Origin of the sequence: Lacrimispora sp. (assembly GCF_031982545.1) — a bacterium.
In the GTDB taxonomy this organism is placed as follows: domain Bacteria; phylum Bacillota; class Clostridia; order Lachnospirales; family Lachnospiraceae; genus Lacrimispora.
Genome location: NZ_DALYXB010000015.1, coordinates 1 through 57,671, shown reverse-complemented (window position 1 = coordinate 57,671; position 57,671 = coordinate 1). Strand labels below are relative to the sequence as shown.

Sequence of the window (57,671 nt, the reverse complement as noted above, 5' to 3'; positions counted from 1 at the left end):
GTGGCTTTTATGCCCCTCACCTTTGCAGAGTACCGAACCTACAAAACCTATCCGTACCGGATTAAGAAATATACCAAATTTCAGTGGGACTGTATCACGTTTCCGGCAGATAAAGAAGGAGGGAATACATCCAAGGTAGATGCCCTGCTAATCGGAATCGGCAGCAAAACCAGACAGGAAGCCCTTGCCTGGGAATTTTTAAAACAACTGACCTATACCGTTGAAATGCAGATGGATGTTTACCGCTATTCCCAGGGAGTGCCTGCGCTGAGAGCAGTGGCCTCATCCCAGGAAGGGGTGGATTGCCTTCAGGAGGACATGGATGAAGGGGAACAGGTTATAAGCAGCACACTCCTGTGCCATGTTATTGAAAACGGAATCATCGAACCCAAGCTTCTCCAGTATCAGCAGGTCATGAATCTGGCGGATGGAGAAGTCTCCAAAATACTGCAGGAAAATAAAAATGTGGACAGCAGCATGAAGATCTTTCAGCGGACAGTCAGTAAATACTTACAGCAGCAGAAATAACTAAGATCAGATTTTAAATGTGTTTTCAAGGTTTACTTTGGCATAAACTTCTCTTGTAACTTTATTGGGGGTAGTGGAAAGAAAGGGATAAAAGTGGAATGTGTATAAAATACATATTCCGCTTTTTTTGTTGTGTAAGAATATAATATAATTTCAAGTACTGAAAATTGACTGGCGTTCGATTAAAACCATGGATCAGCTTCATGAAATGCTGCTGTCAGTAAAGGAACATTATCCCGATATGAACCTGATTGTCCCCCATGGCGGAAGAATCATACCACGTATGATTCAGGACCGGCTGGGCAATAACATTGGCGTATTGGTGGATAAAGACAAAGACAGCAGCGTGGTTGAAAACTTTTATAAGTCGGAATATTTTTATAACCTGTGTCTTCAGATGCGGGAATGGCATCAGCAGGGACTGTTTCTGGATAAAGCCTATATGGGTAAAGAAGACAGACAGAGTTATCTCGCTCAGGGAGATTCCTTTGGCAGTTTTTTAAATCTTTCAGAGATTTCAATTTTTAACATTGCCCGCTATGTGGAATATCCCATGGCTGCTGTTCAGCTGGCTCCCCGAATTGCTGATTCAGACAGTTGTAATATGATCTGGTGTATCAGCCGGGACAGTAAGAATCCGGAACTGGCAATGAAGGTGCTTAATCTGATGTATACAGATGTGGAGATATCCCGCTTGCTTGCCTATGGCCAGGAAGGCATTGATTATGAATTTGCTGCAGCGGGGTATGTAAAACCGGCAGAAAATTCAGATTACATACCTGCCGGGCAATGGACCTCTAAGGTGTGGAGCTGGCCGGTAGGAGTGGAAATTGAGCAGTGGCAGGAAGAGGAAGAGCTGCTGGATTATGTGGTGTTTTGGGAGGAACCGGTTAAGGATTCTCCTGCTCTGGGATTTTTGTTTGATGTATCAGAGGTAAGGGTGGAGGTGGATGCCTGTCAAAATATTATTGACAAATATGAGAATGCCCTTCTATGCGGAGAACTATGGCCAAAAAACGGAATCGAATCTTTTAACCATGAACTGGAGATGGCAGGAATAGACCGGGTAATCGCTGAGAAACAGAGGCAGCTGGATGCATTCATGGAAAAATACCGGTAAATGAAACATATCATGTCTGGAAGGACCCTGGACATGATATGTTCCGATTCATAAATATACAACTTCATTGCAGAAGTTTTTCCTTACCAATGAAATTAAATACTGGTCAGCCCTGGATAAAAATCCGCCGTTTAAAGATGTAATACACAGATCCCAGTTAGGGCTGTATTTATCATCAATGGACAGAAGAGTCGGGGGATTTTTCAGCTGTGTGATTCTTGCATAGTCATCCGGAAGAAGTGTTACTCCAAGACCCTGCCCTGCCAGTCCAAAAGCGGTTTCATAATTTTTCAGAGTAAGGAGAATATTAGGCTGACTGATTCCAGCTTTACTTAAAATGGTATCTGTCACCTGGCGGATTCTCTGCTGTTTATGTACCATAATAAAAGGCTCATTCTTCAGCAACTTTAAATCCAGAACCGGATAAGAATAGCCTTCTTTTTTTATGGCTTTTTTTACAAGGGGATGAGAGCCTTCAAGCGCGATTATAAAAGGATCTCTTGACAAAATCTCATTATAAAGCTGGGGATTCGTCAGTTCCTTGGGCGCATGAAGAATGGCGAAATCCAGCTCCCCTGCCAAAAGCCTGGATTCCAAATTGGCTGTAATTTCTTCACAGATAGAAAGTTGAATTTGCGGACAGTTTTTTTTGAATTCTGGAAGCACCGCCGGAAGAATAATAGTGCTTAAATGATTGGTGATTCCCATCTGAATCCGTCCTGTCTTTAAATTATTAATGTCACTGACTTCCGTCTCAAAGTCATCGTATATTTTTAGAATTTTGCATGCTATCTGGTAATACCGTTCTCCTGCATAGGTTAAAGTAAGTCCTGCTGAAGTTCTGTTAAAAAGCTTGGTAGCCAGAGAGTCCTCAATTCTCTGAAGGGACTGACTGAGTGAGGGCTGGGCAATAAATAGTTTCTTGGCCGCCTGGGAAATGCTTTTTTCATCGGCTACTGTCTTTACATATAAAAGTTCTCGGCTGGTCATAGTTACTCCTTCTTACAGTTCGTGCTAGTACTTACAGTATAAAGCAATATCCGGTAAAAGAAAAGTTTTTAAATAGATAAAACCTATAAGAGCTATAAGGTACATGGTATTTGCCTATATGGCGGAACGGTTATATAGTAAAAGCATAATTACTTTCATAACTCAGGAGGGTTTCACATGGTTAAATTATACGAAAGCGGAGTCTATCTCATAAATGGAACGGAGGTTGTTCCGGAGAAAGACATTGAAAAAACAGGTTCTTTCACTGGCAGGACAGTAAATAAAGAGGAAGCAAAAACAGGTACCATTGCTTATTCCATATTAGAGCCACATAACACCTCTGGTGATATGTCACATTTAAAGTTAAAATTCGACGCCATGGCATCTCACGACATTACATTTGTGGGTATTGTACAGACAGCGAAGGCCTCCGGAATGAAGAAATTCCCCATTCCTTATGTGCTGACCAACTGCCACAATTCTTTATGCGCAGTTGGTGGTACGATCAATGAGGATGATCACATGTTTGGACTTTCTGCCGCAAAAAAATACGGTGGAATCTATGTACCTCCTCATATTGCAGTGATTCACCAGTATATGAGAGAGATGCATGCCGGCTGCAAAAGCATGATATTGGGATCCGATTCCCACACCCGCTATGGAGCGCTTGGAACCATGGCAATCGGAGAAGGCGGCGGAGAACTGGTAAAACAGCTTTTATGCGATACTTACGACGTTGCCTATCCGGGAGTCGTAGCCATCTATCTTACCGGTAAGCCCCAGCCATGTGTAGGTCCCCAGGATATTGCCCTTGCAATCATCGGTGCTGTATTTAAAGAAGGATATGTTAAAAATAAAGTTATGGAGTTTGTGGGACCTGGAATTTCTTCCATGAGTACGGATTTCAGAAATGGCATTGATGTAATGACAACAGAAACCACCTGTTTAACCTCAATATGGAAAACAGATGAAGATACCAGACAGTTCCTTGCCCTACATGGAAGAGAGGATTCCTATAAAGAGCTGAGTCCGGCGGACGTTGCATATTATGACGGCTGCGTATATGTGGATTTAAGCACAGTGAAGCCAATGATCGCCCTTCCGTTCCATCCAAGTAATACTTATGAAATAGATGAACTGAATGATAATCTTTCTGATATCCTTAGGGAAGTTGAAAAAGAAGCATTAAGAATCAGTGACGGACGCGCTTCCTTCTCATTAACAGATAAAATTATAAATGGAAAGCTTATGGTTCAGCAGGGAGTGATTGCCGGCTGCGCAGGGGGTAATTATACGAACGTTGTGGAAGCGGCAAATGCATTAAAAGGAAAAACCTGCGGAAACGGAGAATTTTCTCTTGCTGTTTACCCCTCCTCTCAGCCGGTGTTTATTGATCTGGTAAGAAAAGGTATGATAGAAACACTGATGGAAGCAGGAGCAGTCATTCGTACAGCATTCTGTGGCCCCTGTTTTGGAGCGGGAGATACTCCATGTAATAATGGCCTCAGCATACGGCACACTACCAGAAACTTCCCAAACAGAGAAGGATCCAAGCCTGGTGACGGACAGATGTCTGCAGTTGCATTAATGGATGCCCGTTCCATTGCTGCCACAGCGGCAAACGGCGGTGTATTAACCTCTGCAGCAGAATTTGACTGCTGGAATCAGATTCCGGATTATCACTTCGATAAAGCCGTTTATGACAAGCGGGTATATTACGGATATGAAAAAGGGGATAACACAAACGAACTGGCGTATGGTCCGAACATCAAGGATTGGCCGGAAATGAGCGCACTTACTGACAACATACTTTTAAAGGTCTGCTCAAAGATAATGGATGAGGTAACAACGACAGACGAACTGATTCCATCTGGGGAAACCTCTTCTTACCGTTCCAATCCCCTTGGCCTTGCAGAATTTACATTGTCCAGAAGAGATCCCATGTATGTAGAGAGAACCAAAGAAGTGGCCCGTCTGGAGAAAGCAAGAATAAATGGAGAAAATGTATGTTCTGCTGAACCAGAGCTGGAGCGCGTATTTCAGGTAATCCGCTCCTCCTTTCAGAATTTAACCGTTGATCCGGAAGAGACAGAAATCGGAAGCATGATTTATGCAGTAAAACCGGGTGATGGCTCAGCCAGAGAGCAGGCCGCCAGCTGCCAGAGAGTAATTGGCGGATTAGCGAATATTACGAAGGAGTATGCAACCAAGAGATACCGCTCCAATGTAATGAACTGGGGAATGATACCGTTCCAGATGAAAGATGAACCGGATTTTGAAGTGGGAGATTATATCTTTGTCCCAGGAATCAGAAACATTCTGGATGGTGATCTGACGAATATTAAGGCTTACAAAATTAACTGCGATAATGTATCACCAATGACACTTACCATCGCAGACATGACAAAGGATGAGCGTGAAATCGTGAAAGCCGGATGTCTGATCAATTTTAATAAAAACAGAAACAAAAGATAAATCAGGAGGAACTATCATGCAGATTTTAAAACCGGCTATGGCTGGAACACTGGAATCCAGTGATGCCCAGGTAATGGTCGAACCTGGAGACGGAGTCATTGAATTCCACTTACAAAGTTCTGTTATCAACCAGTATGGAAACCAGATTAAAAAGGTTGTTTACGAAACGCTTAACAACCTGGATATTCATGATTTGAAGATTTCAATTATTGATAAGGGAGCCCTTGACTGTACAATAAAAGCGAGAGTGGAAGGAGCCGTCTTCAGAGCTGCTGATGTATACGAAGATCTTCCGTGGGGAGGTGCAATCCGATGATACATCCTGAAAAAAAGAGATTGAGAAGAAGTATGATGTTCTTAAACTGTCAGAAGCCCGGACTGATTAAGGATCCCTATATCTATAAACCGGATTCCATGATTCTTGACCTGGAAGATGCTGTAGCAGAAAATCAAAAGGATGCAGCCCGTTTTTCTTTATTCCATGCGCTTCGGGAAATCGATTACCATGGAGTGGAACGCGTCGTGCGCATCAATGGTCTGGATACAAATCTATGGAAGGAAGACATCATGGCAGCCGTCGCAGGAGGCTGTGATGCAATCCGGATCCCAAAGACAGAGCGCCCTGAAGATGTCAGACTGGTAGAAGAAGTGATTGAACTGGCAGAGGCCAGATTTAACCGTCCAATGGGATCCATTCTGATTATGGCGGCACTGGAGTCTGCAAGGGGCATTATGAAAGCGCTGGATATATGTGAATCCTCTGAACGATTGTTAGGGGTTGCCTTGTCAGGAGGAGATTATACCAAAGATCTTCAGACGCGTATTACCGGCACAGGAGTGGAACTGATGGGTGCAAGACAGAATATGCTGATTGCCGCAAGAGCTGCAAAGGTACAGTGTTTTGATACAGTTTACACAAACCTCGATGATATGGAAGGCTTCCAAAAGGATGTAGAAACCATTCATCTCATGGGATTTGATGGAAAATCCATTATAAATCCAAGGCAGATCCCGATCGTACACGATATTTTCACCCCATCTGAAAAAGATATAATTTTTGCGGAAAAGGTTGTAAAGGAAATTGACGATAAAAAGGAAAAGGGAATCGGTGTATTTACGGTAGACGGTAAAATGATTGATATCGCATTCTATGATGGCGCAATGCGCACAATTTCACTTGCAAAAGCATCCGGAGTTTATAAGGGGGATTTATAAAAATGATAAACGCGGTTGGAAGAGAGATACCGGAAGAAATTTTAAAAATAACCGGAAAAGAAGTATTTAAAGGAAATCAATACCGGGACAGCTATACATACAAAAAAAAGGGTCCTGAAACCAAATGTGTGATTAATAACACCGAAAGCAAGCTGGTTGAGAATATACACCAGGTTCTGGTTAAGTGTGGGATCAGGGATGGAATGACGCTGAGCTTCCATCATCATTTCCGCGAGGGTGACTATATTATTAATATGGTCATGGAAGAAGTCTATAAGATGGGAATGAAAGACATAACAATTTGTGCCAGCTCCCTGGGAAAAGCACACGATCCTATCGTTCCTTATATTGAAGAGGGAGTCATTACAGAGATTCAATCCTCTGGCGTACGCGGTAAGATCGGGGAAGCAATATCAGCAGGAAAATTACAGGGCCTTGCCATTATGCGTTCCCATGGTGGCCGTGTAAGAGCCATTGAATCAGGAGAGACCAGAATTGATATTGCTTTTATCGGAACACCAACCTGTGACGATTACGGCAACTGCCGCGGCATCGGTGGTAAAAATGACTGCGGTGTTCTTTCTTATGCAGTTGTGGATGCGGATTATGCAGATAAGGTTGTTGCAATTACAGACTGTCTGGTGCCGTTTCCCAATTTTCCCGCACACATCAGTATGACAAAGGTAGATTACGTTGTTGTTGTGGATGAAATCGGTGATTCTAAAAAAATAGCAACTGGAGCAGCAAAGCCCACTACTGATATGAGAAAACTCATGATGGCAGAATATTGTACCCAATTTGTTACCCATGCACCTTATTTTAAAGATGGATTTTCCTATCAGACGGGGGTTGGAGGAGCATCTATCGCATCTACCATATCTCTTGCAAAAATTATGAAGGAGAAGAATATCCGAATGCGTTTTGGTGTCGGGGGACTGACAAAACCCATGTGTGATCTGCTGGTCAATGGCCAAGTGGACTGTCTGCTGGATACCCAGGACTTTGATCTGGCAGCGGTTGAATCAGTAAAGGATTTAAAGCATTTCCGGATTTCTGCCGGCGAATATGCAAACCCGTTTAATAAAGGCGCTGTTGTAAACAAACTTGATTTTGTTATTTTAGCAGCACTAGAGGTAGATGTTAATTTTAACTGCAACGTAGTGGTGGATTCAAATGGTATGATTACCGGTGCGCAGGGCGGACATCCCGATACGGCAGCAGGTGCGAAATGCAGCATCGTCATAGTTCCCCTTCTTCAGGGCAGAACACCTGCTGTGTGCAGTGAAGTTACCACCGTAACCACACCGGGTGAAAGCATTGATGTAGTTGTTACTGATTACGGAATTGCGATCAATCCTAAGAGAAAAGATCTTATTGCATGTATGAAGGGTGTAGATCTTCCATTTAAAACAATTGAACAATTACGGGATATTGCTTATTCCATAGCCGGAGAGCCTCAGAAGGTTGAGTTTGGTGACAGGGTGGTAGGTATTATTGAAAGCCGGGATGGTACGATTATGGATGTTGTCCGACAGGTGAAACCCTTTGAATTTAGTATATAAACCTGAAATTTTAATCGGGCAGCTTGCAATAGCGGCGCTGCTGGAAGAAGTTTATACGGCACCAAAACCCGGACTGGTGGATCCTTATTCCAATGGTGCCCACAAAGATATGAATCTTGATACATTTAAGGAAAGCGCCAAAGCCATAGCACCCTGTTTTGAAGAAATGGCTCTCTTGGGGATTCTCATGTACGAGGAACCGGAAAACCTATTCCCTGTAATCCGCCGGACCGGACAAAAGGCTGAACAGGCAATGTATGAGGCAACAGGCGGAGTTAATACCCATAAGGGAGCCATCTTTACTTTAGGAATTCTCAGTGCTGCCGCCGGAGTCTGCTGCAGAAAGCTGCGTCGTATTACTTTAGATACTTTATTGGAGACAGAGCAGAAGATGACCAGAACAATACTTCTGGGCGAGCTGGAACAGTTAAAAAGCCGCGCTCCGAAAAGCAGCGGAGAACGCAATCTTTTTCAATACGGTTCCAAAGGAATCCGGGGAGAAGCTGCGGAAGGATATCCCTCTATAAGAAATTACGGACTTCCTGTCTTAAGAAGGGGAATTCGCTCCGGACATAGCTGGAATCAGGTTAAGATCCAGGTTCTTATGACTCTTATGTGCAGCGTAGAGGATGGCAATATCCTGGCAAGGACTGGCATGGAGGGGTTAAAACAGGTTCAGTCTGCAGCCTGTACTTTTTTAAAAACCGGAGGTGCCTATGCAGCCGGAGCAGAGAAGAAACTTGAGTTACTGGATTTACATTTTACAGAAAAAAATTACAGCAGCGGTGGATGTGCCGATCTGCTGGCTGCCACTATTTTTATAAACAGTCTGACAGAAACATTCAAAGATAGGAGGGATTTCATTGCAGGAAGGAAGGCTATTCAACGGCAAAGAATTGGAGCAGCTGAAAAATTTTCTGGAATTCATGGGGCTTAACTATGACGAGGGTATTGAACACAGTGTGTGCCTTTTCAATGATGATTCTGAAATTATCGCTACCGGTTCCGTGGATCAGAATGTACTGAAATGCATTGCGATCCATCCGGACTATCAGGGGCAGGGACTTGCAGGAACACTGGTATCTGAACTTATTCAGTATCTGTATGAACGCGGGCGCACTCACATCTTTCTGTATACGAAGCCGCTAAATGAAATCATGTTTTCGGATCTGGGCTTTTATACCATTATTAAAACTACCAGAATACTGTTTATGGAGAACAAGGTTGGGGGCTTTTCTTCATGGCAGAAAAGCCTGACAGAAGAAACACCAGTTTGTGCATTGAGTCCCAAAGCTGACATTGGCTGCATCGTAGCGAATTGCAATCCCTTCACACTGGGACACCGGTATTTGATCGAAGAGAGCTTAAAAGAATGTGATTATCTGCATTTATTTGTTCTCTCTGACAAAAGAAGCTTTTATCCCCCTGACTTAAGGTATCAGATGGTAAAAGCAGGTGTCTCGGATTTACCCAGGGTAATTCTCCATAAGACGTCGGATTATATTGTATCTGCCGCCACCTTTCCTACTTATTTTATGAAAGAAAAGAGTGTGGCTCAAAAGGCAAACTGCCAGCTGGATTTAGAATTATTCGGACGCCTTATCGCTCCCGGACTTTTTATCAGAAAGCGTTTTGTTGGAACAGAACCCACCTGTAAAGTCACCGCTGTTTATAATCAATCCATGAAAACGCTGCTTCCTGAATTTGGGATTAATGTGATAGAGATAGAGAGAAAACAGGCAGCAGGCACCGCCATCAGTGCCTCATGCGTGAGAGATTACATAAGGACTGGCAATTATGAAGCGGTAAGGAGTCTGGTACCAGAGAATATATTAAGTTACGTATTGATGAAAGGGGGTGGATCCATGTACGAGGTGCAAAAAACAGGTAGTTTAAAAAAGATCTTTGGTCCTTATATCAATTCATCAATCTCCAATGAAGATTCCAGTAAGGATAAGAGCGAAAAAGAGCAGGCGCTTTTTGAAATGGTTGACGATTATATCGAACAAGCTTAATAATATATATTTTATATGAATAGGACTGTTGTCCCAGTGAATAATTAATTTACTGGAGCAGCAGTCTTGTTTTTATGAAAAAATGATTGACAAAAATATTGCACAGTTGTATTATTGTATTAAGTCATTAGTACAGTAATACAATATGATGTGAGGAGGAATAAAGAATGTCATGGGAACTTAAGAATGACCGCCCTATTTATATTCAATTAATCGAGCAGATTCATTTCCGGATCATTTCCGGAGAATACGAAACTGGTTCCAGGCTTCCAAGTGTCCGGGATTTAGCCGCTGAAGCTTCCGTTAATCCCAATACAATGCAAAAAGCACTTTCGGAACTGGAGCATAGTGGTTTGCTGGTTACCAATCGTACCAGTGGGCGTTTTATTACGGAGGATCAATCAATGATACAGAAAATGAAGCTGGATCTGGCAAGAGAACAGCTGGAAAACTTTATGGAACAATTAAAAAAACTGGGTTTTAGCGACGAAGAGGTCAAAACGTTTATCCTCGAATCGGTACAGTAAATCATATTCATATATGGGAGGTAATCAGTATGAATCCATTACTTGAATGCAGTGCCTTAAGCAAACGCTATGGCAATGTAACTGCTTTATCAGACATTAATCTGACATTAGAAAGAGGTAAAATTATAGGTCTGTTAGGACCCAACGGAAGTGGAAAAACCACATTAATCAAGCTTATTAACGGGTTACTGGTTCCATCAAAGGGCCAGCTTTTAATCAATGGCACAGCACCCGGAACAGAGACAAAAAAAGTAGTGTCCTATCTGCCGGATAAGACTTACTTAAACAATTGGATGAAAGTGAAAGATCTGCTAAATTTCTTTGAAGATTTTTATTATAATTTTGATAAAAAGCGTGCCTTTGACATGTTGGAAAAACTTCATATTAATCCCAATGATTCTTTAAAGACAATGTCCAAAGGCACAAAAGAGAAAGTACAGCTAATTCTTGTTATGAGCCGCAATGCTGACTTATATGTTCTGGATGAGCCAATCGGCGGTGTAGACCCTGCCTCCAGAGATTATATTCTGGATACCATTATAAGCAATTATAATGAAAATTCAACCGTCCTCATTTCTACTCATCTGATTGCAGATGTTGAAAATGTACTGGATGAAGTGATTTTCATTCAAAATGGAAGCATCAACCTTCAATCATCAGTGGATGATATCCGTATGAAAGAAGGCAAATCTGTTGATGCATATTTCAGGGAGGTATATAAATGTTAGGAAAATTAATTAAACACGAACTAAAGGCAACTGCGCGCTATTTTCTACCCTTGTTTTTAATTGCAATTGTGCTGACGCCAATTACCAGATTTACACTCTGGATCGGAAATTACCCTAAGATTTTACAATTTATCCCTACTGTTATTGTTTTTGTATATGTAGCTTCCCTGATTATGGTTGCCAGTGCAAGTATACTGCTGATTATTTATCGTTTTTATAAAAGCATGGTAACTGACGAAGGGTATTTAATGCATACTCTCCCGGTTTCTTCGGAAAGCCACATATTGTCGAAGCTGACTGTGGCAAGTATATGGACCGTCAGCAGTTGGCTTGTTATATTTATCTCAATATTCGGTATGTTTTTCACACCAGATCGTTTATCCCTGTTAATCGATAAACTTTCATATGCCTGGTTCTATTTTAATTCCACAGTAAACAGTTCACTGATGGCCCTGCTTATCATAGAAATTATTTTTATAGTAATACTGGGGATATTTACGGCACCTCTGATTTACTATGCTTCCATCGCAATCGGTCAGGTAATCAGCAAGAATAAAATATTAGGTTCCATAATCGGATTTTTTATTATCCAGGTTGTTTCACAGATTATAAGTGTTATCTTAATGGTACCGGTTGGTTTTTATGGTGACAGGGTCAGTGATTCGGCAAACTCCATGCTATCCTTTTTTGTGAATTTCTTTTTCCCAGTAACCATCCTCCTCGCTGTATTTACGCAGATAATCCTTTTTGGGATTACCGATTATATTTTCAAGAAAAAACTTAATCTGGAATAGTAATGGGCGTTGATTCTTATTGGGAATCAACGCCTTCTTTCTGGCAGATATGGCGCAGAATGTCAGATTTTGTTCCAAATTCTGCAGTTTTAGCAAATAGTGTTGCTTAATCCTATAAAGTATTTTATAATTAAACTTTGTGGTGATTGCTGATATTTTTCCGTTTTTACACATACGATCCAATCACACAGAATTAATAATAATGTGCATCTGGCACAATTCAAAAAAGGAATAAATATGAGAAAATTAGCTTTATCTGATGAAATACTATTAAGTATTGAAAAGCCTGCCCGATATATTGGGAATGAAGTCAATATGGTAAGAAAGGACACTGATACTGTAGACATCCGTTTTGGTATGTGTTTCCCGGATGTTTATGAAATTGGAATGTCTCATCTTGGAATGCAGATTTTATATGATATGTTTAACAGAAGAGAGGATATCTACTGTGAACGTATTTTTTCTCCATGGACTGATTTAGATAAGATCATGAGAGAAAAAAAGATCCCTCTTTTTGCATTGGAATCACAGGATCCTATTAAGGAATTTGACTTTATTGGAATCACACTTCAATATGAAATGTGTTATACAAATATTCTGCAGATCCTTGATCTTGGTCAGATTCCCCTTCATGCCAGCGAAAGACAGGAGAGCGATCCGATTATTATCGGTGGGGGTCCCTGTGCCTATAATCCTGAGCCTCTTGCGGAGTTTTTCGATATGTTCTATATTGGAGAGGGAGAAACCGTTTATTTTGAACTGATGGACCGCTACAAAGAGAACAAGAAAAAGGGCGGAAGCCGGAGAGAATTTCTTGAGATGGCAGCTGAGATCGAAGGAATCTATGTTCCTTCTTTTTATGATGTATTCTACCATGAGGATGGTACGATCAAAAGCATGACTCCCAACAATCCCCATGCAAAGGCAACCGTAACGAAACAGCTGGTTGTTCATATGGATGATGCTACCTACATTGAAAAACCGGTTGTTCCATTTATAAAAGCAACTCAGGACCGTGTTGTTCTGGAGATTCAAAGAGGCTGCATCCGTGGCTGCCGCTTCTGTCAGGCAGGCAACGTTTACCGGCCAATGCGGGAACACAGCCTTGAGTATTTAAAAGATTATGCATATAAGCTGCTAAAGAATACTGGTCACGAAGAAATTTCCTTAAGTTCCTTAAGCTCCAGCGATTACAGTGAACTGGAAGGAATCGTTACGTTCCTCATTGATGAATTCAAGGGGAAAGGCGTGAATGTTTCCCTTCCGTCTCTTCGAATTGATGCTTTTTCACTGGATGTTATGAGTAAAGTTCAGGATATCCGTAAGAGCAGTCTTACCTTTGCACCGGAAGCTGGCTCTCAGAGACTTCGTGATGTAATCAACAAAGGACTGACCGAAGAAATCATTTTAAAGGGTGCAGGCGAAGCATTCCAGGGCGGCTGGAACCGGGTTAAGCTTTATTTCATGCTTGGGCTTCCTACAGAAACCGTAGAAGATATGGAAGGAATCGCTGAACTTTCGGAAAAAGTGGCGGAAGTTTATTATGAGATCCCCAAGGATCAGCGAAACGGAAAAGTACAGGTTATTGCCAGTTCTTCTTTCTTTGTACCAAAGCCATTCACACCTTTTCAGTGGGCAAGAATGAGCACCAAGGATGAGTTTTTACAGAAAGCTTATCTTGTGAAAGATAAATTCCGCACCATGCTGAATCAGAAGAGCTTAAAGTACAACTATCACGAGGCTGATTTAACTGTTCTGGAAGGTGTTCTTGCAAGAGGTGACAGAAAGATATCAGCTCTCATTGAAGAGGTTTATAAAAATGGTGCGCTCTATGATTCATGGTCTGAGCACTTTAAAAATGATGTATGGATGAAAGCCTTTGAAACCTGCGGGCTGGATTCTGATTTCTATACCATAAGAGAAAGAAGCTTGGATGAAACATTCCCCTGGGACTTTATCAATGCCGGAGTCTCCAAGGAGTTTTTAAAGAGAGAATGGCAAAATGCCATTGGAGAGAAAGTCACCCCCAACTGCCGCATGCAGTGTATAGGCTGTGGTGCCATGAGTTTTAAAGGAGGTGTCTGCTATGAAAATCAGAATTAAATTCACCAAACAGGGTCCAGTTAAATTTATTGGTCATCTCGACGTAATGCGTTATTTCCAGAAAGCAATGCGAAGAGCGGACGTGGAAATTAAATACAGCGAAGGTTTCAGTCCTCATCAGGTCATGTCATTTGCAGCACCTCTTGGAGTCGGTCTTACCAGCAATGGGGAATACATGGATATAGAGGTTCACTCCATGACAGACTGTGACACCCTGATGAAACAGTTAAATGATGTGATGGCAGAAGGTATTTGTGTTACTGAATGCCACCTGTTAAATGATAATGCAAAAAATGCCATGTCTCTGGTTGCTGCCGCTGACTACACAGTCACATTCCGGGAAGGAAAAGAGCCAGAAGATATAAAAGGATTTTTTGAGGGTCTTCTTAAGTTTATCAATCAGGATCATATAATGATTGTGAAAAAATCAAAAAAGGGAGAGAGAGAAGTAGATTTAAAAAATTACATCTACCAGCTTTCTGTATCCGACAATAAAATTTTTATGAAAATATCAGCAGGAAGTGCAGATAATTTAAAACCCGAACTGGTAATGGAAGCTTATGACCGGTGGAGAGGGGAAGCCAGTCCTGAGTTTGCATTTTGTATCCAGAGAGAAGAAGTTTACGGGAATACAGGTGATGAAGCAAATCCTGTTCTTGTCCCTCTGGGTCTCATAGGAGAATCCGTTGAATAAATTGATCATTACCAGATGGAATGGGTGTATTATCACTCTTTTACAGTCAGGGAAGGAAACCCTGCAAATTGATATTGAGCCAGAAGAAAGCCATTCTTTCTTAGGAAATATCTATATTGGCAAAGTAAATAACATTGTGAAAAATATCAATGCTGCATTTGTGGACATTGGGAACGGGCAGATGGGTTATTTAAGTCTTGGTGACTCATCTGTTCATTTTGCCGACGGCCATATGTTTGACGGGAAACTCCGCCAGGGAGATGAAATAGTTGTTCAGGTGGAGCGGGATGCGGTAAAGACGAAAGCTCCGGTTCTTACAGGTAATTTAAATATTACCGGCAGATACTTTGTTCTCACTTCAGGAAAAAAGCAGATCGGTTTTTCAGCCAAAATCCAGGATTCAGGCTGGAAGCTGCAAATGAAGGACTATCTGGAAGGTGAAAAAGAGGATTGGGGTATCATTGTCAGAACCAATGCTTACAGCGCTCCCATGGATTCCTTAAAAGAGGAACTCCAACTGTTAAAAGGACGTTTATCTGATATCCTTACTCATGCCGGACACAGGACCTGCTACAGCCTGCTATACGGTTCCGCGCCCTCCTATTTAAGTGGTCTGCGTGACAGCTTTCAGTCATCTCTGGAGTCGGTGGTAACCGATGAGCAGGATATTTATGACGCAATAAAAGAATATTTAAGTGAACACCAGCAGGAAGATCTCCATTTGCTGACTTATTATGAAGATTCACTGCTTCCTCTTAAAAAGCTGTACCGGATTGAAAAAACCATGAGTGAAGCCCTTGGAAAAAAGGTCTGGATGAAGTCCGGAGGATATTTAGTCATTGAACCCACAGAAGCTTTAGTGGTGATTGATGTAAATACCGGTAAATATTCAGGTAAAAAGGCACTTCGTGAAACCATCATGAAAATCAATCTGGAAGCTGCCGAGGAAATCGGACACCAGATCAGACTTAGAAATTTATCAGGTATTATTGTGATAGACTTTATTGATATGGAACGGGAAGAAGATAAAAAGTTCCTTTTAAAGCGACTTGAGGAAATCGTCTCAAGAGATCCCGTTAAAACCACAGTTGTTGAAATAACCAAATTAAATCTGGTTGAACTTACAAGAAAAAAAATAAGAAAGCCCCTTTGCGAGCAGGCGTTACAGATGAAGGAGAAGATTTCATTATGAAAATCATAATAGTGGGTTGTGGTAAAGTTGGGACAACCCTGGCAGAACAGTTAAACAAAGAACATCATGATATCGTCATTATCGATAAAAATGCCGGTGTGGTAAATTCCATTTCGGAGAGAATCGATGTCATGGGTGTCGTTGGAAACGGTGCAGTAAATAAGGTACAGATGGATGCAGGGATCGAAGATACAGATCTTCTAATAGCAACAACTAATTCAGACGAACTGAATATGCTGTGCTGCCTGATTGCAAAAAAAGCAGGTAACTGCCATACAATTGCCAGAATCCGAAACCCTGAATATGATTCCCAAATCGGCTACATTCGTGAAGAATTAGGCCTTTCCCTGGCGATTAATCCTGAAATGGCGGCTGCCATGGAAATTGCAAGACTGCTGCGTTTCCCTTCTGCAATTAAGATTGATACATTTGCAAAAGGGAAAAAAGAAATCTTAAAATTCATTGTTCCTGATCATTCTGTTCTTAATAATATGAAAGTCAGGGATGTTCTGGTAAGACTTAAGTGCAATGTCCTGATCTGTGCCATTGAGCACAATGCAGAGGTCATTATACCAGGAGGAGACTCCATAATTAGTGCAGGAGATAAGATATCTTTCATTGCATCTCCTGTCGAATCCAATGAATTCTTTAAACAGGTTGGAATTGACAACAATGTTATTAAAACAGCCATGCTGGTAGGCGGAGGCAAAATTACTTATTACGTAGCTAAAATGCTGGAAAACACAAAAATTAAAGTGAAGATTCTGGAGCAGAATGCAGAACGCTGTAACGAACTCAGTGAATTACTTCCAAGAGCCATGGTAATTAATGGTGACGCATCTGACCAGGAACTGCTTTTGCAGGAGGGGGTTGGCCAGATCGATGCATTCGCATCTCTCACTGGCTTTGATGAAGAAAATATAATGCTGTCCCTTTATGCAGCCAGCCAGTCGAAAGCAAAGCTGATTACTAAAATAAACAGGATTGCATTTGAAAATGTCATAGATTCCATGAACCTGGGAAGTATTATTTATCCCAAGCTGATTACTGCTGAAACCATTTTACAGTATGTCCGCGCCATGCAGAATTCCATGGGAAGCAATGTGGAAACACTTTATAAAATTGTAGCGGACCGGGCGGAAGCGTTGGAATTTAAAGTGGTGAATGAGCCCTGCATTGTAGGAATTCCACTGGAGAAACTGGAACTAAAAGATAATCTTCTGGTAGCTTATATTATGCGCAAAGGACGTTTTATCAGTCCACGCGGAAAGGATACCTTAGAAGAGGGGGACAGGGTCATCGTTGTTACAACGGTAACCGGACTGAATGATTTGAAAGATATACTAAGGTAGGAAAAGGCGATAGAGTAATGAATAAAAAAATTATCATTTATGTTTTGGGTTGGATCTTAAACATTGAAGCAGTATTTATGCTTCCCCCCTGTGTGGTCGCATTAATTTACAAAGAGACAAGCGGCATCTGGTTCCTTGCAGTAGCTTCAGTGTGTGGAGGAATCGGATTCTTATGTACCCGCAAGAAACCGTCCAATATGGTGTTTTTTGCAAAAGAAGGTTTTGTCTCAGTGGCATTAAGCTGGATCGTTCTCAGTTTCTTTGGGGCGCTTCCATTTTATTTCAGTAAAGAAATTCCAGTATTTGAGGATGCCATGTTTGAGGTAATCTCTGGTTTTACTACAACTGGTGCAAGCATTCTCCCTGATGTGGAATCACTTTCCAAATGTATGCTCTTCTGGCGCAGTTTCACCCACTGGATCGGAGGAATGGGAGTTCTCGTATTTATTTTATCCATTCTGCCTCTGGCCGGTGGGTACAATATGTATATTATGAAAGCAGAAAGCCCGGGTCCCTCCGTTGGTAAACTGGTCCCAAGAGTCAGGACTACTGCTAAGATTCTATATGGTATTTACCTGTTTATGACAGCGCTGGAAGTAGTACTGCTTATGATTGGCGGAATGTCATTGTTTGACTCTCTCACGATCAGTTTTGGTACAGCCGGTACTGGTGGATTTGGTATTAAAAATAATAGTATGGCATTCTATGACAGCTACTATTTACAGGGTATTGTCACCGTATTTATGATTCTTTTCGGTGTGAATTTTAATGTATATTATCTTTTTTTAACGCGTCACCCCAAAGATGCCTTATTCAGTGAAGAGGCGAGAGCTTATTTAGGGATCATCGGCGTCTCCATATTGTTAATTACAATCAACATTCACCGGGGATTTGGAAGTGTCTTTGCTGCATTCCATCATGCTGCATTCCAGGTAGCTTCCATTATTACAACCACCGGTTACTCCACGGTTGATTTTGATTTATGGCCTGAATTTTCCAAGGGAATTCTGGTAGTACTGATGTTTATCGGAGCCTGTGCCGGCAGTACGGGTGGAGGTATTAAAGTATCAAGAGTTGTTGTATTATTAAAAGCTGTTAAAAAAGAACTGGATTCTCTCATTCACCCAAGAAGCGTAAAAGTTTTAAAGCTGGAGGGCAAACCGGTAGAGCATCAGGTAATGAGATCAATTAATACGTTTCTTGGTGCCTATATCGTTATTTTTATCTTCTCAGTATTAATTGTCAGTCTGGATAATTTTGACTTTACCACAAATTTCACTGCGATTGCGGCTACTTTTAATAATATCGGCCCAGGATTGGCAGGTGCCGGTCCCGCCAAAAACTTTTCCCTGTTTTCACCGTTGTCCAAGTATGTCATGATGTTTGATATGCTGGCAGGACGACTGGAGATATTCCCTATGCTTCTTTTATTTGCACCATCTACATGGAAGAAGAGCTAAGTAGAAAAAGCCCCCGGAGAAAACTCCGGGGGCTTAGCAATTTTATAAAAGCAGAAATCAGGCTTTCTTTTTCTGGTGCCAGATCTTAAAATTAACTGCCGAAAGAACTATTACAAATATCACGTTAAAAACCAGGATGCTGATTGCCGCAACGATTCCCACACGGTCAGCCACACCGCCTACAAGCTGAGGCGTTATGATTCCTCCCATCGCAGATATTGCTGTGAGAAGAGACATTCCCAGGGTAGAACCCTGAATCAGAGGTCCGGCATTGGCGATACAGGTAGGATAAATACCGGAAAGAAAGAAACCAAGTCCAAGGAGAGAAGCTGTAACCAGAGGTAAGCTGTTAACTTTGATTAATATAAAAAAGCAGATAGCACTGCCAATGGAGTTAATCAGTAATATCGTGCTTCTATGTACTTTCTTAGACAAGGCGGCACACAGTAATCGTCCACCCATAATAACAAGCCAGGTTAGTGAAACGAGAGTTGTGGCAAATTCAGCGCTCATAACACCTGTATTCTGAAGATAAGTGACAAACCACCCATTAATGCAATTTTCTACTCCAAGATAAAAGAACAAAATAAAGGCAATGCAGTAAAATGCAAAGGAACGAAGAAATCCTTTGTTTCCAGCCACTGTACTTTTCGTTCTGCTCTTCCTTTCTTCGATTTCTTTCTGAGCCTGGTTTATTAAATCATAATTCATGGTTCCATATGAAATTGCGGATATAATAGTAAGAACTACAATCATATAGAGTGTCACTCGCCATCCAAATCCCAGTTTCATCATCATTGCCGTAATTAAAGGAGCGAGAAATGCACCGATTGCAAACGTACAATGAAGAATGTTAAGCTTTCCTGTGGCAGAATCTCCGTAAATATCATTGACTGCCGCATTGTTTAAAATTGTAATGCATCCCCTGGTAAAGCCGTAGAGCAGCATAACTGCGTACATGACTGGAAGAGGAGGCAAAAGACTTAAAACCAGGAGAGACGACGGCACAAAAAGTGTAACCAGAGTAATAGCCCTCTTTTTTCCCATAATTGGTACCATAACAGGAAAAATAAAGCTGGATGAAAGGTTGCCGATTGCCATGACTGATAATAGTCCTCCAGCTGCAAGAAAACTGATTCCAGCTTCTTTAATAATGGATGGAAGTATGGCTCCTATTACTAAAACAGCCATACCGCTGACAGCATATCCGTAGCAGCAACGGATAAATATTGAATTTCTTGGATCTGATTTCATTGGTATTACCCCCTTTTATTATCAAACATTGACCATTATACTAAGAGAAATGGAAAAATACAAGGAGAAGTCGTAAAACCCCCGTTTTTTCTAATAAATTTCCAGAAAAAATTATTGACATAACCGTTAAGGAATGCTATATTTATACAGTATGCCGCACAATGAGGTTAAAAAGTTTCTGATTATTCAGAGCACCATAGTTGGCGAGTAATGATAATAGGAGGTGCCATATGTACGCGATTATTGCAACAGGTGGTAAGCAGTACAAAGTAGCGGAAGGCGATATCATTAAAGTTGAAAAGCTTGGTGTTGACGCTGGTGAAGCTGTCACATTTGACCAGGTTCTTGTTGTAAACAATGGTGAATTAGCAGTAGGCTGCCCGACAGTAGCAGGTGCTACCGTAACAGGTACAGTTGTTAAAGAAGGCAAAGCTAAAAAAGTTATTGTTTACAAGTATAAGAGAAAATCTGGATACCATAAGAAGAATGGTCACAGACAGTCTTATACTCAGGTTAAGATCGAAAAGATCAACGCTTAATATGATAAGAGTAACCGTATTTGTTGATTCAGAACAACGTTATACAGGAATTGATATGTTAGGACATGCAGGGTTAGCTGATGATCATCAGGATGGACAAGAGCTTGTCTGTTCCGCTGTTTCAGCACTGACTTTTAATATGGCCAACAGTGTGGAGCAATTCACAGAGGATTCTTTCGAAGTAAACCAGGAAGAAAAGACAGGATCTTTTCAGTTTCGGTTTACCTCTGACATAAGTTCCGGGTCGCAGCTCCTTATGAATTCTCTGATATTCGGATTACAGGATATTGAGGAAGAATATGGAGAACCATATATTAAAATCCGATTTAAGGAGGTGTAAGTGATGTTAAAGATGAACCTTCAATTTTTCGCTCATAAAAAGGGTGTTGGTTCTACAAAGAACGGCAGAGATTCCGAGTCTAAGAGATTAGGTGCCAAAAGAGCTGATGGACAGTTCGTATTAGCTGGCAACATTCTTTACAGACAGCGTGGAACTCACATTCATCCAGGCATCAACGTAGGCCGCGGCGGTGATGATACATTATTCGCTTTAGTGGATGGCGTTGTGAAATTCGAGAGAAAAGGCAGAGACAAAAAGCAGGTTTCTGTTTATCCAAAAGCAATTAACGAATAATTGGACCGGCTTCATACCTTGACGTATGGAGCCGTTTTTTACGATACGCCCATTAATCTGAACATAGAATAATGGGATTCCGTTTTTTTATCACAAGAAAGGAAACAGGTGAATGAATGTTTGCCGATAGAGCAAAAATATATATAAGATCCGGAAAGGGCGGCGATGGTCATGTCAGCTTCCGGAGAGAACTTTATGTTCCCTGCGGCGGTCCTGACGGCGGTGATGGCGGCCGGGGCGGTAATATTATTTTTGAAGTGGATGAGGGACTTAATACATTAAGTGACTTCAGACACATTCACAAGTATACTGCACAGGACGGAGAACCAGGCGGAAAGCGCCGGTGTCACGGAAAAGACGGCGGCGACTTAATCATAAAAGTACCGGAAGGAACTGTTTTAAAGGATTTTGAATCCGGAAAAGTGATTGCTGATATGTCAGGAGATAATCGCCGTGAAGTTATTTTAAAAGGCGGCAGAGGCGGACAGGGCAATATGAACTTTGCAACCCCTACCATGCAGGCACCCAAATATGCACAGCCTGGACAGCTTTCTCAGGAACTCTGGGTGCAGATGGAATTAAAAGTAATCGCCGATGTAGGGCTTGTAGGATTTCCCAATGTAGGAAAATCTACTCTTTTATCACGTGTCAGCAATGCAAGACCTAAAATTGCCAACTATCATTTTACCACTTTAAATCCTCATCTGGGTGTGGTTGATATTGATGGAGGAAAAGGTTTTGTCATGGCAGATATTCCCGGTCTGATTGAGGGTGCTTCTGAAGGAGTAGGACTTGGACATGATTTCCTTCGCCATATTGAGCGGACAAGAGTACTGGTTCACGTTGTAGATGCTGCTTCCACAGAAGGACGTGATCCCGTTGCCGATATCAAAGCCATTAATAAAGAACTGGAAGCCTATAATCCTGAATTAATAAAGCGGCCTCAAATTATAGCTGCCAACAAAATCGATGCCATTTATGAAGATGGTGAGAGTCCTATCGATAAACTGAAAGCTGAATTTGAACCTCAGGGCATTAAAGTTTACCCGATCTCTGCAGTTAGCGGCCAGGGCGTTAAAGAGCTGCTCTATGCAGTATATGAACTGCTTAAAACCGTTAATTTAAGTCCTTTGATCTTCGAAAAAGAATTCGACTTAAAGAGTCTGTCAGGCATATTGCTGCCTTATTCAGTAGAAGTAACGGAAGACGGAGTTTATGTGGTAGAAGGTCCCCGTATTGAAAAGATGCTCGGTTATACAAATCTGGAATCAGAAAAGGGCTTTACTTTCTTCCAGAAGTTCTTAAAAGAAAACGGTATATTGGAAGAATTGGAAAATGCCGGCATTCAGGAAGGCGATACGGTCCGCATGTATGGTCTTGAATTTGACTATTACAAGTAACAAGGAGAATAATATGACAAGTAAGCAGAGATCCTATTTAAAAGGATTAGCGATGAATATAGATCCAATCTTTCAGATTGGCAAATCCAGCCTGACTCCTGAGATCACAAACGCGATCGCAGAGGCTTTAGAAGCAAGAGAATTAATTAAAATAACCATTTTAAAAAATTGTGCCGATGATGGTAACAGTATTGCTTCTATTTTGTCTGAACGGACACGTTCTGAAGTAGTTCAGGTCATTGGAAGAAAGATCGTCCTTTATAAACAGGCAAAAGACGAAACAAAGAGAAAAATTGCTCTTCCTAAATAACAGGTCTTATCATTAGGCCAGGGAGTCGATAATTATGGGTAATATAGGGATTATGGGCGGAACATTCGATCCGATCCACAATGGTCATCTGATGCTTGGAGAACAGGCTTATAAAGAATACCAGCTGGATGAGGTATGGTTTATGCCATCCGGGCATCCACCTCACAAAAAAAATCAGAAAATAACCGATCCAGACATCCGCCTTACGATGACACAACTTGCTATTGAGGGTAAAACCGGTCTGGTCTGCTCTGATTTCGAGGTCAGAAGAAACGGAAGTACCTATACCGCTCAGACCTTAAGATTGCTGCGGGAAGCTTATCCACAGCATCAATACTTTTTTATCATTGGAGCTGATTCGCTTTATGAAATTGAAAACTGGTATGAACCGGATCAGGTTCTGTCTCAAGCCGTGATATTAGCCGCGCGGCGGGAATATGAAGATGCGCACCTTTCCATGGAACAGCAGATTGCCTACCTGGACACCAGGTACAAGGCAGATATCCGTATTCTTCATTGTAAAGAGATGGATATTTCCTCCGCCATGCTGCGGGAACGAATTGCAGGCGGTCTTTCTGTTTCAGAGTATGTACCCCCTAAGGTACTGACATATATTAAAGATCAAGGCTTGTATCAGGAGAAGGATAAAGCATGATAGATGTTATAATGGAATTGAGAAATGATTTAAAGGAAAAATTGAACCCTTTAAGATTTGAACACACATTAAGTGTATCTTTTATCTGTACCGCATTGGCCATGCGATACAGTTGTAATTTAGATCAGGCAGAGCTTGCAGGTCTGCTTCACGATTGTGCAAAGCATTACGGAAACGAAGAAATCATTAAAAAGTGCAGAAAACAGGATATTCAACTAACTGATGATGAACTTAAGGCCCCAGTCGTGCTTCATGCCAAATACGGGGCATGGCTGGCGGAGAATAAATATAATGTAACTGACCAGGAGGTTTTAAATGCCATTCGGTGGCATACAACAGGAAGACCCCAAATGTCCCTGCTTGAAAAAATCGTTTTTACGGCAGATTATATTGAACCCAGGCGGGAGCGTGCGCCTGATCTGCTTCATATTCGTTCTCTTGCATTTACAGATTTGGATGAATGTGTTTATCAGATTCTTAAGAATACTCTTGAATATCTGGAAAGCAAAGGAAGTTTTGTGGATTCTGTTTCTAACCAGGCATATGCTTATTATAAACAGGTTCACAATGAAAAGAAGGGAGAAACAAGATGAATCAATCCATGGATATGGTAAAAACAGCTTATGCAGCTTTATCGGATAAAAAAGGTGAGGATGTCAGCGTCATTGACATTCGTAACGTATCAGTTCTTGCTGATTACTTTATTATTGCCAGCGGTACTAACTCAAACCAGGTACAGGCAATGGTAGACAACGTGGAAGAGGAACTGGGTAAAAAGGGATATGTATGCAAGCAGGTAGAAGGATATCAGACTGCCAATTGGATTCTCATGGACTATGGCGATATCATCGTGCATGTTTTTGATAAAGAGAACCGTCTTTTCTATGATCTGGAACGAATCTGGAGAGATGGAAAGACAATCTCAGTGGAAGATTTAGATGTAAAATAGATCTGAATATAATTAAATTAAAAATCAACGGCTTAACAAATATTGTGAGCCGTTTTTTTTTAGGCCTAAGGTTTACATAAAATAATTATGTTAACTTTAAGCCTAATTACTTCTTAGTGAATCCCTAAACGGAACAAACCAATTACTTTTCCAAGAATCTCCACATGATCGACTATAATAGGATCCATAGTATCATTCTCAGGCTGAAGACGATAATGTCCGTTCTCTTTAAAAAAGCGCTTTACCGTAGCGGAATCATCTACCAGTGCTACAACGATCTCACCATTCTGGGCAGTGGAACAGTGCTCCACAATAATCTGATCCCCTTCTAATATACCTGAATTGATCATGGAATTGCCTCTTACCTTTAACATGAAAGTCTCTGCATTGGGCAAGAGATCAGAGGGAATGGGATAGTAATTTTCAATATTCTCTTCTGCATATAAAGGCTGTCCGGCAGCAACCGTTCCAAGTATGGGAACGTTCACAACTTCCCGGCGGGTAAGGTTAAAACAGTCATCAATAATCTCAATGGTACGGGGTTTGGTCGGATCCCTTCTTATATATCCTTTTTCCTCAAGTGTTTCCAGATGAGAGTGTACAGAAGAAGTGGATTTAAGATGAACCGCTTCACAGATCTCCCTGACTGCAGGCGGATATCCCTTCCTCAAAATAGTCTCTTTTATATATTCTAAAATTTCCTGCTGTTTGGGTGTAATCTTTTCTTGCGCCATAACACAGCCTCCTCATTCCTATTCATTAAAACTATAGTAACATATGTTCGGTAAAAATGCAAACCTTTGTTCGAAAAAATGCAAAACAGATTGACAAACATACGTTCTTAGTGATATGATAAATCCAGAAATAGGAACATATGTTCTTACATTTGAGGAGGTATGCATAATATGAAACAGTTGATCATGTTAACCCTGGCAGTCATGCTGGGAGCTTATTTTTGCGGACATTCCCTTATGAATTCATTGGCCGGAGAGGTGGGAACACCGCTGATAGAGAAGTATTATACCAGTATAGAGATTAAGAACGGAGACAGTCTCTGGAGCATTGCAGATCAGTATGTGGAGAACAGCGGAATGTCCACTGCCCAATATGTACAGGAATTAAGAAGTATGAACAGATTAAGGGAAGATACCATTCATTCCGGCCAGTATCTGACGGTAGCGTATTTTGTACAGAGCCAGGAACACTAACCTGGCTCTGTACCGATCCGGTATTTCCGATTAAAGGATTACTTGAATTAATGTGATACTTTTCATGGTGCGAGAGTGCATCATCAGTTAAAAATAGCACACCGCCCATCTCTGCCATTCTATAAGGGGGCAGTGGTGGGCGGTGTAATTTTAGTTTCTATTTGCTTTTATTTATTCTTCCCGCAATTTCACTTTATTTCTTGCACTGCGGCGACGTTCGTCTTCCAATGCAGCATAATGTTTCTTTGTAGTATTTACATCTGAATGTCCCAGGACATCCGCCACCAGATAGATATCACCAGTTTCTTTGTAAAGTGCGGTACCATAGGTACTGCGAAGCTTATGAGGAGTAATCTTTTTTAAAGGAGTAACCAGCCTGGAATATTTCTTTACAAGATTTTCAACGCTGCGTACGGCAATTCTCTTTTTCTGCATGGAGAGGAAAAGGGCATTTTCACTACCACCTTCAGGGATCATCTGATTACGTTCTTCCAGGTAATCCAGGAGAGCATCCTCTACTTCAGATCCGAAGTAAACTGTAACTTCTTTTCCACCTTTTCTATGTATCCGGATTCCTCCATTTTTAAAATCAATATCATTAAGATCCAGGCCTACACATTCTGATACCCGAATTCCAGTACCAAGTAAAAGTGTTAATAGCGCCAAATCCCGAACCTTGGTTTTTTCGTGATAGGCCTTTTGTTTCTCTGTTAAAGACTCACCTTTTTCTACTTCATCAAGCAATAGAGCAACCTCATCAACATCCAAACGTATAATTTCTTTCTCATGCAGCTTGGGCAGCTGAATTAAGGCTGCTGGATTGTTTTGAAGTCGTTCATTGCGGTAATAATAATTATAGAAGCTTTTCAAGGAGGAGATTTTCCGCATGATACCCCGTTCTTTATTGGTTACTTCCTGATTTCTATCGTTAAATCGGTATTTTAAATACTCCATATATTCCTCTATATCAACAACCCTGAGGGTATTCAAAAAATCCAATGGAATTTCTTTCATTTCAATCTTGCCAATAACTGGATTTTCCTTTTGCAGGAAGTCAAAAAAAACCTTTAAATCGTAAGCATAGGCGATTCTGGTGCGTGAAGATGTACGCGGTTCAATGCCACGAAAGAAATCACCGCAGAAACGAGGAAGCTCTTTGATCAGCTCACGCAGATGCTTTACATTTTCAATATCTTTTTGCTGATGGTAGGAGAGTGTAGCTTTCATGAAATCACCTCTTGTATTATTTACTTATTGTTCATTAAATAAGATCTTAATTTTGTTTTCACAGAGTTTATGTAGAAACAAGCAAATCCTATAAAATCTGAATATAGCCATTATAACATATAGACCGGATTTACAGTTGAAAACGTATGACAGCAGTAATGCAAATGCAGTGATGTGGTAAATAAGATAATATAGGAATTGAAGCTTTACATTGGCATGTATTAATTGTATATATGAATTATATTGATTTCCGTATAACTATTCGTTAAACTAGACTTTCGCGAATAGTTGGATCAGTCACATACTATTATATCATAATTCCAACATTTTTTACATTTACATTACCGATTGTTTGTACTGCTGTTTTGTTGTCTTTCCATTATAACTGTAGTATGACCGAAAAAATAAATTACTGCTGTTTTGTCGTTTTTCCATAAGATACTATCAGTAATACCATATTGGCATTATCATAGTCCAATGACATAATGAAAACTTGCTACTAAACCTCAACTATTTGATTCAATCTAATGATCTTCCAAAGTTTATTTTCGACGTCATAATAAAGCTCCATAATGCCACAAAAATCTAATTTGAATTGATTTCTTTTATATACAGGTATCCCAAGTATATGACAAGCTAATAACCTGATATAGCCCTCATGGCTGAACAACAATACATCCTGTCCATATTTAAGTATCTCATCAAATAATTCTTTTTGCCGTGCCTTAACCTCTTCACCGGTTTCACCATCTGGAAATCTAACATCTTTAGAATAACTGAAAAAGTCTGTCCAAAACTCAGGATATTGCTTTTTAATCTCATCATCACTGATAGATTCAATTGCACCATTGTCTATTTCATTCAGCCGCCTATCCTCTTTGGGAGTTATACGCTTCAATTCGGCCACATATTTTGCAGTCTGCTTTGTACGCAGATATTCACTGGTATAAATTTGGGAAATATTTATATCTTTAAAATAAGTACATAACATTTCTGCTTTTGCTTCACCTGATTCGCTTAACGGCTCATCCTGATGCTTAAGATATTCGTTAAAATAATCACCTTCTGCTTTATCCCCATGTCTGACTACGTAAACCTTCATTCTTCAACTCTCCTTTCGCAAATAATCCGTTGAAATTCCACACTTAAAAGTCACACATCAGTTCCCATTTAACTCCAAAGCGATCCTTTACAGTACCAATTATTAACATGTATGGTGGCCTTTCAAGTGGCCTTATTATCTCACCCCCATCACTAAGTACTGAAAAGGCCTTTTCAACTTCTTCTACTGTCTCAAACCCGATAATATGAATCACTTTCCTGGTAAGTTCCACTTCAGCTTCATCGGATAGATCATTCATCCTTACCTCCTGTTCTCCAAACATAATCTCGGAATGATACACTAATGATTCCTTTGCTTCATCTGACCGTTCCCAGCCGTTTTTTACAGCATCGGAATAATGTAACAGATTCCTTATCGTACAACCAAAGGCTTTCTTGTATTCCTCCAAGGCTTCCTCTGTCTCTCCAGAAAAGCATAATTTCTGTATAAATTTCATATAGATACTCCTTTATCTTTAAATAAGAAATTCATTTAAACATATTTTAACTTTATCCTACTATTTATGCAAGAACAAAGCAATCAGGGTGCACAAATAAGGGTGCGATTGTAAGAACTGATGGGGAATCACTGCATCATAATGGAACTTATTACCATATGATGTGTCTCCCTGCTTCAGAATATAAAAACAGGACTATTCGTTATCATAGATTTCTCTACTTTACCGATAGTCCCGCCCCAAAATTTATAAAAATTTATTTCTTATCTTCAAACACGACCCATATTGGAAAATCATAAATTGCTTTATCACCAATTCCGGTAAATGAAATCTTACAATAAATAGGTTCTTTGGATAATTCGTCAAAATCTTCATATAAATATGGAATGAAGCTGGTACGACCATTCTCAAGATCAGTCACATAATCACCTACAACTTCTTGTTTCATATTATAGACAAATGAAATAATATAACTTGCATTTGCATCAGTTGTTACTACATCAAAAAATTGATACCGATACTTACTGCTCTCTTCTGGTTTCTGAATAACAATTACCGTTGTGTTCTGATCGTTAATTATCATGTCTCTTGTCTCAATAAAACCTGGTACCATGATCTGATATCTTTCATCTCCCCAGTTAACAGCCTGGTCTTCTGCTGCACTTGCAGGAATAATCATCATACCAGCAAGAATAATTGTTGCAAATATAGCTCTAATAAACCCCTTCATACATTAAACCTCCTTTTTTTACCATAATATCATAATAAATCCTTCATTACAATAATTTTCCAATAAATATGAATAGATATTCCCACTATTAGGCACTTTTTAACTCTTCGCCGCTGCTTTGTCGCCATTAATAGGCCACACGCTGCTCATTGTACCCACAATTCATATAATGTTCGTAATATTTCTTCAAATCATCTCCATATAAAGCTGCCAAATCCGAATTATTATCTTTATAAACCTTTACATCAAAGGTACTGCAGCCTTTCCTCCCCTCTGCCATGCCATTGTTTACAAAGTGCTCCAATAACTTTTGTCCGTTGCTTCCAACTGTGGTCTGAATATCAGGATTATTATTATAATAATACGTGGATTCAAATATCAATTTATAATCTTCCGCTTTTAATACTGCTTCGGACTTTGTCTCAGGTGCAGAAGAATTCGGCTTAGTCGATGAAGCATTACTGTTGCTATTATTATCATACGGACATACTCCGCCTGGATGGAGATGAGCAGAATACCCATGATGGTAATGGTAACTGCCTAAACCACTTTTGTTTTTGTTGTCATGATGCCCTCCCTGCGAATCTGTCCTTCCGGAATGCGCCTGGGCGGTTATTACGTTATTTCCGTATTTTGTTTGCGTACAACCAAGAATTAGGAATGCAGCCAGAAATAATGCGATTTTCTTCCCTTTTTTTAACTTTATTCCGGAGTTTCTATTGGTAATTTTTTTCTCTGTACTCATATTATACTTCCCCCTTAACTATTTTCTTTAAATATATCATACGGCAAAATAAATTACAAATATTTGGTAATATTATTTGCATAAATAAAAAATGACAAAACGTCAGCCTTTTATTTTGGCATTTTGACGTTTTGTCATTTTTTATTATATAATCTATAAAATTAACTATATTTATGCCCCTGGACCTGCATTTGTCTCTGATTCCGTGGGTGCTTCTTCCTCTGTAGTTTTATCTGAGCTGACTGGCTTTTTCGTTTCTTTTGTTGTTTCCTCTTTCTTTGTTTCTTCTTTTGCATCAGGAACTTCTGCTCCAGGCCCGATCAGACTTCCGTCTTCATTAGTTGGTGCTTTCCCACTCTCCTGCTCTTTCGTCTCTGGTACCGTTGTTTCCTTTACCGTCTCTTTTGCTTCCTCAGTCGTTTCAACAACAGCCTCTGTCTGTGCCGGAGCTGTCTCTACAGCAGCTTCCGTTTGTTTCTTTCCTTTTTTGCCGCTGGAGCTGCCTCCTGTCGGGGTATTTTTACCAGGTTCTGTGAGTCCGGTTTCTTTTGAAATCGATGCACTAATTTTCTTTACTGTGGAGGATGGAGCATAGTTTTCCTGACCATAGAGGAACTGATGCAACTGCACTACGTTGCTCTCCAGGGTGGTTGCTATTACACAGTCCATTTTTCCAACTTTCATGGTAGTACGTGAAAATGGGAAGCCGGCAGTTTCACCTATGTGATATTTGCTGATGCCTTTTGCAATTGACAGAATATCATTCATACCCACACTGGTGGAAATCTGCGGGAAAACTGTTGCTACCAGTGTTTTTCTGGTGGCAAAATCTGCATTTTTTGCTTTTTCCATGGCCAGATTTACAACTTTTCTCTGACGTTCGGTTCGGTTAAAATCAGTATCCATCAGACGCAGTCTTGCGTAAGCAACTGCCTGTACACCATCTAAATGATTCATTCCGGCATGTTTCAGCTGGTGGGAACCAACTCCCGTGGAATTTACTGTTTCTGTGATGAAACCGTTTATGTAAGCAAATTCTGAGTCTGTGATTTCCAGATCAATTCCTCCAAGAATATTAATGGCATCTGCTACAGACTTCCAGTTAAAGGTTGCATAATCGTCAATATTTAAATCCAGATTCTCGTTGAGGGCTTCCATGGCTTGCTTGTGCCCGCCCTTAAAATATGCTTCATTGATTTTATGATAAGTGCCTTTGCTGTTGATCTTTAAATAGGTATCACGGTAAACAGACAACAGCTTAATTTCACCAGTTTCCTTATTAATATTGCAAAGCATCTCCACATCCGACAAGGCGCCTTTGTCTAAGTTTCCATCTCTGGAGTCCACACCGAAAACGGCAATTGTCCAATAACCCTTCTGATGGGTATTCTGTTTAAAAAGAAATATTCCTGCAATCAGCAACGCTGCAATGATAACTAATTTAACTATAAATTTGTGCTTCTTATGATGCTTTTTTTTCTTTTTGTGGTTTGCACTGGTTTGCTGACCACTACTGTATCTGGCCCGCGGATTCCGGCCGTCGCCAGTACTGTAGTAAGTTCTGTCACCATGGGAAGCCTGAATTGGCTCCTGTGCCTGACTTTTTCTTTCCGGTGTATGTTGTATAGGCTTCTCACGCATTCTGCCGTTATCGCTTCTTCTCTTCCGGGCCCTCATTCGATCTAATTCATCCTCATGATCCATGACTCTGTCCTCAATCCTTTCCCATGTTGTCTTAGACAACCCCACATATTCTAACAGAAATTCAACTCTTATTTCTTGCTTTTCTCTTAATTTTATCGGTCAATCAATAATCTTTCAAAAGATCCGGATAAAACCGGGGTGAAGAAGAAATTGAATGTTCAGAAATGAGTTTGAACGGTAGAATAAAAGGGAAAAGATGAGGATTCAGATATGATATCAGATAATTATAGGAATGATAATAGATTATTAACCAGTTGCTAAAGCTGCATCCGACAAAACCAGCGCTTCAATTGCTGCTGCTACTCCATCCTCTTCATTGGATCTGGTAATGAGCCGTGCACTTTTCCTGATTTTCTCAGACCCATTTTCCATGGCAACGGTGTAACCCAGCGGAAGAACGAGCATGGATAAATCATTTTCACTATCCCCCATGGCAAGGATTTCCCTGGGATGAATTTTATTATTAATTGCGTATTCAAGCAGTGCATTTCCTTTTTGAGCATAGAAGTGTGTTATTTCAAGATTAGTAGCGGCTGAAGAGGCAACGGATATTCCTTCTTCCTTCTCCAGGCAGGAACGGATATAGGAAAGAATCTGAGGGTCTTCATGTACAATGGACATCTTGTAAATATCAGTATCAGATTGAAGCAAAGCCTCTTCCGAAACAAACTGAAAGCGTTTCACAATGGTTTCGAAGGTATGTTCATCGGAAACCATGGAAAGAAATATTTTGTTCTCAAAGCTTTCCTTAAATTCCTCCAGACTTGAGGTGGTATAACTGCCCTCATCCGTCATAAAATCGTAAAGCACGGAAAATGGCCGGCATATGGTGAGAATCCGGCTAACCTGATTTTTAAATAACGTCTGCTTGCGGATTTGTTCCCCCATACTGTTGTAAACAGCAGCGCCATTCATGCAAATGATGTCACAGGATATTCCCGCTTCCTCCAAAGGCGCATAAGCATCTGCATAATTTCGCCCTGTGCAGACTACGAAACCAATATTTCTTCTGTTCAATGCATGAACAGCAGCCTGGTTTTTTAAAGAAATTTTACCATAACGGTTTAACAATGTTCCATCCATATCGGAGGCTACTAATCGTATCATATAATTTTCATCCTTTCTTATCCACTATTCTTCTTGCAATGTCAGGATAATTGGTTATAATTGCTCCAATCCCCTGCTCCGCTAAATATTCCATTAACGCCTCCTCGTTGACAGTCCATACATGAAGAGGAATCTTCTTCTTTTTTGATTCTTTGATTAATTTTTCTGATCGCAGGTTATTAATAGACGGGTGAAGGGCGTCTGCTCCGATCAGCTTTGCATAAGCAACCACATGAATCCAGCCATCTGAATATAAAACACCGGTTTTTGCTTCCGGATCCAGCTTTTTGATTTTTATAATGCTGGGGTGATGGAAGGAGGAATAGATTACCCTCTCTTCCATCTCCATTTTTTTAACCAGCATTAATACCTTTTCCTCAATTCCCTTATAACGGTATACACCGGTTTTCAGTTCGATATTAACAGTTAAATCAGTTGGCTTTAACAGCTTAAGAACTTCCTTTAACTCTGGTATGACTGCAGCGGTGTATTCCGGGTGTATTTTATTGCAGGAAAATTGTTTTAGTTCCGCCATGGTGTAATCTTTTACATTGCCCAAGCCGTTACAGGTCCGGTCAATTGTTTCATCATGGATTACTGCCAGTTTCCCATCTTTGGTAAGCTGTACGTCCAGCTCCACTCCGTCTGCCTGCTGCCTTACTGCCAGTTCAAATGCTTCCAGTGTGTTTTCCGGCGCATAAGCGGAAGCTCCCCTGTGAGCCCAAACCTTTGTTTTCATCTGCTAATATCCTTTCTGATGCTATTTATTTAATAAATTATAATCTGCAATGGATTTATTAATGCTATCTGCCATCTTCTTAACGGCATCCTCTGGTGTACCATTGTTGTTAATCATGTTTTCAATTTCTGTTTCCACCGTCTGTCTTGCTTCTGGAAATACACTCAATAAAGCGCCTGCTGACTGTGGTGTGGAATCATGGAGCTGATCAATGGCAGTTTGAAATTGCGGGAACTTTGCTATGTTATCTTTAAAAACTGGTTCATTGTGAGCTGCCGTGGTGATTGGGAAATATCCTGTCTGGGAGTTCCAGAATGCCTGGCTTTCCGGTGAAACAAGAAACTTAACAAACTCCCACACTGCTTTCTGTTTGTTTGCATCATTATTATTTAATGCCCACAAAGAACCGCCGCCGATGGATACGCCACCCTTATCATCATCACTGACTTTGGGGAAATAAGCGGTTCCTACTTCAAATTTTCCATTTACATCATTTAAGATTTGTTTTAAGGATGCAGTTGAACCCAGTGTCATGGCAGATTTTCCAGAACTGAAGTCTGCAAGCCCTGCATCTCCTCCTCTGCCTACGTTTGGTGCATATCCTTTGGTTGATAATTCTTTCCATGCAGTCAGTGTTTTTACACCTGCTCCATTTTTATCGAAATCAACGGCAGATGCTGCTGCTTCTCTTCCATTGCCACTGTCTGCATAGTTGGCCTGCTGCTTGCAGGTAAACTGCTCAAAAAACCAGCCATAAATTCCAAGAGAAATAACTTCTCCGGCTCCGCCTTTCTTAAGCAGGTCATCTCCCACCCGTTCAATTCCCGGAAGGCTGTCCGGAACCTCTGTAATTCCGGCTTTCTTAAAAATATCTTTGTTATAGTATAGAATGGGAGTAGATGAGTTAAAGGGCATGGAATATAAAGTACCATTTACTGTATAATATGCCGCTATATTAGGTTCAACCTGAGATAGATCCCATTTATCCTCATCAATCAGCTGCTGCATTGGCACAACCCAGCCTGAATCAATCATAAATCTGGTTCCAATGTCGTAAATCTGTACAAGATCTGCACCCATGTTACCAATCTGAGCGCTTTTTAACTTGTTAATGGCATCGTCATAGCTGCCCTGATACTGAGCCTCAACTGTGATCCCTGAAGTATTTTCTTTATTAAATTTTTCTACAAGTGCATCAATTGCCTTTCCATTGACGCCGCCCATGGAGTGCCAGAATGTAATGGAAGTCTTTTGTGTATTTCCTGAAGTTTCTGCGGCAACAGGTGCTGCACTGGTCGTTACTTCTTCTTTCGTTTCAGATGCAGCGGTATTTCCGGATCCGGTCTGGCTGGAACAGCCGGATAACAGTCCTGCAGCCATGATAGCCGCCATACATAAGGAAACTGCTCTCTTTTTCATGATTGTCCTCCAAATTTTATGTAAGATTTATTCTGAATCAGGTCAGCCTTTTACGGCTCCTGAAAACATTCCTCTGATCAGCTGCTTTTGTCCTAAGATAAATACGGAAATCGATGGTATAATAATCATTACTACTCCGGCTATCATCATGGAAATCGACTGGGAATCCACACTGTCTAACATCCCGATTCCGATCTGAACCGTTCTCATTTTATCTGAACCTGTAACAAGAAGGGGCCACAAATACATATTCCAGGCATTGATGAAGGTATATACTGCCATAGCACCTATGGCTGATTTAGTAAGAGGTATGAGGATGCTGTAAATGAATCTTAAGTCAGAGCATCCATCTATCCGGGCCGATTCGTATAATGATATGGGAAACGATTTATAGAACTGCCGGAATAAAAAGATTCCCATAGCAGATGTCAGATAAGGAATAATTAAAACCTTATAGCTGTCAAGCCACCGAAACCCGCTTACCGTTAAGTAATTGGATATAATCGTCGCTTCTCCAGGTATCATCATGGTCGCCATCACAAGCATAAACAGCAGATTTTTGCCCTTAAATTCCAGAAAGGAAAAGGAGAATGCTGCCAGTGAACAGGATATGATCTGTCCTGCAGTGATACATCCTGCTACTAAAAATGAATTAATAATAAAGCGGGTTAAAGGTATTTTAACCATTGCCTGACGAAAATTATCAAGTGTTGGTGTTGCAGGTATTAAGTTCATACTGGTTGTAAACAGTTCACCTGAAGGCATCAGCGCTATGCTGACGGCATATAAAAGCGGTAGCAGAAGAAACAGTGCCATAAGTAAATTAACCCCGGTCAAAGCCAGCCTGGCAACCCTGCGGCGAAAGACCGCTTTCTTTAATGCCTCTCTCTTCAGATTCTCAAGTTCTTCTCTGCTGATATCTTTTACAGCCCTGGAAATAACAGTTTCCATCAATAGTGTACTCCTTTCTTTTCCAATCGAAACATACATAAAGTCAAAACCATAATGATGACAAATAAAATCACTGACTGAGCTGCTGCGCTGCCAAAACGGTAATTAAAAAATGCATCCCGGTAAATGGAGTAAACAATTAAATTGGTGGATTCACCAGGTCCTCCCATGGTTAATACCTTAACCTGGCCGAAGGACTGGAACGCCTGAATAATATTAACAACCAGCGTATAAAACAGAATGGGGCTTAAACCTGGAAGTGTCAGGCGAAAAAATTTCTGGAATGAATTAGCTCCGTCTACCGATGCTCTCTCATAAATAACCTCATCAATATTACTTAAACCAGCGCTAAAGTAAAGAAAGTTAATGCCGCTATTAAGCCACGCTGTTAAAAGTGCCACACAAATCAGTGCATATTTAGGATCGCTGATCCAGTTAATATGTAATCCCAGGATCTTATTAACGATTCCAATGGCCGGATGAAGCATGATTTTAAATATCATAGCGGCTGAGCTGGAAGCGATTGCCATTGGAAGCGCATAAGCAGTGCTGAATATCCGGATCCCTGGAAAAGACTGATTGCATAATACGGCAGTAATAAGACCGAGAAGCATACTGACACTTACTACGATCAGTACAAATACAACCGTTACAAAAAGGCTGTTAAAAAAAGACGCTGAACTTAAAAGCTCGGAATAATTTCCTGCACCCACAAACAACTTAGCCTGCCCCATTTTATTTGTTTTAAATAGGCTTAAATAAATAGTCTTGAAAAATGGGAAAAACAGAAAAAGAGCAAAAATTGTCATGGCAGGAGCGATGTATCCATATGGACTTAATTTTCTCGTAACTAATTTATAATTCATTGGATTTCTCCTTAACGGTATAATATGTTTTCTTCAGTCTCCATATCAAACAGCAAAATCCGGCTCATGTCTGCAAAAATGGATACTTCCTTTCCCCCTTCAGACGAAAAATCCGGTTTCAGTCTGGCACATACCGGGCTTCTTCCTATTTTTCCATGAAGAAGGATTTCTGATCCCAGAACTTCCTTTATCTCTACATTCAACTTCAGTTCCTGATCTTTGGAACCAGTTTCGTGCAAATCCTCGGGACGGATACCCAGATATACTCTTCTGCCCAGATAGTCACCGTCCATAAGCCTTTTTGCGCATTCCTCATTTACAAACAATCTGTTCTTTGAAAACTCCACACAAATCCGTTCTTCTCTTCTCTCCACCCAGACCGGAATGAAATTCATGGAGGGAGATCCCATGAAGCCAGCTACAAATTTATTGACCGGATTCATATATAGAACTTTTGGTTCAGCAGCCTGTAATATAACCCCGGAATTCATAACCACAATTCTGGTTCCCAAAGTCATTGCTTCTACCTGATCATGAGTTACATATATAATGGTTGCCCCAAGCTCCTTGTGTATCTTGGATAATTCAACCCTCATCTGTGTTCTCAGCTTTGCATCCAGATTGGACAGAGGCTCATCCATCAGATAAGCTTTCGGTTCACGAACAATCGCGCTCCCAATTGCCACTCTCTGCTTTTGACCACCGGATAAAGCGTAGGGTTTCCGGTCCAATAAGTGGCTGATGCATAAAACATCTGCCGCTTTTCTCACTCGCTGGTCAATTTCCGTTTTTACAACATTTCGTACTCGCAAACTAAATGCCATATTCTCGTAAACAGTCAGGTGGGGATAAAGAGCATAGGACTGGAACACCATGGATAGATCTCTTTTTTGGGGAACAGTCAGATTCATTAATTCTCCGTCTATCCATAGCTCCCCGGAGGATATCTCCTCAAGTCCGGCTATCATCCGCAGTGTGGTGGATTTTCCACAGCCGGAAGGACCTACCAGAATCAGAAATTCCTGATCTCTTATATCCAGATTGAAATTCTTCACCGCAATCTGACCATTTTTAAATGTTTTGCATACATTTACCAAAGATAGACTTGCCATATGATGCTGCTTCCTTTCTTATGTCCTGACTTCATTTTAGACAACCCATGTAAAATGAAAAAGAATCTTTTAGTAAAATGAATGTAAATCATGCTATTGACGCACAAAGAAAGAAAAGTTATAATAAACTAAATTTATGAAGGAGGCATAAATACTAATAGCAAAGCTAAGCGCCATGCACCTGAGGATACGATCGTGAGCGTTTTCGTAAGAAAACGGTATCCAGGGTTAACGAGGTGAAGGGTGATCGAATATTCGGCGGATGCCCTTCCATGCCAGCCGGGCGTGTATCCATTGTGAAATATGCAGGTAACTGCAAAACAACCACTCTGGAACCGGTAGATACAAGAGAAAACCTGGTAGACAAAATGCTGTCCGTTTTTAAAAACGATGGAAGACAGCTTGTTTTTGTGTGCGCTATTGACAGATTCGGATCATAAATTAATAGAACAATGAAAAAGGAGATTATATTATGTGTGGAATTATAGGATATACAGGACCTTTAGATTCAAAAAAAATATTGCTGGAAGGACTTTCCCAGCTGGAATACCGTGGATATGACAGTGCGGGAATTGCTCTTTGTATGGAAAATTCCAGGATTCAATTAGTACGTCATACTGGAAAAGTTTCTAATCTGAAAAAGGGCTGTGAGGACATAAGCCAGGTATCTCACTGTGGACTGGGACACACCAGATGGGCAACCCACGGCGGTGTCACTACGGAAAACACTCATCCTCACAGAGCAGGACGTGTAATACTGGTTCACAATGGAATTATTGAAAACTATCATCAGCTCACCACTGACTTTCATCTGGAAGGAAAGCTTCTCTCTGAAACAGACAGCGAAGTGGCAGCCTGGGTTCTTGAAAGTCTTTATGACGGAAATCCGGCAGAAGCCATTTCAAAGCTGGTTACCCATTTAAAAGGGTCTTACAGCTTCTGTATGATGTTTGATGATCATCCGGGGGAAATCTATGCAATCCGTAACGTAAGTCCTCTTGTGGCTGCATATACCCACTCAGGATCCTTTGTAGCATCGGATCTGACCGCGCTGATTCCTTATACGAGGCAATATTTTGTAGTGCCTGAGGATCACATTTTAAAACTCACCTCCTACAAAGTCCATCTATATAACCTGGACTTAAAGGAGCAGGAGCCGGAAATTCTGGAAGTTAACTGGAATATGGATGCTGCCATGAAAAACGGTTTTCCTCATTTCATGCTGAAAGAAATACACGAACAGCCAGACGCGTTAAAAAATACAATCCTTCCCCGTCTTGCTAAGGGGTTGCCTGATTTTACCGATGACCAGATCCCTGACTATGTATTTAAAGATTGCAACCAGGTTCAGATTGTGGCCTGCGGGACTGCCATGCATGCCGGTATGGCTGCAAGAGCCTTAATGGAACCCCTTCTTCGAATTCCGGTCACAGTATCCATCGCATCGGAATTCCGGTATGAAGATCCGCTGGTTGATGATAAAACCCTGGTTATTATTATCTCCCAGTCCGGCGAGACCATCGATACCCTGGCAGCTCTTCGTCTGGCTAAAAGCTACGGTTCCAGAACCCTTTCAGTCGTTAATGTAAAAGGCTCTACCATTGCTAGAGAAAGCGATTATGTACTCTATACCCACGCAGGCCCTGAAATTGCAGTAGCCAGCACAAAAGCTTATTCCGTTCAGCTGGCTGCCCTCTATATGGTTTGCTGCCGTATGGCCCTTGTAAGGGAAAAATACAGCGTGGCGGAGGCAGAGGAATTTATGAAGAAGCTCCTTGACTCTATTCCAGCCATGGAAGCCATGATAGAAAAAAAGGATATGGTGAAAGCACTGGTAACCCATTTAATCAATAAGCCGGATGCCTTTTTCATTGGGCGTGGACTTGATTACGCATTCTCACTTGAGGGCGCATTAAAATTAAAAGAAATTTCTTATATTCATGCGGAAGCCTACGCTGCCGGCGAATTAAAACACGGTACCATCGCTCTCATCACACAGGAGGTGCCCGTAATTGCCATTGCCACCCAGGAAAATGTCTTTTTAAAGACCATTTCCAATATCAGGGAAGTAAAAGCAAGAGGAGCCTTTGTAATTCTGCTTACAAAAGAAAGTTTGAATGTAGATCCTGGCATCGCAGATATCCAGATTAATATTCCGGATATCGGGGATCGATTCACGGTATTTCCCATTGCAGTGGTTTTACAGCTCATTGCTTATTATGCATCTGTGGGGAAAAATTTAGATGTGGATCAGCCCAGAAATCTGGCCAAATCCGTAACTGTAGAATAGAATTATTTTCTTGAAACATTAAAACAGGCGTATCGCTCCAGACTGGCGATATGCCTGTTTTCACTTATATCCTGCTAATCCCTGGTTGACGGATCAGATGAAAAGGTTTATAATGGAAATTGAATGAACGGTTCAATAAGAGGTGAAAAGAATGGAAAACAGAATGAAATTAATATTTGACACGGCCAGTCATCTATTTATCAACAAGGGATATTCACGGACACAGATGAAAGATATCGCAAAGGAAATTGGTTTATCAACCGGTATGCTCTATGTCTATTTCACAGGAAAGAGAGAACTTTTAAGTTTTCTTCTTAAAGCAACCATAGATCCATCATTTATCACTCAGGAGTTTGAATTGCCTATCCAATCCCAGCTATTCGATAATCTGGATCTGGAAATTATGGAAGCATTTGAGCAAAATACAAAATTATTTTCCGCACATTTAGATGATATTACAAATTATCCACTGGAGCAAATGCTGTCCAACGCATTTGATGTTATTTCAAAATACGGGATCGGCTGTTTACTCATTGAAAAAAATCCTGATGATTTAGGAAAACTCACCGCCTATTACAGGGAATACCGGCAAGAGTTTTACAATCAGGTTCTGTCATACATCACACAGTATATTCAAGACGGAACATGCCGTCAGATTGAGTATCCACAATACGTTGCACGCTTAATCATTGAAACCATGTCGTGGTGGGGAATGCATATTACCAATGATGCCTACGAAATCCAAAAAGATATTTCTGTTGAAACAGCTAAAAGCATTTGCATGGATAGCTTGCTTCACGCATATAAAAGATAATTTTTACGGGGCTGCTGCTCCGTAAAAAAATAGAGTTTTATTGAATGAATGGTTCAATTAGCTAAGTTCTGAAAAGGAGAATAATTTTATGAAACACATTTCAATATCATTCGCTTGTGCTGCTTTTTTTCTCTTTGGAATCATATCCGGCTGCGGAGGGCGAAAAACAACTTCACTGGTAAACACTCTTACCTTCGATGCTGACGATTTCAACAGCATTCGGCTTGATTATGATGCAGATGATATTTATGTTTTAGAAAGCAATCAAACCAAAGTGGTATTAAAAGAATATATGAACGAAAATAACGGGAGCTATTACGCCAAAACCTCCACAAAAAATGGTGAACTTCTGATTACAGAGGGAAAAAGGACAAGGAGTTCCAGCTTTGAATCCTATATAGAAATTTGCATTCCAAATAATAATAATAAAAACTTATCCCTGCATTCAACAAGCGGAACCATTCGTTCTGAAATTGTTCTGGTAGTACCAGGTGATTTTTCCGTTGATACGACTAGCGGCAGCGTAGAAATTTCCAATGTAAATGCTTCAGCTATAAAAGCTGCCAGTACAAACGGAAGTCTTAGTTTTAAAAATATTGATGCAGAGAAAATTGACGTACAGACTTCCAACGCCGCAACTTTAATGAATGAGATTAACGGAACAATCCTTTATCAATCAAAAGGAGGAAAACTGACTGCATCCCAGCTTAGCGGTTCCGGTTCATTTCACGCTTCAGGAGAGGGTTCCCTTGACATTTCTTATGTTGATGTAACAGGGGATATTTCTGCATATTCAAAAAATGGAACGCTTACGGTAATCCTTCCTGATTCACTTGCTTTTCAATTTTCAGCTGTAACCAGACAAGGATCTATTAATACCTCTTTTTCAGAACAGCTTGCATTCACGGATCACACTGCTTTGGGATATATTGGTGCTATTCCTGATAAAACCATTACATTGGAAACTCGAAATGGTGATATAAAAGTATCAAGGGGATCCTATGAAAAAAAATAATAGTCCTGTAATACGATGGGTGCTTGTAATTGCTTTGTTTTTCTCCCTCATGCTTGCTCTTGGTTTCCTTTCATTCCATTATATTACTCCTTTATCAAAGCCTGAAATACAGCAGAAATTGAAAACGGAGGTTACTTCTTTTGGCTTTGGGGGCTGGCTTCTTGTTCTCTGCATTCAGATAATTCAGATAGTGATTGCGTTTATACCTGGTGAACCCGTTGAAATTCTGGCAGGAGCCTTGTATGGATGGGCTGGTGGTCTTTTCCTTTGTCTTCTCGGATGTGTAATGGCCTCCTCCGGCATTTTTATACTCTCCAAAAGGTTTGGAGCTCCCTTTGCTGCGAACCTTATCAAAACAGGAAGACTTGATAAATTTACGTTTCTGAAAGACACTAAAAAATTGGAAACCATAGTATTGATTCTGTTTTTAATCCCCGGAACTCCGAAGGATCTGTTGACATATGTAGTTGGAACCAGTTCCATGAAGTTAATTCCATTCCTGGTTATCTCAACTCTTGCACGCCTTCCTTCTATCCTGTCCTCCACTATCCTCGGATCTGCAATGCGGCAGGGCCAATGGATCATGAGTGTTTCTGTTTTTGCTTTTACCGCCGTGTTGGGTATCATTGGAATTAAGTACCAGGATGGTATGATTGGTTTTTGTAAAAGAATAGGCCAAAGAATAAACGGTATGCAATAATGGGGAAGGCTGGAATCTTCTCCTTGGTATACAAAAATTCCAGCCTTCTCTTCTATCTTCTGTCTGAAAGCTCATTTAGAAATGATTCTCCATTTTGTGGTTTCATTGTATTAAAGTAATCACAGACAGATGCGCCTGCATCGGAAAGACTTTTTCTTCTTCCGATATTTCTGCCAGTCACGCCCTTTTTGTATACCAGAAGAGGGACACATTCTCTCGTATGTCTGCTGTGACCAATTAAAGGATCATTTCCATGGTCAGCCATTACGACAAGTATATCATCCGATGTCAGCTGGGATATTAATTCCCCAATTCCCCTGTCAGCAATCTCCAGAATCTCCTTATAGTTTTTTGTTGACTGAGAGTGACCTGCCAGATCTGTTTCCTGTACATTGGTACAGACAAATCCCTCAGTCATGGCTTTAGTTTCACGAATTGTCAGATCCATAACCTCTTTTGTTGGTACGCAGGAAATGCTTAACCCCTTGTCGTTTGCAACAATGTCCGCCACTTTCCCGATTAATGTACAGGAATATCCCTGGTTTGTCAGAATTGTGGGAGCCTGTACGTTCGGGTCTACTCCATAACCTAAGTGTCTGCATTGATATCCATGCTCATAGGATTTAGATTTTACTGAGGAAATGCCAATAAAGCGATCCTGCTTCACTTCTTCTGCCTGAAACAGATCCTCCATTGTATTTCCATTTCCGCCAAATACAATGACACGGCCAACTAAGGCAATTTCTCTCACCTTTCGGGCAATTTCGTATTCTTTCTCAAATGATATGAAATCCAGTGGAGCCGTTACATTGTAGCACATGCCAGGATCTGCTTCCAGATTATCTGCTACTGTTACATATTGATCCACCAGAAGATAACGCAAACCCTGATTTTCCATAATCTGAACGTCATGCCCGCTTGCCTTAAGATGGTTTTTTATTTCATCCACCTTCTCCTGGAACGGATGAATCTTGGGCTCTTTCGGAAGTGTCCCCATAATTTCCTGATGTCCCATAAAAGTATCCGCACCAAAATGCATCAGCTGGCAGCTGCCGTAATTTGCCTCCGGAGAAAATTTCATCCGTACACTTTCTTCCCCATACGCATTCATCAGGCCCAGTTTTTCAAGCGTTGGAAGCTTTAAATCCGGGTAATCCTTTAAAATGCTTTTTAAAGTATTGGCTCTTTCATCTCCCGGTCTGACTCTGGCAGCATCTTCCATTGCTCCGATGCCAAATCCATCTAAAACGATAATAATAAACCTTTTTTTCATTTTTTCATCCCCATGCTATTATAGATCCCGGCAATATACGGTTTTTTCTCTCTTAATCCTTCTACCAATACAACATCAGATCTGGTAACAAATATCTGAAATCGGAAAGCCATTACAACAGTATCGCCTACAGCACACTCTTTTTCCAACCCGATATAGTAATCGATATTTTCATCAGACGGAGGGATTACGCCTATTTCTTCCGAATTATCAAGTGATTCGCCAACCAATGCATTCCGCAAATGAGAACGCCTGTAATAACCGCCTCCATAACAATAAGCCTGACCCATAAAATTATGGGATACTTCACTTACGTATGTTACACATGGTAGTTCCGGCATCATCTTTACCGCATGCATTGGTGTTGTACCTGAAAGCCCATGACCTGGTTCTCCGCAGTTACCGCCCTGCTCCTTTATTTTTTCCAAAGCATGGATACAGGTTCCGGAAGGAGTATCAATGACACTGCAGTTTATTCCGTTTCTGTTAAGAATTTCAACAGCTTGTTTTACTGTACTCATATTCTCGGTGGCTCTTAGATCTCCGGCAGTTTCATCATATAAAAAACAGGGGAAAGAAGTTACACCTGCAACAGTGACACAGGGATACAAACGTTTTATCCGTGTAATAAGCGCTTCTAACTCATTCAGATGAAATCCGGCTGTCTGACCGGAATATATTATGTCTGAATCATTGTAAACGCGCAAAATCACATCCTGAATCACTCCCAGCTTCTCGGCGGCCTCATGGATCCGGCTGATTTTCTCCTCCGAATAAACCGTAATCATCTTTGGGCGGTAGGCCACAAACTCCTCAATCTGGGAATTGGGGATTTGCACCAGATGACCAATATTGGCTATGGGAATCCGATGATTCATCAGAATTCTGGCTTCCTTATAATCAACTGCCACCGCCCCTTCAAATCCAAGTTCCATCAGTTTTCCTGCAAGGTATGGATTCCTGCCCACCTGTTTCAGCATAAAAAACAAACGGATCCCTATTTTCTTTGCTTCCTTAAGCATCAGAGCAGCATTTTCCAGAAATGTATCCACGTCTATCACATAAGAATCCGGTTGGATTTGTCCGCTTTGATGCATTTGAAAGGAAACCTCTGCTAAATCCCTGTTTCGTTTTACTGTCTGCTCTAAAAACATCTATATCACTCTTTCCGCTGCTTCTTTTAATATACGTAAAATGGTATCAGCTCCTGAACGCATGGGATTGATACGAATCATGCGCTTCTTAAGTGCCGGATCTGTACTCTGAAACGTCCCGGATATCCTGTAAAACATGGGCACAATCTCATATTTCGATTCTGCCCCTACCGGATTAGGTGCTGCTCCTAATTTTTCTGCTTCTTTCAGAACATTCTCAGCAATCTCTTCTTTAAACTCCACCAGAAGAACCTTTGACTGTGCATTTGCAAGAAACGCCTGCTTTACGCAAGGTATCTCACCTGAATTCAGCCGTGTTACACATTCTTCATTTACCTCTGCCTGTATGGCAAGAGCCACCGGCGCATATGCAAAACCACGGAGTACTTCAAGTGCCTCATGTCCCTGCACCTGCATACCACCGGAATAATTTTCTCTCACCAGCTTTTCAATATAGACAGCCTTTCCTACAATTACGCCGACTCCCTCTGGTCCCAGAAGCTTAAAGGCTGAAAAGCAGGAAAGATCAGCGCCGCACTGAATTCCAATCCGGCTGACTTTCATAACGGCATAATTGTCATCAGTAAGGACTGGCAGACTACCGCTCTCTTTTATTGTTTTCACCACCTGCGCCATATCATAGGCATCCTCCGGTTTCTGTCTTGTATACTGTATCAGTGCACCTTTTAACCCCGGGTTCTCTTTTATTACCTGCTTTATCTCACTTAAGTCATTATAATCTGCCTCTACTGCTATAATGTTCATCATTTCCATGGATACAGCCGTAGTATTGTAAACAGGTGCTTTATGAACCAGTATTTTATCACCTGGTTTTAACATACTGTGAAGTCCCAGGCGAATGGCGCCAGTTCCTGCCCCTCTCACCAGAATACAGGCCTCTGCATCAAAAATATCTGCAATTACCTGTTCTGCTTTCTGAGTTATGACTGGTTTATTGATCCCGGGAGTGACTCCTAAATCTCCCTGTGTTAGTATTTCATGACCTTCAAATCTTTTTGTAATGCAGTCTATGATTTTAAATTGCAGTCTGGCTGCTTCCTGAACGGATAAGCTGTTAAGTGGACTGGTATTCATGTTAAGCCTCCTGTTTTAATATCCTGTTTGGATTATCAATCATCAACTGCTCTATCTGCTCCTCAGACAATCCGTATTCCAGAAGCATGGGAAGAAATGTTTCAATTAAATATGCATAGCCTGGTCCTCCCCACTTCTTCAAATGTGACTTTCTGGTAATATCCATGGATAACACCACCTGATCCAGATAACCCTCTTTGGCAATTCGTTTTAACATCTGGGCTCGGAATGTATCTGGACAGTAATTATTTTTTCCTACCGTATCAAATCCAATATTTACGCCTTCTTTCAATACCGAAATAATGGTATCCGGATTTTGTGACAGATCCAGATGCCCGATAATAATATTTTCCGGCTTTACTCCTTCGGCTTTTAAATATTCTGCCTGCTCCAGAGCCATGGTACCAAGGGTCGTATGGGTCGTAACAACTGCACCGGTTTGAACGGCTGCAAGAGCCATGGAATCAAAAACTTTTCGTTCCATTTCAGTAAAGGTATCCTTACTGGTGCCGAATTCCCCGATCACACTTGCCTTAATTCCTGTATTTACAATTCCTTCTGAGATTTCTTTTACTGCAAGCTCTGCCAGTTCCCTGACAGACATGGTATAAACAAATTCCGGAAGAAAGGGCTCCTTATAAAACCCGGTCGCTGAAAGAATCTTTATTCCGGTGTTCTCTTGCATCAGACGGCAGTAATTGGAATTTCTTCCCATACCGATATTGGTTACATCGAGGATTCTTCTTACCCCAAGCTGATACAGTCGGCACAGCTCTTTTTGTGACTCCTCAAAGCAGTCCAGACGGCAGTCCTCATCATTCTTGATTCCGGATAAATCTATGGTGATGTGTTCATGCATCAGTGTATATCCTTTTTTCATAAGCTCCTCCTTTCTTTACTGGTGAAAATACATATCAAAATTCATGAAATACCGTTGAACTAATTGGGAAGGCTGATTTTGGTATGCCCTTGCCAGTTGAAACATGTAAGCGATATCCTCCGGCCTGCTTTCGCAGATAAGAACTGTGCAGCGGCCAAGCCCTTTTGCAGGAACGGTCAGTGCTGATTTTCCGCTCATATTAACAACCCGCATCAGCCCTTTGCCAGACCGGCTCTGATGTTTCGCCGTTTCTTCATCAAAATGTCCATATATGCTGTCACCAGGAGCATTCACATCTACCGGACCTTCTGTGGATATAACAACGGTACTGGACTTCACTTCACTTTTTAAATATTCAATCAATGGTTCCCGACTTCCATAAATGTCTGGCAGGTTATGGCATTTTTCCGTCTCAATTATTGTGTAAGCATCTTTCTGGGGCTGAAGCTTGGTTATGTCGTATCCAAACAGAGGGTTTAACAGCTTCCCCATGGTATCAAGATCTCTGGTAATGGCGCCTATGGCAGGCTGAAACCCGATTCCATCTGTCGAAATCCTATGATAACGGATCATTTTCTCCTGCTCGATCATGGGAGATATAAAACCGTAAAGATTGAGAGCGGCGGCTGGGGCAAGCACACTGCCCCCGCCATCCGTTCCAATACCTGCATCATTGATTCCATAAAATACGTTTAGGGCCGTACCGCTGCTGGATCCGGTCATCCAGTTCCCTGTGATGGGATTTATAAGCTGTAAGTCAATTGCTCTTCCTCCTAAAGCCATCTGATCCGTTGTATGAATCAGGAATCCGCTCTCTTCCAGCCGTTCTTTTAGCTCTGCCGGTATGGCGTCTGTATTTTTAATTCCCGTATACCAGACCTCACCCTGGTTCTCCAAAAAAGAAGCCGCTCTGTCAATAATACCTGGTTTTACAGTAATAACGGTATGATAGGGATCTTTCAGAGCAAGAAATGTCTTCTTTGCATAATGTATAATCTGTTCCATAAAATGACCTTATTTCGCTACAGGAACTGCGATGAGTCCAATCAGTAAAAGCAGATTCATCATTATACCAAATACGATACACGCCACTGGGCCAACCGCGAGATCTACGATCGGTTTTTTTGCTTTCTTATTTAACAGAAATGCCCCGATTACAAACAATGCGCCGATTCCTGTGTATCCTGAGGCGGCCACAGACATTTTTTCAGCTGCCACGATTCCTCCTGCCAGTAGTGAAACCTCAAGCACCTTATTCATGGAAGTTCTCACGTATTCACCCATGTCTTTCACACCAGGGAAACGATCCATGCCCTTTGCAAATATATTGATGAGATAAATTTCAGCAACCATAACTGCAAAACCAAGGATAAAGGCAACAATGGGATTGCCATGGAAAAATAATCCAATCACAAAAACAAATGTGCATCCTGCCACGCCATATACTCCAGTAACAATGGCAGTGGTAAATACAAGCGGAATAAAACCGATTGCTCTTGCCAGAGCAGTCAGACCGGCGTTACTGTACTCTTGTTTTGCTAACAGAGCCAAGGAGGCCGGATCACCTGCTACGATGGAAAGACTGGTTCCAGCCGCAAGAAGTCCGCCCATAATTGCAAGTAGCAGCCATTTCTTACGAATCCGAAGAATATTGCCTTCAAAGCCCTGGGTAAGTACCTCGTTGGTATTTTCAGTTCCTTTGCGCTGTGCAGCAAAAACAATCATTAATATCATTCCTGCTAACATTGCCATGCCTTCTGCATTTAAAGTAACCTTACCAGCTCCCAGTGTAAAAACTCCGAATTTTTTAATCAGATAATAAACCAGAATCGTTACCCCTCCAGCTGTCATACCTTTCTTAAAGCCATGCTGATAAGCAATGCCAATTGCAGGGAATATGGCAAATGCCACTGTTATGTAGCCGGATACACTTCCTAAATCACTTGTAAAATTGTAAGGAAGATAACCAAAGAATTTTACTATAAATTCCAGTCCTGCCAGAATGGCAACACCATAAACCGCTCCGATTGCTGCCGAAAGAATCATACCGTTTCTGCTGTTATTGCAGAAGGAACCAATCATATCTGTGGTCAGCAGTAAACAGTGGATGAGAATAATACTTGCTGCTATGGAAGTGGGAATACCAAATCCAATTACCAGTCCGAAACTGATGGCAAAACTCATGGCTGCTAATTCTTTCCGGCTGATTTCTCCATTAAAATACTGACCTGCAATCGGTCGGAAACCATCATTAAATACTGCAATTCCCTGATTAGAAAGAACAGAAGCCAATGCTCCGATTAATATAATTACAATATATTTCATATCATTATACCCCCTCTTTTTCGCAGATTGCTTTTAACAGAACAGGAAGAACCTCATCTTTATGCTGGGCTGTAAAACCAAACGCTTTTTTACCTTTCTCTACCTCTTCCCGTATAAATGCTTCGCTTTTAATCTGGCCAGGCATGGAAATAGTAGAACAGGATTTAGAGCCTAACAGCGCCAGTGCCATTGCAAGGGCTCCGCCCCCTCCTGTATTACAAGCCCCTACATAATAATCATATTTCCCTTCTTTGATTCCCATGGCACCATCAAGGTCACCCTTAATTTCGATCTCAGCTTTTCCATTCATCAGCTGACTCACGATTTTAGCGATTTCTTCCTTGTCAATCTGGCCCCCAACCACAATTTTCATTTTGCTACCTCCTTTTTTCTCCTTTATATAAATGCAATTTCGCATTCACACCTTATTATGTAAGCAGATTACAAAGATGAACGGCTAAAAAATCCTTCTCTGATTGTGGAAACTGAATTTCGGTTTCCTGCAATAGTTCATCTCTAAGTTCCTGTGCCTGTTGGAAAACGGGCTCATCCATTACACTTTTTAAAACCTGACTGTCCAACGGAATCTCATCCTCACCACTTAAAATTCTCTGTACTGCCATAGCAAGATGGGTAATGAACATCACCGCTTTCGTTTCTTCCAAACCCGGTAATTCAGCCAGGATACGCACCACGGCTATTTTTGTGAAATTAGCTGCCTCTTTACAAATTACATGATTCTCTTCCAGAATGTTCAGACGTTCCATTAAAAGTTCATTTAGATTCATGATTTCCCCCAAATCTAATATACATTATTTTGTATATTGATAGATTAAAAACCCAATTAAAAAAAGGGTTCTCTTTTCTTTTCTCTAACATCGCGTATAATAGCGGTAACCTGTGCTGCATGAATATATTTTAGTAACATTGCTTTTAAGTACTCCTCTTCTTTTCCAATCACAAGAACCGCCGTTGAAAACAGATTATTGTAATCCGAGTCCCCGAGAAATGCCACTTTAACGGAATCATGCTTATTTTCCAGAATGTCATCATAATTCCACACACCCGCATCTATGATTCCCTCTTTTAATGCAGTTAAAGTCTGCTGTGTTCTGATGGGAACCAGCGTCACATTCCTGCCATGAATGATATTTCTTGTAATGCAGCTTTGATCCAGGGAATTGCTGTCATAAGCCACTCTCATTCCATCCTGTATCCTATCATATCCGGAATCAGCCAAAAGCAATACATGCCTGGAAAGGAAACTTCCAGGTCCAAAATTTATTGCTATTTCAATCTGTTTTCCATCTTTTATGGATTGTTCAGCAGCAAACTGGGAACATAGTGCAAAATGGTACGTTCCTGATTCCACCAGTTCTATACGTCCCACCGCTCCTCTTGCATAAGCCATGTTAAAGTTTAAAGAAGAAAATTGTTCATACATGGCAGTAGCCAATCCTTCATACGTTACGGAATACGGAAGAGGCATGATACCCATAACCCCTCTGGGCATACAATTCTCCTGCAGCTTCTTATGATCCAGTGATGTAATATAAGTTCCCTGATGGCCATGATTTTCTAAAACAACCGCATTGCTATCTTTTAAAAAGGCAAACGCATTCTGTATCGTTCCACGGGAAACTCCGAATTTTTCCTGATACTCTGATATGGGAAGAAGTCTGTCTCCCACATTTCTGGACATTAAATCAAGAGCCAGCAGGCTTTTTGTCACTCCGGTTTTCTGATATAAACTCCCATACCCCAGGTTTTTTTCTTTCATTCAATCACTCTCTCATCAATTTACATTATTTTGTATATTCAAACATTATCACATCCTTCGAATAATGTCAACGGACATTTCCTCTGATCAAAGAAATGTCCGCTTGCAAAATCTATTTACTTCTGTACGTTTTTTCCCTTACCGATTACTTCAATATACTTCAGAATCATATCTACAGCTCCATCCACTCCAATGGGACTGCGATTAATACATAAATCGTAGCTTCTCACATCTCCCCACTTTTTATTGGAATAGTAGTTATAATAACTGGAACGCTTTTTGTCTGTCTTAACCATAACTTCCTTTGCCTTTGCATCATCAATCTGATACAGCTCTTTTAAGGACTGTATCTTATCTTTGTCATCTGCTGTAATGAATACAGAAACAAGATTTGGATCATCTGCCAACGCATAGTCTGCACATCTTCCAACAATCACACAGGATTCTTCCTCTGCCAGCTTCTTAATTGTATCAAACTGAGCCAGAAAAATCTTGTGATTAATGGGCATATCCATATAACCAGAACTTGTTAATCCAACATTGTATGTATCCATAACCAGAGAATATAAAAAACTATTGGTGGGCTTTTCGTCATGGCTTTGAAATAATTCCTCGCATAATCCACTGTTCTTGGCAGCCAGCGCCAGTAACTCTTTATCATAGCACTTAATACCAAGGGCTGCAGCCACTTTCTCACCAATAACCTTACCAGAACTTCCGCACTGCCTTCCAATCGCAATCACTAAGTTTTCACTCATATCGATCACTCCTTCCAGTTATCTTATAATATTATTATACAACTAAATTTCTGAAAAATCCATATTTTATCCATATTTAACAGTTATTATCGAAATATAAAACCACCTGGATCATATGACCTAGGTGGCACGTAATTTTCGTAATAAATCTTCAAAATAATCTGGTAATGGTGCATGAAACTCCATATATTCCCCTGTGGTTGGGTGAACAATCCCCAATACTCCTGCATGCAGAGTCTGACCTGTTAATTTGTAGGGACTTTTTGAGGGACCGTAAACCACATCTCCTAAAAGCGGATGACCGATACTGGCCATGTGTACGCGGATCTGATGGGTACGTCCCGTTTCCAGCTGGCATTCCACATAGGTAAACTGTTTAAAGCGTTCCAGAACACGAAAATGAGTGGTTGCTTCTCTTCCGTTTTTTTCATTCACGCTCATCTTTTTCCGGTCAACGGGATGGCGCCCGATGGGGGCAGAAACAGTGCCTTCCTCTTCCTTTATCACACCATGGACAATTGCATAATACTTTCTTGTAATGGAGTGGTCTTTCAGCTGCTGTGCAATGGAATTATGAGAGTTGTCATTTTTGCACACAATTAAAACGCCTGTGGTATCCATATCAATGCGGTGAACGATACCCGGGCGCATGACTCCATTAATTCCTGACAAATCATCACGGCAATGAGCCATCAGAGCATTTACCAGCGTACCGCTAAAATGTCCGGCAGCCGGATGAACCACCATGCCTTTGGGCTTATTAATAAGAATAACATCTTTATCTTCATAAAGAACGTCCAGATCCATTTCCTCCGGTTCAATCTCCAGTTCAACCGCATCCGGAATAGTTAACTGAATTTTATCCCCGGCACTTACTTTATAATTGCTTTTTACTGGTTTACCATCTACCAGAACTTTTTCATCCTTTAAAAGCTTTTGTAAATAAGACCGGGATATTTCCTGGTTTCGATCGCTTAAATACCGGTCAATGCGGATTGCTGATTCGCCCGCTTCTACAAAATATTCCTGATTCAAGCCTGTTCCTCCTTTTTACGAAAAGACAGGCATTGTAAGTCTTCTTCTTTATAATAAAATAAAAATAAAAGCAGAAAAATGAACATGGAAACTGTAACATAACAGTCAGCCACATTAAAAATAGGAAAATCAATTAATTTAAAATACAAAAAGTCTACCACATAGCCTCTGGTGAACCGGTCTATCATATTTCCCACTGCACCTGCTGATAAAAACATGGCAACCAGGTGTAACGGAATGTATTTTCTGGTAGCAGGCATCCGGCTGATGCTATAAACGGCACAGCCCAGCACTAATACTGCAATCAAAAGAAAAAAGAACTGTTTTCCCTGCAGCATGCCAAACGCAGCTCCACGGTTTTCAGAATAGTATAATTCAAACACACCGTTCCAAACAGAATAGGGGTTCTGGCCCATTAAATGTCTCACTGCAAGTAATTTCGTCCATTGATCCAATCCTATGGCGCAAAAAAAGCCAATGAACATTCCAATGATTAAATTTGTTTTTTGTTTCATGAGTTCTCCTTAGATTAAAATTTGGGACAGCCCTTCTGCCATTTCCTCATCAGTAACGGTCTTATCAACAAAGGCTTTGCCAATCTGCTCCAATAAAATAAAGCGTATTGCTCCCGAATCCATTTTTTTATCACTCTTTGTAGTCTTTACTATTTCAACCGGGGATAAACCAGATACAGTAACCGGCATATGATACAGCTTCATCACATCTAACAGTACTGGAATCTGATCCTCATGGAGAAATCCCCGTTTGACGGAGACAGCCATGGCGGCTATACATCCCAGACCGACGCAATGGCCATGCAAAAGGCTGAAATCAGAGAGTTTCTCAATTGCATGTCCCAATGTATGTCCCAGATTCAAAAGTGCCCGATCTCCCTGCTCGGTAGGATCTTTTTCAACCACATCCCGCTTGATCCGATTGCTGACAGTCACCATCTCACTTAAAATATCAAGATTGCGGTTTTGTATTTCACTGCCATGATCTGTCAGCCACTGGTAATAGGAAGCATCCTTGATCAGACCATGTTTAATAACCTCGCCCATTCCGGAAGAAAACTGCTCCTCTGATAATGATTTTAAGGAAGCTACGTTAGTATAAACCAGTTTTGGCATGTGAAATGCACCAACCATATTTTTATAAGCATCGAAATCAACTCCGGTTTTCCCGCCAATGCTAGAATCAACCTGAGAAAGCAGGGTGGTAGGTACCTGTATAAAGGAAATTCCTCTGAGATAAGTGGCGGCTGCAAAACCACAAAGATCGCCCACAACTCCGCCGCCTAATGCCAGCAGATAATCATGTCTGTCAAACTGTTTCATGATAAGCGTTTCGTATAAATCCCTTACTGTATTGAGATTTTTATGTTCTTCTCCTGCAGGAAAAATAAAATGTTCTGTTTTGTGAAAGCAACTGGAAATAATGTGTTCAACTTCATTCAGATAAAGAGGAGCAACGTTGGTATCTGTAACAATACAAACTTTACGCTCCCCTAAGTTCATTTTACCAAGTTCTTCTTTCAACCCATCAAACGAAGTTTCCATCACGATATCGTAAATAAAGGTACCATCCATATGTACCGGCATTCTGCTTCCCATGCTGCTTTTCCTCCATTGCATCTTTTCATTATCCGCTATTATGAAACACCCTTCGGGCACCCCTTTATGTCCAAAGACCGTGGACGATAATAAGAAACACCCTCCGGGCACCCCTTTATGTCCAAAGACCGCGGACGATAATAAGGAAGAAAGCAAACAATTTTCCACTGTCAGCAAAAAGATAATGCTGATATGGAAAAATGCCTGCTTGTCCCATTAAGAGAAACCAATATTTCTTTGAAAAAATCTGTTAAAGGCGTAAATTCATACCACCCATATCCAGACTTCCGCTGTTTAATAAATCCTGAAAATCACCGGAAAGCTCTACTGATTCCGGAGTTGCTATAAAAATATAATTGGATATTTTCTGTAAATTACCATTCATGGAATAAGTAGCACCGGATGTAAAATCTATGATTCTCTGAGCTACCTCAGTATGAATACCTTCCATATTCAGTACAACCGCCTTACCGGCAAGCATGTGGTCACAAATTTCTTTGGCATCCTCAATTGAGGTAGGCTTAACCATGGAAACTTCCATTGTACGAGACTGCTTCATGGGAACTACCTTAGGAGAGCGTGATAAGAAACGTGGCTTTTGTTCATACTCCTCTTCCTCGTAGTACTCATCTTCTGTCTTTTTGGAAAAGAGGGGTTTCTTCGCATGTTTATCGCTATCATCTTCATAGTCGTCATCTAAATAGTAATCATCTTCATCATCTGTATCATTCAAGCGCATGCTATCCATCAATTTGCCTAAAATGCTCATACTTCATTCTCTCCAATCTTATATCTTGTACCAAAAATCCCGGTACCGACTCTTACCAGAGTAGCTCCTTCCTCTATGGCAATTTCATAGTCTCCGGTCATACCCATTGAGAGCATATTCATATTAACATTATCAATGTTTTTCCTTTGCATGTCAACATAAAATTCATTTAATTCTTTAAAAACAGGACGATTTTGCTCAGAATTTTCTACAAAAGGTGCAATAGTCATGAGTCCTTTTATACTTATATGGGGAAAAACAGAAATATCACGGATTGCCTGTTCTGTCTCTTCCAGACGAAAGCCAAACTTGGATTCTTCGTCTGCAACGTTTACTTCTAAAAGGATGTCCACGCAGATCCCTTTCTTTGCCGCTTCTTCCTCGATCTGTTCTGCCAGTCTGACTGAATCAACACTGTGTATCAGCACAGCTTTATCAATTACCTGTCTCACCTTATTGCGCTGCAAGTGACCAATCATATGCCAGCGTATATCATCGGGAAGCAGTTCATATTTATCACAGATTTCCTGAACTTTATTCTCTCCAAAATCCCGGATTCCCGATTGGTAAGCCTCACGAATCATATCAGCAGGTTTTGTCTTGCTGACCGCGATTAAAGTAACCTCACTGCGATCCCGCCCACATCTTTTACAGGCTTCTTCTATCCTGTTTTCCACGATTAAAAGATTTTCTTTCACCAAGTTTATCACCTCTTATTGATAAATTAATTCTCCCTCATTAACAGTCTGTGCATTGAGGACAATATGGTCATATACCGCAAGCCCATAGGTCATGTTCTTCTTCACGGTATAATATTCATCATTGGAAACCAAAACATCAATCTGCTTAAAGACGGCATAACCCTTGTTGATGTTATAAACTCCCTGAAGGGAATTGCTGGCTCCAATCTGATATCGCTCTGTAGAATTGGGCTTTACAATGTAATCCCCAACTTTAAATCCGTCAGCCTCATCCATCTCTATGTAATAATTATTCCCCTCAGAATAATAAATTTCCGTGGGAACAAATACCACGGAGGTCCCTGAGTCCGAATAGACTTCCTTGTTAAAACCAGTATCAGAGCTGTCACCGCCCTGAGTCACATAGTCCATGGGAACAAGGTAAAAGTCCTTCTTTGTTACAGCTGTCACAGGAATTTTAAGTCCGTCAACCCGATCGGAAACTATTTCAAAATTTACATAACGGTCTGAAACAAATTGCACCATATATTTGTCTAAATCAATCTTGCCAAAGCTTTTTCCATCGGTCCCCGTAATCACAGAAAAGCTTCCGGTTGCCTTTAAATCACGACCAGAAAATCCCACAGTCAGATTCTTTTTATCCCCATATGCTTTTATATCATCCTCTGACATGGGAAATACCACTGACCATTGATCAGAGGTGATGGTTTTATAGACTGGCGCTCCTTTTTCAATCAGCTTTCCTGATTGAGTCTTGTTTTTAGCATAGCTGCTGCGGTCAAATGAGGTCTCGGAAATACCCGATGGCTGCAAACCTTCAAACGAATCCACACCATAAGACACAATTCCTGCCTGATCTGCTTTCACCTGTTCAAAACTGATCCCGGCCTCATCCATCATACTGCCCAGATTATCCAGTGCGTTAAGATTCATATATTCCATTACTTCAGATTCCAGAGCATATTTTGTATCATATACTGAGCGAAACTGATTATTGTCATAAGTAAGGCTGAATGCGGTCAGCTGTTTTTTCAATTCAGTCAGATTTTCTGAAGTCAATGTTACATTGTCCTGTGAATGGTCTGCAAGAAACGTAGTAATGCTTCCGGTTTCATCGATGGAGTAAACCCTTGTCCCGGTCGCTGCCCGCTTTCCTTCCCGCACATAATAATTCACATAGCCGGAACGGTCTGCATTCTTTACTTCTTCCTGTCTAAGTATAATCCCTGTATAGTCCTTGCTGTTAACGATACTGCCTTCCTGTACTTCATAGAACTGTACCTTATCTCTTCTTGCGTAAGTGATTACACTAAAGACCATATAGATGAAAATCAGGGCAAAAATAATCATACCAACATTGATATTCAGAGGCCGCCGATAGCGGATGATCTTTTTGCTTTTTTTAGGATGTACAGCCTTCTTTGATGGCTGTGTTGCCTTTCGTTTAGCCAACCTGACGCCTCCTTTCCCTTTTAGCTATTATAAAAGGAAAATTTAAAAAATTCAAGCATAATATGGAAGGTGTGGTACAGCCTTCCATTTATTTTATGCAATCGAGTAGGAGGTAGATGATTATTTCATCTACCGTCCTCTCACAACACCGTAC

At 40.9% G+C, this 57,671-nt stretch carries 61 protein-coding genes (1 of these 61 running past the window's edge); 30 read left to right on the top strand and 31 right to left on the bottom strand.

Annotated features, from left to right (window positions below):
* On the top strand, positions 1–528 hold the final stretch of the coding sequence (locus ABS301_RS21630) for an ABC transporter substrate-binding protein (RefSeq protein ID WP_349674180.1). 789 nt of this gene lie to the left of the window's left edge; only the last 528 of its 1,317 coding nucleotides appear in the window; its start codon lies off the left edge, out of view; it ends in the stop codon at positions 526–528.
* A gap of 190 nt (positions 529–718) precedes the next feature.
* The gene (locus ABS301_RS21625) at positions 719–1,648 is read left to right on the top strand and encodes an ABC transporter substrate-binding protein (RefSeq protein WP_349674179.1); all 930 of its coding nucleotides are present in this window, start codon (positions 719–721) and stop codon (positions 1,646–1,648) included.
* Positions 1,649–1,696: 48 nt separating this feature from the next.
* On the opposite strand, the gene ABS301_RS21620 is transcribed toward ABS301_RS21625, so the two are convergent.
* Entirely contained in the window at positions 1,697–2,638 is a 942-nt protein-coding gene (locus tag ABS301_RS21620; RefSeq protein ID WP_349674178.1) for a LysR family transcriptional regulator, read from the bottom strand.
* A 177-nt stretch (positions 2,639–2,815) separates the two neighbouring features.
* Between ABS301_RS21620 and ABS301_RS21615 the strand changes: the two genes are divergently transcribed.
* The 14 genes from ABS301_RS21615 to ABS301_RS21550 all read left to right on the top strand — a co-directional run bounded on the left by ABS301_RS21615 (position 2,816) and on the right by ABS301_RS21550 (position 18,755).
* Positions 2,816–5,113 (top strand): hydratase, encoded by a 2,298-nt coding sequence (locus tag ABS301_RS21615; RefSeq protein ID WP_349674177.1) that lies wholly within the window; start codon positions 2,816–2,818, stop codon positions 5,111–5,113.
* A 16-nt stretch (positions 5,114–5,129) separates the two neighbouring features.
* Entirely contained in the window at positions 5,130–5,429 is a 300-nt protein-coding gene (citD, locus tag ABS301_RS21610) for a citrate lyase acyl carrier protein (protein WP_349674176.1), read from the top strand.
* Positions 5,426–6,328 (top strand): aldolase/citrate lyase family protein, encoded by a 903-nt coding sequence (locus ABS301_RS21605; RefSeq protein ID WP_349674175.1) that lies wholly within the window; start codon positions 5,426–5,428, stop codon positions 6,326–6,328. The genes citD and ABS301_RS21605 overlap by 4 nt, the downstream gene beginning before the upstream one ends.
* A 2-nt stretch (positions 6,329–6,330) precedes the next feature.
* On the top strand, positions 6,331–7,890 hold the full coding sequence (gene citF / locus ABS301_RS21600; protein ID WP_349674174.1) for a citrate lyase subunit alpha: 1,560 nt from the start codon (positions 6,331–6,333) through the stop codon (positions 7,888–7,890).
* The gene (gene citG / locus ABS301_RS21595) at positions 7,874–8,827 is read left to right on the top strand and encodes a triphosphoribosyl-dephospho-CoA synthase CitG (RefSeq protein ID WP_349674173.1); all 954 of its coding nucleotides are present in this window, start codon (positions 7,874–7,876) and stop codon (positions 8,825–8,827) included. Before citF ends, citG begins: the two co-directional genes overlap by 17 nt.
* The gene (gene citC, locus ABS301_RS21590) at positions 8,754–9,905 is read left to right on the top strand and encodes a [citrate (pro-3S)-lyase] ligase (RefSeq protein WP_349674172.1); all 1,152 of its coding nucleotides are present in this window, start codon (positions 8,754–8,756) and stop codon (positions 9,903–9,905) included. Before citG ends, citC begins: the two co-directional genes overlap by 74 nt.
* Positions 9,906–10,072: 167 nt before the next feature.
* Positions 10,073–10,432, top strand: coding sequence for a GntR family transcriptional regulator (locus ABS301_RS21585; RefSeq protein WP_349674171.1), 360 nt, complete (start codon positions 10,073–10,075; stop codon positions 10,430–10,432).
* A gap of 29 nt (positions 10,433–10,461) precedes the next feature.
* Complete coding sequence (locus ABS301_RS21580) at positions 10,462–11,160, top strand: ABC transporter ATP-binding protein (protein WP_349674170.1); 699 nt, start codon at positions 10,462–10,464, stop codon at positions 11,158–11,160.
* Positions 11,154–11,954, top strand: a complete 801-nt coding sequence (locus tag ABS301_RS21575; RefSeq protein ID WP_349674169.1) for a hypothetical protein — start codon at positions 11,154–11,156, stop codon at positions 11,952–11,954. Before ABS301_RS21580 ends, ABS301_RS21575 begins: the two co-directional genes overlap by 7 nt.
* A gap of 237 nt (positions 11,955–12,191) precedes the next feature.
* The gene (locus tag ABS301_RS21570) at positions 12,192–14,057 is read left to right on the top strand and encodes a TIGR03960 family B12-binding radical SAM protein (RefSeq protein WP_349674168.1); all 1,866 of its coding nucleotides are present in this window, start codon (positions 12,192–12,194) and stop codon (positions 14,055–14,057) included.
* On the top strand, positions 14,041–14,751 hold the full coding sequence (locus ABS301_RS21565) for a TIGR03936 family radical SAM-associated protein (protein ID WP_349674167.1): 711 nt from the start codon (positions 14,041–14,043) through the stop codon (positions 14,749–14,751). Before ABS301_RS21570 ends, ABS301_RS21565 begins: the two co-directional genes overlap by 17 nt.
* Positions 14,744–15,943, top strand: coding sequence for a ribonuclease E/G (locus ABS301_RS21560; protein WP_349674166.1), 1,200 nt, complete (start codon positions 14,744–14,746; stop codon positions 15,941–15,943). Before ABS301_RS21565 ends, ABS301_RS21560 begins: the two co-directional genes overlap by 8 nt.
* Complete coding sequence (trkA, locus tag ABS301_RS21555; RefSeq protein ID WP_349674165.1) at positions 15,940–17,295, top strand: Trk system potassium transporter TrkA; 1,356 nt, start codon at positions 15,940–15,942, stop codon at positions 17,293–17,295. Before ABS301_RS21560 ends, trkA begins: the two co-directional genes overlap by 4 nt.
* Before the next feature lie 17 nt (positions 17,296–17,312).
* Complete coding sequence (locus tag ABS301_RS21550) at positions 17,313–18,755, top strand: TrkH family potassium uptake protein (RefSeq protein WP_349674164.1); 1,443 nt, start codon at positions 17,313–17,315, stop codon at positions 18,753–18,755.
* Between the two features lie 57 nt (positions 18,756–18,812).
* On the opposite strand, the gene ABS301_RS21545 is transcribed toward ABS301_RS21550, so the two are convergent.
* Positions 18,813–20,009, bottom strand: coding sequence for an MFS transporter (locus tag ABS301_RS21545; protein WP_349674163.1), 1,197 nt, complete (start codon positions 20,007–20,009; stop codon positions 18,813–18,815).
* A 230-nt stretch (positions 20,010–20,239) separates the two neighbouring features.
* On the opposite strand from ABS301_RS21545, the gene rplU reads away from it, so the two are divergent.
* The 8 genes from rplU (at position 20,240) to rsfS (ending at position 24,496) form a co-directional block, all read left to right on the top strand.
* Entirely contained in the window at positions 20,240–20,548 is a 309-nt protein-coding gene (gene rplU / locus ABS301_RS21540) for a 50S ribosomal protein L21 (RefSeq protein ID WP_025233053.1), read from the top strand.
* A 1-nt stretch (position 20,549) separates the two neighbouring features.
* Entirely contained in the window at positions 20,550–20,888 is a 339-nt protein-coding gene (locus ABS301_RS21535; protein ID WP_349674162.1) for a ribosomal-processing cysteine protease Prp, read from the top strand.
* A gap of 3 nt (positions 20,889–20,891) precedes the next feature.
* The gene (gene rpmA / locus ABS301_RS21530) at positions 20,892–21,182 is read left to right on the top strand and encodes a 50S ribosomal protein L27 (protein WP_104436269.1); all 291 of its coding nucleotides are present in this window, start codon (positions 20,892–20,894) and stop codon (positions 21,180–21,182) included.
* A gap of 116 nt (positions 21,183–21,298) precedes the next feature.
* Positions 21,299–22,582, top strand: coding sequence for a GTPase ObgE (gene obgE / locus ABS301_RS21525; RefSeq protein WP_349674161.1), 1,284 nt, complete (start codon positions 21,299–21,301; stop codon positions 22,580–22,582).
* A gap of 13 nt (positions 22,583–22,595) precedes the next feature.
* Positions 22,596–22,892 carry a ribosome assembly RNA-binding protein YhbY gene (yhbY, locus tag ABS301_RS21520; protein ID WP_104436271.1) on the top strand — a complete coding sequence of 99 codons (297 nt, stop codon included), beginning with the start codon at positions 22,596–22,598 and terminating at the stop codon, positions 22,890–22,892.
* Positions 22,893–22,926: 34 nt separating this feature from the next.
* On the top strand, positions 22,927–23,547 hold the full coding sequence (nadD, locus tag ABS301_RS21515) for a nicotinate-nucleotide adenylyltransferase (protein WP_349674160.1): 621 nt from the start codon (positions 22,927–22,929) through the stop codon (positions 23,545–23,547).
* Positions 23,544–24,140: a bis(5'-nucleosyl)-tetraphosphatase (symmetrical) YqeK gene (yqeK, locus tag ABS301_RS21510; protein ID WP_349674159.1), complete on the top strand. Its 597-nt coding sequence runs from the start codon at positions 23,544–23,546 to the stop codon at positions 24,138–24,140. The genes nadD and yqeK overlap by 4 nt, the downstream gene beginning before the upstream one ends.
* Complete coding sequence (gene rsfS, locus ABS301_RS21505; RefSeq protein ID WP_104436274.1) at positions 24,137–24,496, top strand: ribosome silencing factor; 360 nt, start codon at positions 24,137–24,139, stop codon at positions 24,494–24,496. Before yqeK ends, rsfS begins: the two co-directional genes overlap by 4 nt.
* Before the next feature lie 113 nt (positions 24,497–24,609).
* Here rsfS and lexA read toward each other — a convergent pair whose 3' ends face one another.
* The gene (gene lexA, locus ABS301_RS21500; RefSeq protein ID WP_349674158.1) at positions 24,610–25,230 is read right to left on the bottom strand and encodes a transcriptional repressor LexA; all 621 of its coding nucleotides are present in this window, start codon (positions 25,228–25,230) and stop codon (positions 24,610–24,612) included.
* A 171-nt stretch (positions 25,231–25,401) separates the two neighbouring features.
* Between lexA and yneA the strand changes: the two genes are divergently transcribed.
* A complete protein-coding gene (yneA, locus tag ABS301_RS21495; protein ID WP_349674157.1) occupies positions 25,402–25,704 on the top strand; it encodes a cell division suppressor protein YneA in 303 nt (100 codons plus the stop codon).
* 171 nt (positions 25,705–25,875) lie between these two features.
* Here yneA and ABS301_RS21490 read toward each other — a convergent pair whose 3' ends face one another.
* The 12 genes from ABS301_RS21490 to ABS301_RS21435 all read right to left on the bottom strand — a co-directional run bounded on the left by ABS301_RS21490 (position 25,876) and on the right by ABS301_RS21435 (position 37,863).
* Positions 25,876–26,931: a tyrosine-type recombinase/integrase gene (locus ABS301_RS21490; RefSeq protein WP_349674156.1), complete on the bottom strand. Its 1,056-nt coding sequence runs from the start codon at positions 26,929–26,931 to the stop codon at positions 25,876–25,878.
* A 499-nt stretch (positions 26,932–27,430) separates the two neighbouring features.
* Positions 27,431–28,033 carry a histidine phosphatase family protein gene (locus ABS301_RS21485; RefSeq protein WP_349674155.1) on the bottom strand — a complete coding sequence of 201 codons (603 nt, stop codon included), beginning with the start codon at positions 28,031–28,033 and terminating at the stop codon, positions 27,431–27,433.
* A 43-nt stretch (positions 28,034–28,076) separates the two neighbouring features.
* Complete coding sequence (locus tag ABS301_RS21480) at positions 28,077–28,490, bottom strand: VOC family protein (protein WP_349674154.1); 414 nt, start codon at positions 28,488–28,490, stop codon at positions 28,077–28,079.
* A gap of 256 nt (positions 28,491–28,746) precedes the next feature.
* Complete coding sequence (locus tag ABS301_RS21475; RefSeq protein ID WP_349674153.1) at positions 28,747–29,220, bottom strand: hypothetical protein; 474 nt, start codon at positions 29,218–29,220, stop codon at positions 28,747–28,749.
* A gap of 127 nt (positions 29,221–29,347) precedes the next feature.
* Positions 29,348–29,965 carry a YHYH domain-containing protein gene (locus ABS301_RS21470; RefSeq protein WP_349674152.1) on the bottom strand — a complete coding sequence of 206 codons (618 nt, stop codon included), beginning with the start codon at positions 29,963–29,965 and terminating at the stop codon, positions 29,348–29,350.
* A gap of 171 nt (positions 29,966–30,136) precedes the next feature.
* A complete protein-coding gene (locus ABS301_RS21465; protein WP_349674151.1) occupies positions 30,137–31,669 on the bottom strand; it encodes an LCP family protein in 1,533 nt (510 codons plus the stop codon).
* 246 nt (positions 31,670–31,915) lie between these two features.
* On the bottom strand, positions 31,916–32,776 hold the full coding sequence (locus ABS301_RS21460; protein WP_349674150.1) for a Cof-type HAD-IIB family hydrolase: 861 nt from the start codon (positions 32,774–32,776) through the stop codon (positions 31,916–31,918).
* Between the two features lie 7 nt (positions 32,777–32,783).
* Complete coding sequence (locus ABS301_RS21455; protein WP_349674149.1) at positions 32,784–33,515, bottom strand: glycerophosphodiester phosphodiesterase; 732 nt, start codon at positions 33,513–33,515, stop codon at positions 32,784–32,786.
* Positions 33,516–33,536: 21 nt separating this feature from the next.
* Positions 33,537–34,934 (bottom strand): ABC transporter substrate-binding protein, encoded by a 1,398-nt coding sequence (locus ABS301_RS21450; RefSeq protein ID WP_349674148.1) that lies wholly within the window; start codon positions 34,932–34,934, stop codon positions 33,537–33,539.
* A 42-nt stretch (positions 34,935–34,976) separates the two neighbouring features.
* Complete coding sequence (locus ABS301_RS21445; RefSeq protein ID WP_502877993.1) at positions 34,977–35,888, bottom strand: carbohydrate ABC transporter permease; 912 nt, start codon at positions 35,886–35,888, stop codon at positions 34,977–34,979.
* Positions 35,885–36,751, bottom strand: a complete 867-nt coding sequence (locus ABS301_RS21440; protein WP_349674146.1) for a carbohydrate ABC transporter permease — start codon at positions 36,749–36,751, stop codon at positions 35,885–35,887. The genes ABS301_RS21445 and ABS301_RS21440 overlap by 4 nt, the downstream gene beginning before the upstream one ends.
* 11 nt (positions 36,752–36,762) lie before the next feature.
* Positions 36,763–37,863 (bottom strand): ABC transporter ATP-binding protein, encoded by a 1,101-nt coding sequence (locus ABS301_RS21435; protein WP_349674145.1) that lies wholly within the window; start codon positions 37,861–37,863, stop codon positions 36,763–36,765.
* Positions 37,864–38,099: 236 nt separating this feature from the next.
* Here ABS301_RS21435 and ABS301_RS21430 point away from each other — a divergent pair, with 236 nt between their 5' ends.
* From ABS301_RS21430 to ABS301_RS21410, 5 genes are all read left to right on the top strand, one after another.
* Positions 38,100–38,303 carry a hypothetical protein gene (locus ABS301_RS21430; protein ID WP_349674144.1) on the top strand — a complete coding sequence of 68 codons (204 nt, stop codon included), beginning with the start codon at positions 38,100–38,102 and terminating at the stop codon, positions 38,301–38,303.
* A 32-nt stretch (positions 38,304–38,335) separates the two neighbouring features.
* Positions 38,336–40,153, top strand: a complete 1,818-nt coding sequence (glmS, locus tag ABS301_RS21425; protein WP_349674143.1) for a glutamine--fructose-6-phosphate transaminase (isomerizing) — start codon at positions 38,336–38,338, stop codon at positions 40,151–40,153.
* A gap of 151 nt (positions 40,154–40,304) precedes the next feature.
* Positions 40,305–40,967, top strand: a complete 663-nt coding sequence (locus tag ABS301_RS21420) for a TetR/AcrR family transcriptional regulator (RefSeq protein WP_349674142.1) — start codon at positions 40,305–40,307, stop codon at positions 40,965–40,967.
* 88 nt (positions 40,968–41,055) lie between these two features.
* Positions 41,056–41,982: a DUF4097 family beta strand repeat-containing protein gene (locus tag ABS301_RS21415; RefSeq protein ID WP_349674141.1), complete on the top strand. Its 927-nt coding sequence runs from the start codon at positions 41,056–41,058 to the stop codon at positions 41,980–41,982.
* On the top strand, positions 41,969–42,682 hold the full coding sequence (locus ABS301_RS21410) for a TVP38/TMEM64 family protein (protein WP_349674140.1): 714 nt from the start codon (positions 41,969–41,971) through the stop codon (positions 42,680–42,682). Before ABS301_RS21415 ends, ABS301_RS21410 begins: the two co-directional genes overlap by 14 nt.
* Positions 42,683–42,734: 52 nt before the next feature.
* Here ABS301_RS21410 and ABS301_RS21405 read toward each other — a convergent pair whose 3' ends face one another.
* From ABS301_RS21405 to ABS301_RS21330, 16 genes are all read right to left on the bottom strand, one after another.
* The gene (locus ABS301_RS21405) at positions 42,735–43,955 is read right to left on the bottom strand and encodes a phosphopentomutase (protein WP_349674139.1); all 1,221 of its coding nucleotides are present in this window, start codon (positions 43,953–43,955) and stop codon (positions 42,735–42,737) included.
* Positions 43,952–45,109: an alanine racemase gene (locus ABS301_RS21400; protein WP_349674138.1), complete on the bottom strand. Its 1,158-nt coding sequence runs from the start codon at positions 45,107–45,109 to the stop codon at positions 43,952–43,954. The genes ABS301_RS21405 and ABS301_RS21400 overlap by 4 nt, the downstream gene beginning before the upstream one ends.
* Complete coding sequence (locus ABS301_RS21395) at positions 45,110–46,204, bottom strand: aminotransferase class V-fold PLP-dependent enzyme (protein WP_349674137.1); 1,095 nt, start codon at positions 46,202–46,204, stop codon at positions 45,110–45,112.
* A 1-nt stretch (position 46,205) separates the two neighbouring features.
* A complete protein-coding gene (locus tag ABS301_RS21390) occupies positions 46,206–47,084 on the bottom strand; it encodes a phosphotriesterase family protein (protein WP_349674136.1) in 879 nt (292 codons plus the stop codon).
* Positions 47,085–47,099: 15 nt separating this feature from the next.
* Positions 47,100–48,089 carry an amidase family protein gene (locus ABS301_RS21385; RefSeq protein ID WP_349674135.1) on the bottom strand — a complete coding sequence of 330 codons (990 nt, stop codon included), beginning with the start codon at positions 48,087–48,089 and terminating at the stop codon, positions 47,100–47,102.
* 9 nt (positions 48,090–48,098) lie between these two features.
* Positions 48,099–49,409, bottom strand: coding sequence for a YhfT family protein (locus tag ABS301_RS21380; protein ID WP_349674134.1), 1,311 nt, complete (start codon positions 49,407–49,409; stop codon positions 48,099–48,101).
* 4 nt (positions 49,410–49,413) lie between these two features.
* Positions 49,414–49,782, bottom strand: a complete 369-nt coding sequence (locus ABS301_RS21375; protein WP_349674133.1) for a DUF2620 domain-containing protein — start codon at positions 49,780–49,782, stop codon at positions 49,414–49,416.
* Positions 49,783–49,837: 55 nt separating this feature from the next.
* A complete protein-coding gene (locus ABS301_RS21370) occupies positions 49,838–50,197 on the bottom strand; it encodes a PRD domain-containing protein (RefSeq protein ID WP_349674132.1) in 360 nt (119 codons plus the stop codon).
* Between the two features lie 56 nt (positions 50,198–50,253).
* A complete protein-coding gene (gene yhfZ / locus ABS301_RS21365) occupies positions 50,254–51,189 on the bottom strand; it encodes a GntR family transcriptional regulator YhfZ (protein ID WP_349674131.1) in 936 nt (311 codons plus the stop codon).
* Between the two features lie 116 nt (positions 51,190–51,305).
* The gene (locus ABS301_RS21360; protein ID WP_349674130.1) at positions 51,306–51,947 is read right to left on the bottom strand and encodes a cytidylate kinase-like family protein; all 642 of its coding nucleotides are present in this window, start codon (positions 51,945–51,947) and stop codon (positions 51,306–51,308) included.
* 120 nt (positions 51,948–52,067) lie between these two features.
* Entirely contained in the window at positions 52,068–52,982 is a 915-nt protein-coding gene (locus ABS301_RS21355) for an RluA family pseudouridine synthase (protein WP_349674129.1), read from the bottom strand.
* On the bottom strand, positions 52,979–53,497 hold the full coding sequence (lspA, locus tag ABS301_RS21350; protein WP_349674128.1) for a signal peptidase II: 519 nt from the start codon (positions 53,495–53,497) through the stop codon (positions 52,979–52,981). The genes ABS301_RS21355 and lspA overlap by 4 nt, the downstream gene beginning before the upstream one ends.
* A 9-nt stretch (positions 53,498–53,506) precedes the next feature.
* Entirely contained in the window at positions 53,507–54,595 is a 1,089-nt protein-coding gene (aroB, locus tag ABS301_RS21345; RefSeq protein WP_349674127.1) for a 3-dehydroquinate synthase, read from the bottom strand.
* Positions 54,596–54,845: 250 nt separating this feature from the next.
* Positions 54,846–55,364: a cell division protein SepF gene (locus tag ABS301_RS21340; protein WP_170820423.1), complete on the bottom strand. Its 519-nt coding sequence runs from the start codon at positions 55,362–55,364 to the stop codon at positions 54,846–54,848.
* Positions 55,361–56,065, bottom strand: coding sequence for a YggS family pyridoxal phosphate-dependent enzyme (locus tag ABS301_RS21335; protein ID WP_349674126.1), 705 nt, complete (start codon positions 56,063–56,065; stop codon positions 55,361–55,363). Before ABS301_RS21335 ends, ABS301_RS21340 begins: the two co-directional genes overlap by 4 nt.
* Positions 56,066–56,077: 12 nt before the next feature.
* Positions 56,078–57,415, bottom strand: a complete 1,338-nt coding sequence (locus ABS301_RS21330; RefSeq protein WP_502877996.1) for a biotin/lipoyl attachment domain-containing protein — start codon at positions 57,413–57,415, stop codon at positions 56,078–56,080.
* Positions 57,416–57,671: the final 256 nt, after the last annotated feature.

Coding starts and splice junctions, on each gene's coding strand:
- citF (WP_349674174.1), top strand. CDS start 6,331: ATGATAAACGCGGTTGGAAGAGAGATACCGGAAGAAATTTTAAAAATA.
- glmS (WP_349674143.1), top strand. CDS start 38,336: ATGTGTGGAATTATAGGATATACAGGACCTTTAGATTCAAAAAAAATA.
- yneA (WP_349674157.1), top strand. CDS start 25,402: ATGAAACAGTTGATCATGTTAACCCTGGCAGTCATGCTGGGAGCTTAT.
- trkA (WP_349674165.1), top strand. CDS start 15,940: ATGAAAATCATAATAGTGGGTTGTGGTAAAGTTGGGACAACCCTGGCA.
- ABS301_RS21450 (WP_349674148.1), bottom strand. CDS start 34,934: ATGAAAAAGAGAGCAGTTTCCTTATGTATGGCGGCTATCATGGCTGCA.
- ABS301_RS21535 (WP_349674162.1), top strand. CDS start 20,550: ATGATAAGAGTAACCGTATTTGTTGATTCAGAACAACGTTATACAGGA.
- ABS301_RS21380 (WP_349674134.1), bottom strand. CDS start 49,409: ATGAAATATATTGTAATTATATTAATCGGAGCATTGGCTTCTGTTCTT.
- ABS301_RS21455 (WP_349674149.1), bottom strand. CDS start 33,515: ATGAAAACAAAGGTTTGGGCTCACAGGGGAGCTTCCGCTTATGCGCCG.
- ABS301_RS21435 (WP_349674145.1), bottom strand. CDS start 37,863: ATGGCAAGTCTATCTTTGGTAAATGTATGCAAAACATTTAAAAATGGT.
- ABS301_RS21410 (WP_349674140.1), top strand. CDS start 41,969: ATGAAAAAAAATAATAGTCCTGTAATACGATGGGTGCTTGTAATTGCT.
- ABS301_RS21440 (WP_349674146.1), bottom strand. CDS start 36,751: ATGAATTATAAATTAGTTACGAGAAAATTAAGTCCATATGGATACATC.
- yhfZ (WP_349674131.1), bottom strand. CDS start 51,189: ATGAAAGAAAAAAACCTGGGGTATGGGAGTTTATATCAGAAAACCGGA.
- ABS301_RS21485 (WP_349674155.1), bottom strand. CDS start 28,033: ATGAAGGTTTACGTAGTCAGACATGGGGATAAAGCAGAAGGTGATTAT.
- ABS301_RS21585 (WP_349674171.1), top strand. CDS start 10,073: ATGTCATGGGAACTTAAGAATGACCGCCCTATTTATATTCAATTAATC.
- rplU (WP_025233053.1), top strand. CDS start 20,240: ATGTACGCGATTATTGCAACAGGTGGTAAGCAGTACAAAGTAGCGGAA.
- ABS301_RS21360 (WP_349674130.1), bottom strand. CDS start 51,947: ATGAGTGAAAACTTAGTGATTGCGATTGGAAGGCAGTGCGGAAGTTCT.
- ABS301_RS21470 (WP_349674152.1), bottom strand. CDS start 29,965: ATGAGTACAGAGAAAAAAATTACCAATAGAAACTCCGGAATAAAGTTA.
- citD (WP_349674176.1), top strand. CDS start 5,130: ATGCAGATTTTAAAACCGGCTATGGCTGGAACACTGGAATCCAGTGAT.
- ABS301_RS21605 (WP_349674175.1), top strand. CDS start 5,426: ATGATACATCCTGAAAAAAAGAGATTGAGAAGAAGTATGATGTTCTTA.
- aroB (WP_349674127.1), bottom strand. CDS start 54,595: ATGGGAAGCAGAATGCCGGTACATATGGATGGTACCTTTATTTACGAT.
- ABS301_RS21385 (WP_349674135.1), bottom strand. CDS start 48,089: ATGGAACAGATTATACATTATGCAAAGAAGACATTTCTTGCTCTGAAA.
- ABS301_RS21575 (WP_349674169.1), top strand. CDS start 11,154: ATGTTAGGAAAATTAATTAAACACGAACTAAAGGCAACTGCGCGCTAT.
- ABS301_RS21565 (WP_349674167.1), top strand. CDS start 14,041: ATGAAAATCAGAATTAAATTCACCAAACAGGGTCCAGTTAAATTTATT.
- ABS301_RS21480 (WP_349674154.1), bottom strand. CDS start 28,490: ATGAAATTTATACAGAAATTATGCTTTTCTGGAGAGACAGAGGAAGCC.
- ABS301_RS21375 (WP_349674133.1), bottom strand. CDS start 49,782: ATGAAAATTGTGGTTGGGGGCCAGATTGACAAGGAAGAAATCGCTAAA.
- ABS301_RS21330 (WP_502877996.1), bottom strand. CDS start 57,415: ATGATTATTTTTGCCCTGATTTTCATCTATATGGTCTTTAGTGTAATC.
- ABS301_RS21570 (WP_349674168.1), top strand. CDS start 12,192: ATGAGAAAATTAGCTTTATCTGATGAAATACTATTAAGTATTGAAAAG.
- yhbY (WP_104436271.1), top strand. CDS start 22,596: ATGACAAGTAAGCAGAGATCCTATTTAAAAGGATTAGCGATGAATATA.
- ABS301_RS21395 (WP_349674137.1), bottom strand. CDS start 46,204: ATGAATACCAGTCCACTTAACAGCTTATCCGTTCAGGAAGCAGCCAGA.
- obgE (WP_349674161.1), top strand. CDS start 21,299: ATGTTTGCCGATAGAGCAAAAATATATATAAGATCCGGAAAGGGCGGC.
- ABS301_RS21625 (WP_349674179.1), top strand. CDS start 719: ATGGATCAGCTTCATGAAATGCTGCTGTCAGTAAAGGAACATTATCCC.
- ABS301_RS21545 (WP_349674163.1), bottom strand. CDS start 20,009: ATGAAATCAGATCCAAGAAATTCAATATTTATCCGTTGCTGCTACGGA.
- ABS301_RS21615 (WP_349674177.1), top strand. CDS start 2,816: ATGGTTAAATTATACGAAAGCGGAGTCTATCTCATAAATGGAACGGAG.
- ABS301_RS21465 (WP_349674151.1), bottom strand. CDS start 31,669: ATGGATCATGAGGATGAATTAGATCGAATGAGGGCCCGGAAGAGAAGA.
- lexA (WP_349674158.1), bottom strand. CDS start 25,230: ATGGCGCAAGAAAAGATTACACCCAAACAGCAGGAAATTTTAGAATAT.
- ABS301_RS21580 (WP_349674170.1), top strand. CDS start 10,462: ATGAATCCATTACTTGAATGCAGTGCCTTAAGCAAACGCTATGGCAAT.
- ABS301_RS21460 (WP_349674150.1), bottom strand. CDS start 32,776: ATGATACGATTAGTAGCCTCCGATATGGATGGAACATTGTTAAACCGT.
- rsfS (WP_104436274.1), top strand. CDS start 24,137: ATGAATCAATCCATGGATATGGTAAAAACAGCTTATGCAGCTTTATCG.
- ABS301_RS21490 (WP_349674156.1), bottom strand. CDS start 26,931: ATGAAAGCTACACTCTCCTACCATCAGCAAAAAGATATTGAAAATGTA.
- ABS301_RS21550 (WP_349674164.1), top strand. CDS start 17,313: ATGAATAAAAAAATTATCATTTATGTTTTGGGTTGGATCTTAAACATT.
- ABS301_RS21620 (WP_349674178.1), bottom strand. CDS start 2,638: ATGACCAGCCGAGAACTTTTATATGTAAAGACAGTAGCCGATGAAAAA.
- yqeK (WP_349674159.1), top strand. CDS start 23,544: ATGATAGATGTTATAATGGAATTGAGAAATGATTTAAAGGAAAAATTG.
- ABS301_RS21390 (WP_349674136.1), bottom strand. CDS start 47,084: ATGAAAAAAGGATATACACTGATGCATGAACACATCACCATAGATTTA.
- ABS301_RS21405 (WP_349674139.1), bottom strand. CDS start 43,955: ATGAAAAAAAGGTTTATTATTATCGTTTTAGATGGATTTGGCATCGGA.
- ABS301_RS21370 (WP_349674132.1), bottom strand. CDS start 50,197: ATGAATCTAAATGAACTTTTAATGGAACGTCTGAACATTCTGGAAGAG.
- ABS301_RS21475 (WP_349674153.1), bottom strand. CDS start 29,220: ATGAAGGGGTTTATTAGAGCTATATTTGCAACAATTATTCTTGCTGGT.
- lspA (WP_349674128.1), bottom strand. CDS start 53,497: ATGAAACAAAAAACAAATTTAATCATTGGAATGTTCATTGGCTTTTTT.
- ABS301_RS21340 (WP_170820423.1), bottom strand. CDS start 55,364: ATGAGCATTTTAGGCAAATTGATGGATAGCATGCGCTTGAATGATACA.
- ABS301_RS21400 (WP_349674138.1), bottom strand. CDS start 45,109: ATGTTTTTAGAGCAGACAGTAAAACGAAACAGGGATTTAGCAGAGGTT.
- nadD (WP_349674160.1), top strand. CDS start 22,927: ATGGGTAATATAGGGATTATGGGCGGAACATTCGATCCGATCCACAAT.
- ABS301_RS21415 (WP_349674141.1), top strand. CDS start 41,056: ATGAAACACATTTCAATATCATTCGCTTGTGCTGCTTTTTTTCTCTTT.
- ABS301_RS21420 (WP_349674142.1), top strand. CDS start 40,305: ATGGAAAACAGAATGAAATTAATATTTGACACGGCCAGTCATCTATTT.
- rpmA (WP_104436269.1), top strand. CDS start 20,892: ATGTTAAAGATGAACCTTCAATTTTTCGCTCATAAAAAGGGTGTTGGT.